Source organism: Microcoleus sp. B5-D4 (genome assembly GCF_036705145.1).
Classification (GTDB): Bacteria; Cyanobacteriota; Cyanobacteriia; order Cyanobacteriales; family Microcoleaceae; genus Microcoleus.
This window is the reverse complement of sequence record NZ_JAUBTV010000052.1, coordinates 1-52,978: the sequence shown is the minus strand read 5'-3', so window position 1 is coordinate 52,978 and position 52,978 is coordinate 1. Positions and strand designations below refer to the sequence as shown.

General features: G+C 45.3%; 47 protein-coding genes. 17 read left to right on the top strand and 30 right to left on the bottom strand.

What is annotated here, in order from left to right; all coding sequences use genetic code 11:
• Window positions 1–109 precede the first annotated feature (109 nt).
• The 4 genes from QUB10_RS22040 to QUB10_RS22025 form a co-directional block, all read right to left on the bottom strand.
• Window positions 110–709, bottom strand: coding sequence for an IS607 family transposase (locus QUB10_RS22040; protein WP_333205420.1), 600 nt, complete (start codon window positions 707–709; stop codon window positions 110–112).
• A 51-nt stretch (window positions 710–760) separates the two neighbouring features.
• On the bottom strand, window positions 761–1,384 hold the full coding sequence (locus tag QUB10_RS22035; RefSeq protein WP_333205419.1) for an SDR family oxidoreductase: 624 nt from the start codon (window positions 1,382–1,384) through the stop codon (window positions 761–763).
• A gap of 59 nt (window positions 1,385–1,443) precedes the next feature.
• Complete coding sequence (locus QUB10_RS22030) at window positions 1,444–2,622, bottom strand: NADH:flavin oxidoreductase/NADH oxidase (RefSeq protein ID WP_333205418.1); 1,179 nt, start codon at window positions 2,620–2,622, stop codon at window positions 1,444–1,446.
• Window positions 2,623–2,913: 291 nt separating this feature from the next.
• A complete protein-coding gene (locus QUB10_RS22025) occupies window positions 2,914–4,008 on the bottom strand; it encodes an acyltransferase (RefSeq protein WP_333205417.1) in 1,095 nt (364 codons plus the stop codon).
• Between the two features lie 118 nt (window positions 4,009–4,126).
• Here QUB10_RS22025 and QUB10_RS22020 point away from each other — a divergent pair, with 118 nt between their 5' ends.
• Complete coding sequence (locus QUB10_RS22020) at window positions 4,127–6,442, top strand: cation:proton antiporter (RefSeq protein ID WP_333205416.1); 2,316 nt, start codon at window positions 4,127–4,129, stop codon at window positions 6,440–6,442.
• 155 nt (window positions 6,443–6,597) lie between these two features.
• Here the strand turns inward: QUB10_RS22020 and QUB10_RS22015 are convergent, their stop codons facing one another.
• The gene (locus QUB10_RS22015; RefSeq protein ID WP_333205415.1) at window positions 6,598–6,810 is read right to left on the bottom strand and encodes an Hfq-related RNA-binding protein; all 213 of its coding nucleotides are present in this window, start codon (window positions 6,808–6,810) and stop codon (window positions 6,598–6,600) included.
• Between the two features lie 321 nt (window positions 6,811–7,131).
• On the opposite strand from QUB10_RS22015, the gene dapF reads away from it, so the two are divergent.
• Both dapF and QUB10_RS22005 read left to right on the top strand, forming a co-directional pair.
• Window positions 7,132–8,016, top strand: a complete 885-nt coding sequence (gene dapF / locus QUB10_RS22010) for a diaminopimelate epimerase (RefSeq protein ID WP_333205414.1) — start codon at window positions 7,132–7,134, stop codon at window positions 8,014–8,016.
• Window positions 8,017–8,273: 257 nt separating this feature from the next.
• The gene (locus QUB10_RS22005; protein WP_333205413.1) at window positions 8,274–9,416 is read left to right on the top strand and encodes a hypothetical protein; all 1,143 of its coding nucleotides are present in this window, start codon (window positions 8,274–8,276) and stop codon (window positions 9,414–9,416) included.
• Window positions 9,417–9,576: 160 nt separating this feature from the next.
• Here QUB10_RS22005 and QUB10_RS22000 read toward each other — a convergent pair whose 3' ends face one another.
• The 3 genes from QUB10_RS22000 to QUB10_RS21990 all read right to left on the bottom strand — a co-directional run bounded on the left by QUB10_RS22000 (window position 9,577) and on the right by QUB10_RS21990 (window position 12,445).
• The gene (locus tag QUB10_RS22000; protein WP_333205412.1) at window positions 9,577–10,761 is read right to left on the bottom strand and encodes an aspartate aminotransferase; all 1,185 of its coding nucleotides are present in this window, start codon (window positions 10,759–10,761) and stop codon (window positions 9,577–9,579) included.
• 99 nt (window positions 10,762–10,860) lie between these two features.
• Window positions 10,861–12,006, bottom strand: coding sequence for an iron-containing alcohol dehydrogenase family protein (locus tag QUB10_RS21995; protein WP_333205411.1), 1,146 nt, complete (start codon window positions 12,004–12,006; stop codon window positions 10,861–10,863).
• 274 nt (window positions 12,007–12,280) lie between these two features.
• The gene (locus QUB10_RS21990; RefSeq protein ID WP_333205421.1) at window positions 12,281–12,445 is read right to left on the bottom strand and encodes an element excision factor XisI family protein; all 165 of its coding nucleotides are present in this window, start codon (window positions 12,443–12,445) and stop codon (window positions 12,281–12,283) included.
• A gap of 271 nt (window positions 12,446–12,716) precedes the next feature.
• Between QUB10_RS21990 and QUB10_RS21985 the strand changes: the two genes are divergently transcribed.
• Window positions 12,717–13,493: a GIY-YIG nuclease family protein gene (locus tag QUB10_RS21985; RefSeq protein WP_333205410.1), complete on the top strand. Its 777-nt coding sequence runs from the start codon at window positions 12,717–12,719 to the stop codon at window positions 13,491–13,493.
• Window positions 13,494–13,529: 36 nt separating this feature from the next.
• Here QUB10_RS21985 and QUB10_RS21980 read toward each other — a convergent pair whose 3' ends face one another.
• Complete coding sequence (locus tag QUB10_RS21980; protein WP_333205409.1) at window positions 13,530–13,670, bottom strand: hypothetical protein; 141 nt, start codon at window positions 13,668–13,670, stop codon at window positions 13,530–13,532.
• Between the two features lie 38 nt (window positions 13,671–13,708).
• Between QUB10_RS21980 and QUB10_RS21975 the strand changes: the two genes are divergently transcribed.
• The 3 genes from QUB10_RS21975 to QUB10_RS21965 all read left to right on the top strand — a co-directional run bounded on the left by QUB10_RS21975 (window position 13,709) and on the right by QUB10_RS21965 (window position 15,176).
• Window positions 13,709–14,128 carry a GIY-YIG nuclease family protein gene (locus QUB10_RS21975; RefSeq protein WP_333104206.1) on the top strand — a complete coding sequence of 140 codons (420 nt, stop codon included), beginning with the start codon at window positions 13,709–13,711 and terminating at the stop codon, window positions 14,126–14,128.
• 5 nt (window positions 14,129–14,133) lie between these two features.
• A complete protein-coding gene (locus tag QUB10_RS21970; protein WP_006631417.1) occupies window positions 14,134–14,340 on the top strand; it encodes a hypothetical protein in 207 nt (68 codons plus the stop codon).
• Between the two features lie 191 nt (window positions 14,341–14,531).
• Window positions 14,532–15,176, top strand: coding sequence for a peptidase M15 (locus tag QUB10_RS21965; RefSeq protein ID WP_333205408.1), 645 nt, complete (start codon window positions 14,532–14,534; stop codon window positions 15,174–15,176).
• On the opposite strand, the gene QUB10_RS21960 is transcribed toward QUB10_RS21965, so the two are convergent.
• Both QUB10_RS21960 and QUB10_RS21955 read right to left on the bottom strand, forming a co-directional pair.
• Complete coding sequence (locus QUB10_RS21960; protein WP_333205407.1) at window positions 15,177–16,862, bottom strand: DNA repair helicase XPB; 1,686 nt, start codon at window positions 16,860–16,862, stop codon at window positions 15,177–15,179.
• 428 nt (window positions 16,863–17,290) lie between these two features.
• The gene (locus QUB10_RS21955; RefSeq protein ID WP_333205406.1) at window positions 17,291–19,156 is read right to left on the bottom strand and encodes a hypothetical protein; all 1,866 of its coding nucleotides are present in this window, start codon (window positions 19,154–19,156) and stop codon (window positions 17,291–17,293) included.
• 375 nt (window positions 19,157–19,531) lie between these two features.
• Between QUB10_RS21955 and QUB10_RS21950 the strand changes: the two genes are divergently transcribed.
• The 4 genes from QUB10_RS21950 to QUB10_RS21935 all read left to right on the top strand — a co-directional run bounded on the left by QUB10_RS21950 (window position 19,532) and on the right by QUB10_RS21935 (window position 24,111).
• Window positions 19,532–20,956 (top strand): aspartate ammonia-lyase, encoded by a 1,425-nt coding sequence (locus QUB10_RS21950; protein ID WP_333205405.1) that lies wholly within the window; start codon window positions 19,532–19,534, stop codon window positions 20,954–20,956.
• Between the two features lie 173 nt (window positions 20,957–21,129).
• On the top strand, window positions 21,130–21,456 hold the full coding sequence (locus QUB10_RS21945; RefSeq protein ID WP_333205404.1) for a hypothetical protein: 327 nt from the start codon (window positions 21,130–21,132) through the stop codon (window positions 21,454–21,456).
• Between the two features lie 125 nt (window positions 21,457–21,581).
• A complete protein-coding gene (locus tag QUB10_RS21940; protein ID WP_333144478.1) occupies window positions 21,582–22,541 on the top strand; it encodes a DUF362 domain-containing protein in 960 nt (319 codons plus the stop codon).
• A 631-nt stretch (window positions 22,542–23,172) separates the two neighbouring features.
• On the top strand, window positions 23,173–24,111 hold the full coding sequence (locus QUB10_RS21935; protein ID WP_333205403.1) for a class I SAM-dependent methyltransferase: 939 nt from the start codon (window positions 23,173–23,175) through the stop codon (window positions 24,109–24,111).
• Window positions 24,112–24,596: 485 nt separating this feature from the next.
• On the opposite strand, the gene QUB10_RS21930 is transcribed toward QUB10_RS21935, so the two are convergent.
• The 9 genes from QUB10_RS21930 to QUB10_RS21890 all read right to left on the bottom strand — a co-directional run bounded on the left by QUB10_RS21930 (window position 24,597) and on the right by QUB10_RS21890 (window position 33,110).
• The gene (locus QUB10_RS21930; protein WP_333205402.1) at window positions 24,597–25,403 is read right to left on the bottom strand and encodes a WecB/TagA/CpsF family glycosyltransferase; all 807 of its coding nucleotides are present in this window, start codon (window positions 25,401–25,403) and stop codon (window positions 24,597–24,599) included.
• Between the two features lie 117 nt (window positions 25,404–25,520).
• Window positions 25,521–26,603, bottom strand: a complete 1,083-nt coding sequence (locus QUB10_RS21925; protein ID WP_333205401.1) for an NAD-dependent epimerase/dehydratase family protein — start codon at window positions 26,601–26,603, stop codon at window positions 25,521–25,523.
• A gap of 59 nt (window positions 26,604–26,662) precedes the next feature.
• Window positions 26,663–27,892, bottom strand: coding sequence for a glycosyltransferase (locus QUB10_RS21920; protein WP_333205400.1), 1,230 nt, complete (start codon window positions 27,890–27,892; stop codon window positions 26,663–26,665).
• Window positions 27,893–27,992: 100 nt separating this feature from the next.
• Window positions 27,993–29,144 carry a glycosyltransferase family 4 protein gene (locus QUB10_RS21915; protein ID WP_333205399.1) on the bottom strand — a complete coding sequence of 384 codons (1,152 nt, stop codon included), beginning with the start codon at window positions 29,142–29,144 and terminating at the stop codon, window positions 27,993–27,995.
• Window positions 29,145–29,168: 24 nt separating this feature from the next.
• A complete protein-coding gene (locus tag QUB10_RS21910) occupies window positions 29,169–29,954 on the bottom strand; it encodes an FkbM family methyltransferase (RefSeq protein WP_333205398.1) in 786 nt (261 codons plus the stop codon).
• A gap of 141 nt (window positions 29,955–30,095) precedes the next feature.
• Window positions 30,096–30,983, bottom strand: a complete 888-nt coding sequence (locus QUB10_RS21905; RefSeq protein ID WP_333205397.1) for a glycosyltransferase family 2 protein — start codon at window positions 30,981–30,983, stop codon at window positions 30,096–30,098.
• 335 nt (window positions 30,984–31,318) lie between these two features.
• A complete protein-coding gene (locus QUB10_RS21900; RefSeq protein ID WP_333205396.1) occupies window positions 31,319–31,777 on the bottom strand; it encodes a glycosyltransferase in 459 nt (152 codons plus the stop codon).
• A complete protein-coding gene (locus tag QUB10_RS21895; RefSeq protein WP_333205395.1) occupies window positions 31,666–32,619 on the bottom strand; it encodes a glycosyltransferase in 954 nt (317 codons plus the stop codon). The genes QUB10_RS21900 and QUB10_RS21895 overlap by 112 nt, the downstream gene beginning before the upstream one ends.
• A gap of 74 nt (window positions 32,620–32,693) precedes the next feature.
• Window positions 32,694–33,110 (bottom strand): glycosyltransferase, encoded by a 417-nt coding sequence (locus tag QUB10_RS21890; RefSeq protein WP_333205394.1) that lies wholly within the window; start codon window positions 33,108–33,110, stop codon window positions 32,694–32,696.
• 390 nt (window positions 33,111–33,500) lie between these two features.
• On the opposite strand from QUB10_RS21890, the gene QUB10_RS21885 reads away from it, so the two are divergent.
• Window positions 33,501–34,445: a glycosyltransferase family 2 protein gene (locus QUB10_RS21885; RefSeq protein ID WP_333205393.1), complete on the top strand. Its 945-nt coding sequence runs from the start codon at window positions 33,501–33,503 to the stop codon at window positions 34,443–34,445.
• A gap of 13 nt (window positions 34,446–34,458) precedes the next feature.
• Entirely contained in the window at window positions 34,459–35,160 is a 702-nt protein-coding gene (locus tag QUB10_RS21880; RefSeq protein ID WP_333205392.1) for a CatB-related O-acetyltransferase, read from the top strand.
• Between the two features lie 39 nt (window positions 35,161–35,199).
• On the opposite strand, the gene QUB10_RS21875 is transcribed toward QUB10_RS21880, so the two are convergent.
• The 3 genes from QUB10_RS21875 to QUB10_RS21865 form a co-directional block, all read right to left on the bottom strand.
• On the bottom strand, window positions 35,200–36,396 hold the full coding sequence (locus QUB10_RS21875) for a hypothetical protein (protein ID WP_333205391.1): 1,197 nt from the start codon (window positions 36,394–36,396) through the stop codon (window positions 35,200–35,202).
• Complete coding sequence (locus QUB10_RS21870) at window positions 36,393–37,730, bottom strand: flippase (protein ID WP_333205390.1); 1,338 nt, start codon at window positions 37,728–37,730, stop codon at window positions 36,393–36,395. Before QUB10_RS21870 ends, QUB10_RS21875 begins: the two co-directional genes overlap by 4 nt.
• A gap of 130 nt (window positions 37,731–37,860) precedes the next feature.
• The gene (locus QUB10_RS21865; RefSeq protein WP_333205389.1) at window positions 37,861–39,282 is read right to left on the bottom strand and encodes an O-antigen ligase family protein; all 1,422 of its coding nucleotides are present in this window, start codon (window positions 39,280–39,282) and stop codon (window positions 37,861–37,863) included.
• A gap of 205 nt (window positions 39,283–39,487) precedes the next feature.
• Here QUB10_RS21865 and QUB10_RS21860 point away from each other — a divergent pair, with 205 nt between their 5' ends.
• The 3 genes from QUB10_RS21860 (at window position 39,488) to QUB10_RS21850 (ending at window position 44,120) form a co-directional block, all read left to right on the top strand.
• Window positions 39,488–40,960 (top strand): polysaccharide biosynthesis/export family protein, encoded by a 1,473-nt coding sequence (locus tag QUB10_RS21860; RefSeq protein ID WP_333205388.1) that lies wholly within the window; start codon window positions 39,488–39,490, stop codon window positions 40,958–40,960.
• Between the two features lie 135 nt (window positions 40,961–41,095).
• Complete coding sequence (locus tag QUB10_RS21855; RefSeq protein WP_333205387.1) at window positions 41,096–43,432, top strand: polysaccharide biosynthesis tyrosine autokinase; 2,337 nt, start codon at window positions 41,096–41,098, stop codon at window positions 43,430–43,432.
• A gap of 322 nt (window positions 43,433–43,754) precedes the next feature.
• Window positions 43,755–44,120: a response regulator transcription factor gene (locus tag QUB10_RS21850; RefSeq protein ID WP_039886668.1), complete on the top strand. Its 366-nt coding sequence runs from the start codon at window positions 43,755–43,757 to the stop codon at window positions 44,118–44,120.
• 66 nt (window positions 44,121–44,186) lie between these two features.
• Here QUB10_RS21850 and QUB10_RS21845 read toward each other — a convergent pair whose 3' ends face one another.
• The 7 genes from QUB10_RS21845 to QUB10_RS21815 all read right to left on the bottom strand — a co-directional run bounded on the left by QUB10_RS21845 (window position 44,187) and on the right by QUB10_RS21815 (window position 51,803).
• Window positions 44,187–44,684 (bottom strand): hypothetical protein, encoded by a 498-nt coding sequence (locus QUB10_RS21845; protein WP_333205386.1) that lies wholly within the window; start codon window positions 44,682–44,684, stop codon window positions 44,187–44,189.
• 345 nt (window positions 44,685–45,029) lie between these two features.
• The gene (locus tag QUB10_RS21840) at window positions 45,030–47,948 is read right to left on the bottom strand and encodes a response regulator (RefSeq protein WP_333205385.1); all 2,919 of its coding nucleotides are present in this window, start codon (window positions 47,946–47,948) and stop codon (window positions 45,030–45,032) included.
• A gap of 423 nt (window positions 47,949–48,371) precedes the next feature.
• Entirely contained in the window at window positions 48,372–48,674 is a 303-nt protein-coding gene (locus QUB10_RS21835; protein WP_333205384.1) for an ATP-binding protein, read from the bottom strand.
• A gap of 108 nt (window positions 48,675–48,782) precedes the next feature.
• Entirely contained in the window at window positions 48,783–48,941 is a 159-nt protein-coding gene (locus tag QUB10_RS21830) for a hypothetical protein (protein ID WP_333205383.1), read from the bottom strand.
• Between the two features lie 3 nt (window positions 48,942–48,944).
• Window positions 48,945–49,172, bottom strand: a complete 228-nt coding sequence (locus tag QUB10_RS21825; protein ID WP_333205382.1) for a response regulator — start codon at window positions 49,170–49,172, stop codon at window positions 48,945–48,947.
• Between the two features lie 248 nt (window positions 49,173–49,420).
• Window positions 49,421–49,882, bottom strand: coding sequence for a response regulator (locus QUB10_RS21820; RefSeq protein ID WP_333205381.1), 462 nt, complete (start codon window positions 49,880–49,882; stop codon window positions 49,421–49,423).
• Window positions 49,845–51,803, bottom strand: coding sequence for a CHASE3 domain-containing protein (locus QUB10_RS21815; RefSeq protein ID WP_333205380.1), 1,959 nt, complete (start codon window positions 51,801–51,803; stop codon window positions 49,845–49,847). The genes QUB10_RS21820 and QUB10_RS21815 overlap by 38 nt, the downstream gene beginning before the upstream one ends.
• A gap of 711 nt (window positions 51,804–52,514) precedes the next feature.
• Between QUB10_RS21815 and QUB10_RS21810 the strand changes: the two genes are divergently transcribed.
• Window positions 52,515–52,880: a helix-turn-helix domain-containing protein gene (locus QUB10_RS21810; RefSeq protein WP_333205379.1), complete on the top strand. Its 366-nt coding sequence runs from the start codon at window positions 52,515–52,517 to the stop codon at window positions 52,878–52,880.
• Window positions 52,881–52,978 lie beyond the last annotated feature (98 nt).

The window sequence follows — 52,978 nt, the reverse complement described above, 5'->3', positions numbered from 1 at the left end:
AGTCCGAGAGTTCAGCCTTGTGGCTGGAGACGCTATGTACGGACTTTCACCGTGATTTGCGTTTCAACGAATCGCACTCGACCTCTCAATGCGGTTGTATCTTAGTAGATTAATCGCTTTGCAGAGATTTTGCAAGTTTTTCGATAAGTTTTTTATTTTGGCTCGACCTAGAGCCGTACAGTCGAGCAGAAAATACGGTAATAATTTCTAAAACGTCGCTGGCAAGGTCTTCTTCAAAGGTTGTGTCTTCTTTTTTGTTCAAAATTACCACTTCTACTTCGTGATATTCGCAGAGTGAAAAAATAAGTTCAGATCCAAACCTTAGTAGCCTATCTTTGTGGGTAATTACAAGTCGAACCACTTCGCCGTCTAAGATGGTAGAGATTAGCTTTGTTAGTCCTTTTTTGCGGTAATTCATTCCACTACCTAAATCTCTAATGACTTCATATTCCCAGCCAAAAGACTGACAGTAGCCAGACAAGACAGCATCCTGTCTGTCAAGATCGGCTTTTTGATCGTGACTGGAGACTCTGGCATAAGCAAGTGTCTTTCCTGTTTTTTGTTCAACAAAGTCGGAAAGACGATATCGCCTGTGTCCGCCATCTGTCCGCACGGACTCTAGTTTTCCCTCTTTTTCCCAGCGTCGTATTGTGTCAACGCTGACCGCCTTGAGTTCTGCCAATTCACCAATGCTAATCAGTCTGTTCATTAATTTACCGAGAATCTGGTTCCTAAATCCTAGGTAAATCTAGGTAAATTGTCAACTGCCGTTAACCCCTGATGCCGTATCACCATGAGAGATGGTACTGGTTAACTCAGTCGCAACCGCACCGGGGGAAATGTTGGTAGAACGAATTTCACCGTTTGACTCCAGCCGCAGCCCTTCGGAAATCGCTCGCACCGCATACTTGGTAGCACAGTAAACTGCCCCCGCCGGAAATACTTTATGTCCTGCAACAGACGACAAGTTGATTACGTGCCCGGACTTCTGTTGGCGCATAGTCGGGAGCACCGCAGCGATGCCGTAAAGCACGCCTTTAATGTTGACATCAATCATTTGATCCCACTCATCGACCTTAATCTGGTCAAGGGGAGACAGTGGCATTAAACCCGCATTGTTGACCAGCACATCAATGCGTCCATAGGTTTCCAGCGTTGCGTCTGCCAATGCTTGCATCTGGGCGCGATCGGCCACATCGGTGACTCGATAGGCAACTGTGCCACCTGTTTTTTCGATTGCAGCCACCAAGTCCTTGAGTCTATCTTCGCGGCGCGCAGCAAGCATCAGTTTGGCTCCGCTGGCGGCTAAGCGATGAGCGGTGGCTTCACCTAAACCGCTACTTGCTCCTGTAATGATGACAACCTTGTTTTGAATTTCAGACATATTCACTCCTGTTAATTGATTAAATCGGCTGACCTAAAATCGATCGCAAATTCGCTTAATTACCAAGCGCGATCGTATTGAATTGGAGCAGGAACGGATTGACGTAGTTGCTTGGCAGCCCGCATCGGCCAATAAGGATCGCGCAGCATTTCTCTGGCCAGTAATACCATATCTGCTTGACCTGTACGGATGATGTGGTCAGCCTGCGCGGGTGCAGTAATCATACCAACGGCTCCGGTGGCGATGTTGGCTTCGCGTCGAATGCGATCGGCAAAAATAGTTTGATAACCTGCACCCGTGGGAATCTTTTCACCAGGTACAATTGCGCCTGATGAACAATCGATTAAATCAACGCCCAGTGACTTTAATTTATCGCTGAGTGTAATACTTTGTTCAATATCCCAACCATTTGGAACCCAATCGGTTGCAGAGATGCGAACCCAAAGCGGTGTTCGATCGGGCAAAACATTTCGCACCGCTTGCACGACTTCACATAAAAACCGGATGCGATGCTCAAAAGTGCCACCATAGTCATCTGTCCGTCGATTGCTCAAGGGAGACATAAATTCATGGAGTATATAGCCGTGAGCCGCATGAATCTCGATTACGTCAAATCCGGCTTCGAGGGCGCGTTGGGCTGCCGTGACAAAGGATGCCGTCAACTTTTGAATGTCTTCGATACTCAGAGCCATCGGGGCGGGGCCATCGGGTTCAAATGGAATGGCGCTAGGGGCGATCGAAGTCCATCCTCCCTGAGATTCCGAAAGCACATCGCCGCCATCCCACGGAGGTGCTGTACTGGCTTTTCGACCTGCATGAGCCAGTTGAATTCCAGCAACCGCACCGTTGCGGTGAATTAACTCGACGATTTGCGCCAAATTTTCAATGTGAGCATCGTCCCAGATTCCTAAATCTTGCGGCGTAATTCGTCCTTCAGGCTCGACTGCTGCTGCTTCAGTCATCACCAGCCCTGCCCCTCCTACGGCTCGACTGACGAGATGAACCAGATGCCAATCATTCGCGAACCCATCAACACTGGAATATTGACACATGGGAGAAACTGCAATGCGATTTCGGAAGCTAACGCCACGTTGATCGAATGGCTCAAATAAATGGGACATGGTTGTAAATGCGTGAGTTATAAAATGCACAGATGTCAAGTACAGACTTTCTTCACACTGGGAAGTTGACTCGATCGCCTCTAGCGCAGCCTTTACAGGTGCTACGGCAGGTTTCACCTAATCCTCGTCAGTTTGACTCCCCTGACTGGACACAATCAGAAGTTCAATGGCAATTGACAAAGGTCGCGGGTGCATAGAGATGGCTGTCCACAATGCCAATAATCGGGGGCATCCGAGGGCTTGTCACTATACAGCTCAAATATCTCGACTGAGTGCGTTTTTGAGGAATAAAATCACAGTTTAGGCTTGCGAGTCCGAAAGTAACAATCACCCGTTAGAAGGAGATTAATTTCACAGCCGACTGTATCGGGATTCTTAGCTTCCAACGGCAGCAAACCTTCGGATTTTTTAAAGTCCGCCTTCTGCTTTGGGACGAAACATTTTTTCAACAATATTTTTCCGCAGAAAAACTGTCAATGGTTTTTCTATCAAAGAGTAGAATATGCAACCAAAAACTACGGCGAACACTGCCAGTAGAGCCGGAGCAAAGAAACCGTCGAAATATTTTGCTAAATTCGCCTTTTGCAGAATTTTTGTACTTGCTGAAATCAGCGGCCCGTGGGTCAAAAATATCGAGTATGAGGCATCTCCCAAGAAAATTAAAAGAGCAGGAATTTTCGGGGACTCCTTGAGGTCGATCGAGGTGGCAGCAATGATTAACATAGCTGCTAGGACTGCAAAAGTTGTGACGCGCTCAAACTCTATGTTTCCCCCTGCGACGACCATTCCTAAAATAACATATCCTAAATTTGCTATTCCAAACAATATCCACCTGTACTTACCGATCTTATTGTTATATTTAATCACTATATAGGCAGCCAAGCAGCCCAAAACAAATTCTAGATTCATATTGCCAAATAGTTGATTTAGCAAGAAAAAAGATTTGGGGAAATTTATAAGGTTACAAAAATGTAGAATCGTGATAAATAGCCAAGTCGAAAGTATCGGTACAGAATGTTTTGGTTTGAACCAGATAGCTATACTAAACAGGAAGTAAAAATATAATTCGTAAATTAAAGTCCAACCTACATCGAGAATGGGCTTGTCATTTTGAGGAATCAATAGCAGCGAAACAATTACCTGTCCCAAACCTAAATCTTTATTGTTAGCAAAACCGGGAATTACTAGAAAAACACACAAAACTGTCAGAGTAATTATCCAGTATATCGGATATATTCTCACGGCGCGCTTGACTAAAAACGATTTTAACTGGTCTTTTTTACCTATCGCCGATCGGTGAATATACACCATTATGAAACCGCTCAATACAAAAAAGTAATCAACACCGCTCCACCCAGCCTGAAATAAATTAAAAAAAGTAACTTGATTTAATCTCTCGGCGCTCATATCGGTGAGGTGAAACATTACCACTAATACAGCCGCAATCCCTCGATAAACTTGCAAGAGGTTAAGCTTTTTGTGAGCAGTTGAACTCTGTGCCATGAGAAAATACCTGGGTCAAGGGTGGCCGTTGTGCTTGTTCCTCAACTATAGTCAACGCGCCAAACATAGTCAACACATTAGATACTATAATATAACTTTATACTTTTTTCATAAAGTTGTGCAAGAAGACTTCCGACTGATCGTTGACTTAGTTCTAGTTCTCGCTGCTGCCGCAGCAGGAGGACTCTTTGCATCGCTCTTGCGACAGCCGGTAATTCTCGGCTACCTGCTGGGAGGGATCGTAGTTGGGCCGGCTGGTTTGGGGCTGATTAAAGAATTAATTCAGGTAGACACCCTGGCTGAATTCGGGGTTGCCTTTCTGTTATTTGCCTTGGGAGTGGAATTTTCTTTCGCCGAACTCCAGAAAGTTAAAACCATTAGTTTGGGCGGGGGGGGCTTGCAAATTGTGCTGACGATCGCCATTACTACTGCAATTTCCTTGGCTGTAGGCTGGGTAGAATCGCCTCCTCAAGGCGTGTTTTTAGGAGCGATTCTGTCGCTTTCTTCGACAGCAGTTGTACTCAAGTGCTTGATGGAGCGCAATGAATCCGGTACTTCCCACGGTCAAGTCATGCTGGGAATATTAGTAGTTCAAGATTTGGCTTTGGGGCTAATGCTAGCAGTTTTGCCGGCACTCAATCAGCCAGCAGAAGAGATCGGCATGACGGTAGCGTGGGCCCTGCTGCGGATCGGGTTATTTGCTGTCGGTGCTGTAGTCGCCGGCATTTGGATGGTACCGCAGTTGCTGCGCTATTTGGCGAAAACAGAAAGTCGGGAACTGTTTTTGCTGGGAGTTGTGGTGTTGGCTTTAGGGATTGCGCTGCTGACAGAATATTTGGGTTTTTCGATCGAGATGGGCGCATTTGTGGCGGGTTTAATGATTTCCGAGGTGGAATATGCCGACCAAACTCTAACTTATGTCGAGCCTTTGCGAGATATTTTTGCATCCTTATTTTTTGTCACCATCGGAATGTTAATCGACCCGGTGTTTCTGTGGAACCATCTAGAAGTAATTCTGGGACTGGTATTTATAGTATTTGTCGGCAAATTCTTGATTATAACGCCGATCGTCCGACTATTTGGCTATCCGCTAAAAACAGCATTAATCGCAGGTTTGGGCTTAGCTCAAATAGGAGAATTCTCCTTTGTACTCGCTAGTGCCGGCCAAGCTATGGGGCTGGTTTCGCGGAACGTTTACCTGTTAATTTTAGGAACGACAGCAGTCACCCTCGTGCTAACTCCGTTTGTATTGAGAAGCGTGCCGCAGTTATTGAAATGGGCGGAAAATTTCGGGCCTTTGCAGCGCTATTTTGACGAAACATCTCAACCTGTGGCAATAGCTGAAACTTTGCCGGAACAAAATTATGTTGTGGTTTGCGGCTACGGGCGAGTCGGCAGAATTTTAGTCAAAATGCTGCAAAGCCGCAACTGTTCAGTTGTGGTGATCGATGAGTCAGAAAGTAGAATTCAAGAGTGCAGAATGCAAGGAATTCCTTACATTTACGGGAATGCTGCCAGTTTGCACGTATTGGAAGCGGCGCGGGTGGAACGGGCAAAAGCAATGGCGATCGCCCTTCCCGATCCCATGAGCACTCGCTTGTGTCTGAAGCGGGCTTTAGAATTAGTCCCGGATTTGGATATTGTGGTGTGCGCGAACCAAGATAAAGACATCGAACTGCTTTACCAACTGGGGGCTTGGGAAGTCGTGCAGCCGGAGTTTGAAGCCAGTTTAGAACTGTCTTCCCATTTGCTGGCTGGCATGGGACTCTCGGCAATGGCGATCGGGCGGGATGTGCAGCAAATTCGCAGCAGCCGCTATCTGGAATTGCGGCCACCGCGCGAACCTTTGGCGATTTCGCGGGATTTGAAAGTGGCGGTTCGAGATATGAACAGCGAGTGGTACAGCTTGCCGTCGGGTTCTCCCATCGCCAGCATGACTCTGGAAGAAACTAACCTGCGCCAGTTGACAGGGGTTAGCGTGATGGCGATCGTCCGCGAGAATGGCGAGGAAATTGATTATCCCAACGGGAAGACAGCTTTGCAGTCGGGCGATCGACTTTTTGTAGTCGGAGAACCGGAAGAACTCATCAGTTTTGAGTTGCTGGCGAAGGGGGAAGTTGCAGTGCCGCAGGGCGACAGTTCTTGCCAGTGGTTGAGGCTGCCAGCAAACAGCCCTTGGGCGGGCCAAAAACTGTCAGAGGTAGATGTGCTGACGCAGTACGGGGTGCAGGTGCGGGCGATCCGCCGGGAAGGGAAATTTACTCGCTGGCCCGACGGAACTACGAATTTGCAAGAAGGCGATCGTTTGCTGCTGTGTGGCGGCTTCTACGAGCTCGGCTTGATGCAGCGGACGGCCTCACCGCCTGTGCCGCAACCTGCTTTAAAGCTGCCTTTGGTCAAGGCCCAAGTCATCGAAAAGCTGTTTAGCGATTAGTCAGTTGGCAGTTGGCAGTTGACGGTTGACAGTTCAGAGTTGGCAGTTGACTGTGGTGAGCTTTCCAGCCAACAGTCAACAATGCCCAATGCCCAATGCCCAATGCCCAATGCCCAATGCCCCATGCCCCATGCCCCATGCCCCATGCCCCACTCTCAGCCGTTGGGTTTGAGATAAGCAATTGCTGGTCGCGAGATCAGAATTTGTGTTTCTGAGGGATCGAGGAGGCAAATGCAGCTATTATCCTGCCAAAAAATTCTGCCAGCTACTAAGTCGCCGGTAACGAGTTTGATCTCCACCTGTTTTTTGTCTTTGATGTAGCTTTGTATTAAGCGAACGCTGGGCAATCCGGTTTCAAATTCAGACATAGTTCAGAAAAATATAGTCAAATATTACCTTAAACCATATTCTTCTGTTTATACCGTTTAACCCTTACTGCCGCAGCAATTACAAGTGCCTGTGCCCGATGAGAGAGAAACCCATTGGCGGTTAGTTTTCGATCCATATTCATTGAGCCATTGACATCAGCATTAATTAGATATAGATATCCCTGTGGAGTTATAAAAATTATATTTGTTGATATTTGACGACAAAGGACTATAAATTCCATAAAGTTTTATAATAGTGGGAAATGGGTAATTTGGTCATCAAATTATCTAATGAGTTTTAACCAAAAGAGGTTTGTTTTTATGCCGATCGAGTTTGCGAAGTATCACGGACTGGGAAATGATTTTATTCTGATTGACAACCGCCACTCGTCAGAACCGGTGATCACGCCAGAACAAGCTGTGGATTTGTGCGATCGACATTTCGGGATTGGTGCAGACGGTGTGATATTTGCTCTTCCGGGTCAAAATGACACTGACTATACGATGCGGATTTTTAACTCCGATGGTTCGGAACCGGAAATGTGCGGCAACGGAATTCGCTGTTTGGCTAAGTTTATTGCCGATTTGGAGGGGTCTGGAATTCACCCCCCCCAACCCCCCCTTGCTAAGGGGGGGAGTGAATCTAACACTGAGTACCGGATTCACACCGGTGCGGGCGTTATTATTACCGAATTGCGATCGGACGGTCAGGTGAAGGTGGATATGGGAGTGCCCAGGCTGCTGGCTGCGGAAATTCCGACAACTTTGGCTGCAGCGGATGCCAAAGTTATAGATGTGCCGATCGAAGTTGCTGATAAATCTTGGTCTGTTACCTGCGTCAGTATGGGCAATCCTCACTGCATTACCTTTGTAGAGGATGTTTCGGCGGTTGCTTTAGAAACTGTCGGGCCTCAATTCGAGCACAACAAAGCCTTCCCGCAGCGTACCAATACGGAATTTATTCAAGTGGTACGTTCAGACTATGTAAAAATGCGGGTGTGGGAAAGAGGTGCGGGTGTTACTCTAGCTTGTGGGACTGGTGCTTGTGCTGCTGTGGTAGCTGGGGTGTTGGTAGGGAAGTGCGATCGGGCAACTGCTGTTGAGCTCCCCGGCGGCGTTTTGGAAATCGAATGGGCAGAAGTTTCTGGGCGGATTTACATGACTGGGCCGGCACAGCGAGTATTTACTGGTTGTATTAGTCATTAGTCATTAGTCATTAGTCATTAGTTATTAGTCATTAGTCATTAGTTATTAGTCATCAGTCATTAGTCAGAAGGAATTTTTTGTTTAATTAACAAGCAATAAAAATTATTGAATTCAAAATTTTTATTGCATTCTGACCAATGCCTTCCGCCTTCAGAAGTTATTGGCTGCGGACTGAAGACTGAAGACTAATAACTAAGCCTGAAATCTAAAATCTAAAATCTAAAATCTAAAATCTAAAATTAAGTAGGTGGGCTGGCATGGCTGGAGGTATTTATCTGATTCAGGACGACGACAGGCTGGTAGAAATGATGGAACAGCCCTACGACTCGGAAGACCAGTTACAAGAGTTGCTAGTAACTTATCCTAATTTGATCGCGGGAGACCAAATCGATCGGGCGACGGCGCGGAGGTGGCTGTTAATTTCGCGGGAAGCTGCACCCAGCGATGAGGAAACAGCGGTGCAGTGGTCGCTGGATCATTTGTTTCTCGACCAAAATGCAGTTCCTACTTTGGTGGATGTCAGGCGAACTCCTAATGCCGAACTGCGACAAAAAGTGTTGGGTCAGTCGATCGACTATGCTGCTAATGCGTTGGTTTACTGGCCTGTCGATTCAATTATTGCTCTGTTTGAAGCTAATTGTCGCGATCGGGGTCGCGATCCTGAACAGATTTTTGAAGAGTTTCTCGGTGCGGATGCTAATGAAGACAGATTTTGGCAGAAGGTTAAAACTAATTTGCAAGCGGGTAAAGTTCGCTTAGTGTTTGTAGCTGACGAGATTTCCGCTGAAATGCGCCGAGTTGTGGAATTTCTCAACGAACAAATGGACCCGGTTGAAGTTTTGGCCCTGGAAATTAAGCAGTATGTAAGTGAAGATGGTTTAAAAACGCTGGTTCCCAGAGTCATCGGTCAGACAGCGGAAGCACAGCAGAAAAAATCCAGCGCAACGCGCGAAAGAAGGCGGTGGGATGAATCTTCATTTTTTGCGGAAATCAAAGCTAGACGAGGCGCGGACGAGGCGCAAATGGCAAAAGCAATTTACCTTTGGGCAAAAAGTCAAGAACCCGAAGTTCAAATCCAGTGGGGAACGGGGGACGCCTACGGCGGTTTCGCGGCTCAATTGCCTCAAAAGGGAAGAAAACCCTATCAGTTATTCACTGTAGATATTGCTGGTCGAATGGAAATTTCTGCTGATAATTACGGTTCTCAGCCACCGTTTAATGCGGAACAAAATTGGCTGGAATTGAGAAGTAAGCTGAGTGCGATCGGTCTGTCGCTACCTATAGAACCGGGCGAGAGAAGGTCGCCGAGTCTGGCTTTGTTTACTTTGCAAGACGAATCTGCCCTCAAGCAAGTTATGGAAACTTTTGACTGGGTGATTGAGCAAATTAAAACGTTATAGTCAGTAGTCAGTAGTCATTAGTCATTAGTCCTGGGTAGTTAATAATTGGTTACGATCGCCAACAAATAACAAATAACAAATAACAACTAACAACCCACAAATAACCAATAACAACTAACCACTAACAAGTAACAACTGGCTAATGACTAATGACCAATGACTATTGATAGCGAATGTTTGCTTGTTTCAAACGCCGCAATGCTTCTCCCAGTCGATCGCAATCTGCAATTAAACTAATTCTCACATATCCTTCGCCGCCCGGCCCAAAAGCATTACCAGGAGTCACCACAACACCCGTTTGCTGCAAAACATTCAGGGCAAAATCAGTCGAACTCATGCCGCGAGTGCAGGGAACCCAAAGATACATTGCAGCCAAAGGTTTAGGAATATTCCACCCTAATTCTGCCAATCCTTCCACCATGAAATCCCGGCGAGTCCTGTAACGATTCTGCACTTCGTGCAAGTAACTATCGGGCAATTGCAGTGCTGTTTCTGCTGCTGTTTGCAATGCGGAAAATATACCGTAATCTAGGTTAGTTTTTAATGTCCGCAAACCTTGAATAATTTTGCTATTTCCTACTACAAAACCGACGCGCCAGCCGGCCATATTGTAGGTTTTGGACATGGTGTGAAATTCGACACCGATTTCTTTACCGCCGGGAATTTCTAATAAACTTGTTGGTTGATAGCCGTCAAAGGCTAATTCCGCATAACACAAATCGTGAACTAGCAAAATTTGATGTTTGTGTGCGAAAGCCACAATATCTTTGTAAAATTCGCGGGGTGCAGTTGCTCCAGTCGGATTGCTGGGATAATTGAAATAAAGTATTTTGGCTTGTTCGGCTACGCTGTCGGGAATGTCGGCTAAGTCAATTACCCAGTCATTTTCTGGTTTGAGGATGATGTTGTGAACTTTTGCACCAGCGATGATTGGCCCGCGAAATAATACGGGATAAGCAGGACTCGGTACTAATATTAAGTCCCCTGGATTGATATAGGCGATCGCAAAATGTGCTAAACCTTCTTTAGAACCCAACAGAGGCAATGCTTCGCTTTCTGGATCGAGTTCAACATTGTAGCGACGGCTGTACCATTTAGTAATAGTACGGCGAAAACTGGCAGTTCCTTCAAAGGGTGGATAGCCGTGATTTGCAGAATTTTGGATGGCTGCGACGGCGGCTTCTACTACTGGTTGAGGAGTGGCACCGTCGGGGTTTCCCATTCCTAAGTCTATTAAATCGAGTCCTTGTTCGCGGGCGCGGGCTTTGAGTTCGTCGAGACGGGCAAATACGTAGGGCGGTAGTTTTTGCAACCTGTCAGCAGGGGTAATCCAATCCAAGGTCATTTATTTTTTGTCAGTTGTCAGTTTTCCTGGTTTGTAGTAAGGACTTTCGTCCTTGCTAGCACAGCCTTTTCAGGACTTTAGTCCTTACTACAAACTGTTTTAATTCTTAATCTTTAATTCTCCCACAGGTGCGGTGGTAGAAACCATCGCTGCCATTAATTGTTGGGGAACAACTTTAAAAGGCAGTCGGTGGATGTCGGAATTGGGATTGCAGGCTATGTCGGCGGCGCGCTGTAATTCTGCTATGGTAATGTCTCCGAGTCCGAGGTTGTCTAAAGTTTGGGGTAATCCAATCTCGGCGTAGAATTTTAGCAGTTGCTGTCTGGCGCTAGCGGCGAGTTGATTGTTTTGCAGCATTTCTTCTAGTCGCAGTTGTACTAAAATGCCGTAGGCGACTTTTTCGCCGTGCAATGTGCCGTGACTTGCTAATAGATGAGTTAGGCCGTTGTGGACGGCGTGGGCGGCGACGGTGCGACATTGGGCGCCGCCAATTCCGCCGATTACTCCTGCTAGCAATACGGCTGCATCTGTGACTTCTTGCCAGGTTTCGCTACCGGGTTCTTTGAGGGCGGCGGCTGATTTTTGGAATAAAATATCGCGTAGTATTCTAGCTTGTTGAACGGCGGAAATGATCAGGGTTTGTTCGGAGTGTCCGCTGCTGACTGATGCTTCGTACCATTTGGCGATCGCATCTCCAATTCCTGCTACTAATGTCCGCTGTGGTGCGGTTTGAATTAAGCCGTAGTCGAGTATTAATAAGTCGGGACATCTGGCTAATGTGACATCGTATTGGAATGCACCTTGTTCTGAATAAATGTTAGAAAGGGCTGTCCAAGCGGCACAGGTTGCTGCTGATGTGGGTATTGTGACGATCGGGATTTTGCACTGATGGGCGACGAGTTTGGCTGCGTCTAAGGCTTTGCCGCCGCCGACACCGATGATGAAGTCGGCTTGATGGGTTTGGGCTGCTTCGCGGAGGGATTCGAGGCTGGTTTCGCTGCAATCCTTGCCGTATGCTGTTTCGGCGGATTTTAACTGCTGCTGTTCGAGGATTGGTTGCAGGTACGGTTGGGCGGCGGCGAGGGAGTTGCTGCCGCCGACGATTAGCGGCCGCTTTCCGAAACGGGCGATCGCATCTCCGGCTTGTGCTAAGGCCGATCGACCTCGCAATACACAGGCGGGAGCAATTGTCAAGGAATAAATTGCAGTTGGGGTGGCGGTTTTAGTGCTTTGGGTTTGAGTCATCGAACCACTGGATAAGTGACGAGAAGGTTGACGCTTTGCAGGATTGCTGGATTTTCTAGGATAACTCTAACCTATGTTGGGCGATCGGGTAAGTTTTGTAAAGTTTTTATTAAGTATTGTGCGGGGTTGGGGGATGGGAGGGGGGAGTTGAGGGGCGATCGCGAGTATTCACCCAATTGTAGGCTTCCAATTCGATCGTTTTAATGATTTATGTTGCATAGTGCTGAAAGGACAGATGCTTTGTTTCAGCATAACAATTGTCGATCGAAGGGCTTTACAGTGTTTGATAGGTTCTTTGTTGATCGCTGTTGTCCAGGAAGGAGCTAGTCACGATATGCTCTGCTTTTATACCAGCCTTAATCAATAATTGGCTTAAACCTTTCTCGAAGTTATCCTCTTCAATTATAACTTGATTATCGACTAAACGAGCATGAAACAGAATCTTGTCAATGCTTCATTAAGAAAAGGAGAGTCTGACGGGGAGTAAGAAGGGTTTGACATACATGAGCAACTTGGGGTATTGTGTGGTTATATGATGTATGTATTGTACAATGTCTGCGACACAATTATACGTTCGACTGCAGAGTTACCAGTAGGAAATAGCCGCAAGCTTGTTTATTGGATACCAGTCTCGACAGATTTGTGTTGGGTTAGCTAAAATATGCCAAATTGCAACTTAAAATTTAAGCCAGCAACAAAGGAGTAAGTGATTGAAACCTACTTGCCATGTCTGTAAAAAACGGATTGAGGATAACAAAGGAACTTATTGGATAAAAGGAACAGGTGGTATTTTTGCCAGAGGTGTATATCCTAGTACATTAGTGTGTGCACATTGGGGAAAATGTGCGAAAGCTTTAGGTACATACTTTGACCAATTTCCTCCAGATGAGAAGGGAGAGCGATGGTTTTGGGGCCATTTACCCTTCTTCACTCAATCCGCTGAGAAAGTAACTGATGACGATAAATTTATTTATGTTCTAAAGTCGAACAAATATTACAAAATAGGCATTTCTAAGGAAGTTGCAAAAAGGATGCGGGAACTGCAAACAGGTGATCCAGTTAAACATTTATTTGTTTGCTCTTCTTTTTTTGAAAATGCACCTAAATTTGAAAGTAGTTTACATGAAGCTTTTCACGAGTATCGAGTAGGAGGCGAGTGGTTTGAGTTGCCACCTGAAAAGCTAGAAGAGCTCATTAAAATTTTAGAAAACAAGGATTTTATAATGCAGGTTCCACCACTAGACAATATAGTCTACTATCCTCCCAATACACGTGTTTTATGGCGTAATCAGCCCGGTATTGTACATAGTTTAGTTATTAAATCCTATAAATATGAGGTTGGCTACAATATAGTGCTTGACTCCCAAAGTTGTAGAGATGAGCCAGACGTAACCAATTCAGGCTATGACGAGTTGATTTTAGAAGATGCTCGAATACCAAGTGTAGAAGGTTACGAGGTCGAAACCCTCGATCCAAATTATGTCTGAGGATGACATAACGTCTTTAGTCGCTCAACAGGAACTTTACATTTTTCCCGACAGGTGAAACCCGATCGCCCGCAACTTCCCTCGATCGCTCGCCCGTTTCCAATATCCTAGAAAAACACAGGCACGGCCAAGGCTCAAATCAGCCCGGGCTCGATCGCCTTCTCTCTGTGATCGCACAGGAAACCATCCCTAGTTGATGATGGTTGTAACAGAATTTGTGGGATTATGATTTCTGTGCAATTAGCCTTCTTGCCTTCATGCCAACGAATGATTCTGACCTACAAATCCAAGCACGAAGAATTCTAGACGCGATTGCTTTCATTCCTTTTGAGCAATGTCAACCCTTGACCCGTGGGTTTGAGAGCATTCCTGCGCGTCCTGGCATTTATGCAATTAGGCACAGAACTGATGGATTGCTCTACATCGGTAAAACCAAGAGCTTACGAGGTCGCTTCAGTGGTGGGCACAAAGCTTTTTTGTGGGCATGGCTCGATAAATATAGCGATGAAGACATACGGATTGCAGTACAGACAATTTCTCACTGGCAGAATCCTGCGTTACTATTGGAGCTAGAAGCCATCATTCTAAGAGCTACTGAACCCCCTTACAACGTCCAAATTCCAACTGAGATGTAAATGCCATGCAAGCCAAACTTCAAGAGCAACTTTCCCTCGCTGATGCCGAAGTTATTTTAGGACGTTTTCCTGAACGAATTCGTGCTGCCCTAATTGCTCGTGCTGCTGAAATTGAATATCCAATCGAAGCAGTCATTGAGATGGCAATCGCTAGTTTCCTTGACACGGAGGCATTAGGTTTTGCAGATTGCAAACCAGGACGCGGACAATAACAGCGTCAAATGGCGATCGCCGCGGTCTAACAACCCGGTTGGAGCGGACTACCGAAAGATATTGGTGGTGATGCAAAAGTTATTTCTAGCCACTCAATCGGAACGTTGCTTTTGGCTGAAACAATGCTTCTAAATTATCTGCCCGTATTGTAACATTAAGCTATTCACCTCTAATTGCTGTAGTTCAATCTATGAGAAAACCACAAACTGTTAAAGCTTTGGAAGATCTAGGACGGGTTCAACTCTCTAAGAGTTTTTTCATGCGTGAGTTTCTTTATTCAGAAATCTCTCAAATTGAAGGTATCCCTAACATTCCTAGCCATCCTGACTTGGCGATCGAAGCAGGAAAAAATTTGTGTGAGAGGGTGCTTGAACCAATTCAAGATGCGCTTGGTCGGATTAGTATCCGCTCAGCCTATCGTTCTTGTGCGGTGAACGCCAAAGGAGCAGAGAATAAAAATCAGTACAACTGTGCCAGTAATGAGGCCAACTATGCAGAACATATCTGGGACGTAAAAGATTCAGAGGGGTATATGGGAGCAACAGTATGTATTATTGTTACATCATTCATCCCTTACTATGAACGCACTCAAGATTGGACAGCATTGGCATGGTGGATACATGACCACATTGATGCTTATGCAGAAATGACCTTTTTCCCAAACTATGCAGCGTTCAACATTAGTTGGCGCGAGAATCCTAATGTTTCAAAAGTAATTTATAGCTACGTAGAAAACCCGCACACTGGTAAGAAGAGCGGGTATCTGACAAAGCAGGGGATGGATAATTTCTTAGGTTTGCATGAGCAGTTTTACCAAGAATTTATCGATCGCTGACTAAGCATCGCCTTGAACTTCTATGCGATAGTTGTAGCCCTGTTCGGTGAGGAATAGTTGGCGGTGTCGGGCAAAATCTTCCTCGCAAGTTTGTAGCGATACTAATGTATAAAAGCTGGCATTGTGTCCGTCGGCTTTGGGACGGAGAATTCGTCCGAGGCGCTGCGCTTCTTCTTGGCGAGAACCATACTTTCCCGATACTTGAATCAACACATCGGCATCGGGTAAATCGACGGCAAAATTGCCCACGCGAGAGAGAATTAATCCGGGAATCTCTTTGTGACGGAATGCTTCGTATAACCGATCGCGCTCTGCCTGTTTTGTCTTTCCCGTAATCAGAGGCAATTGGGTAATTTTGGCGATCGCATCCAACTGTTCGAGATACTCACCAATAATTAAAATACGGTGTCCCGCCTCTTTTTGCAATAAACCTTGCACCACATCCAACTTACCCGGATTTTCCGCAGCAATCCGAAACTGGCTGCGGCGGGGCGCTAGGGCATATTCCATTTTTTCCGCCTCATTTTGGGCGACGCGGATTTCCGTACAATTGGCAGTGGCAATAAATCCCTGTCCTTCCAATTCGCGCCAAGGTACGTCATAGCGCTTGGGCCCAATCAACGTGAATACATCGCCTTCTTTCCCGTCTTCGCGAATCAATGTCGCCGTTAAACCTAACCTGCGTCGTGCTTGTAATTCAGCAGTGATCCGAAATATCGGTGCAGGTAATAGATGGACTTCATCATAAATAATCAGTCCCCACGATTCGGCGTTAAACAACTCGAAATGCGGGAATTCATCATCTTTATTCGATCGATAACTTAGCATTTGGTAAGTCGATAGGGTGACAGCAGCCGTCTGTTTGGTGACACTGCTGTACTCAGCGATCGCATCCTCCGTTAAACTCGTTTTGTCTAATATTTCCCTGCGCCACTGGTGCACAGAAGTTAAACTGCTGGTGAGGATGAGTGTCTTTTGCTTTATCAAACTCATCGCTAACATCCCGACTATGGTTTTACCAGCCCCGCACGGTAGGACGATCGTCCCACTTCCACCTTTTACCTCCCCGTCCTGATAGAATGCCTCTGCAGCTTCTTGTTGATAAGTACGCAAGTTAAAGGGCAAATCTGTTAGAGTACGATCGCGCAAAGAAATCCCTAATTCGGCACCCTCCACATATCCAGCCAAATCTTCTGCCGGATAGCCAACCGCTAGTAAAGCTTGCTTGAGTACGCCGCGATTCCCGGCATCGACTTGAAAACAAAGATCCGAGATGCGCTTGCCCAACATTGGTTTGACGCGATCGTCCCGTACCAGCAATTCCGCTAGGGGCAAATCGGCAATTCGCAGTTGTAAATCGGGGCTAGCCGCATCGATTCTTTCAATTACAGTTAATCCATACCGCGCCCCCAACAGTTCAATTTCCTGCGCTACGGACTCAGGAATGGCATACTTGGCATACTTTCGCAAAGCTGCGATCGCGTCTTCAACTGGCATTCCCGCCGCCCGCGCATTCCACACGCTGAGGGGCGTGATGCGATAGGTGTGGATGTGTTCGGGACTTTTGATTAATTCGGCAAAGGGGGCGATCGCTTCTCGCGCCTGTTGTGCTGTGGGGGCGTGAACTTCTAGTAAGATCGATCGATCGCTTTGCACGATCAAAGCATTTTCGGGAACATAATTCATAAGAAGAAGGAAGAGGGAAGAAGGAATGCACTACACGGATTAACACGGATACACGGATTAATTATTAGGCTTGTCTCAAATGCGATCGGGAAGAAGGAAACTATTTTAGATACTTGTAGGGGTGAAGCAGTCGGGCGATTGTCCCTGCAATAAATTTCAGGATTTGTATCGGGCTGCTGCACTCTGGCGCGAGTGCGATCGATACCATCGGACAGGATTTTATACCACTTTTAAACGAAATAACAGTATTCTTGTCCCCCCCGCAATGCAGCGGGGGGGCAAGGGGGGGCTAGGGGGGGTCAAAGAGTGTTGCACGATTTTAGAGAAATGGTATTACTATTTATCCCGCATTCTTGTCCCCCCCGCAATGCAGCGGGGGGGCTAGGGGGGGTCAAAGAGTGTTGCACGATTTTAGAGAAATGGTATTACTATTTATCCCGCTGGGGTAAGACGTAGCCGATCTGCCGCAGGGCGTTGCGAAATTTAGTTTCCTGGGATAATGGAACTGCTAAAGTGCTAGCGCCCGCTAGCTGACAGAATTTTTTGGTACGGGAATCATTGGCAATCAACAATGCTAAATGGGCGTTAGTACATTCGATTAACTTGACAGTTCCTGCATCTTGCAAACTATTCGATCGTTCTGTAATATCCGTCAGAAATTGCTGTACGGTTTCGGGTAGCGGTTCGATACTTCTTGTCTCTAAAACTTCTTTAAATTCTGCTAGCGGGTATCCGGCTTCAATGGCGGTAAATAGCTTTTGTCGATCGAGTTGCCAGACGACATCTGAAACTTTTTTAGCATAGAGATCGAGGACGATCGCATCTGATGTCGCGATGGCTTCTCCTGCTACAACAATATCTAAATTGGGCAGTACGCGGAGTGTTTGACGGAACTCAATTGCTGGCGGGGTGTAATTTTGAGTCAATCCCAAACAGTAAGCCCCCAAAGCTGTCAGGCGAAAAGAGATTAAGCCGTCGTAGCGACTGAGAAATCTCAAATCGTCCGTTCCCCAAAGATCCTCAAAATCGCTGGGTACGAGGGACGGATCGGCATAGGCAACATCAATTATTCCCAGGGTAGCAACATACTCAAACAACAGGCAACGCATATATCTTTCTTGCAGAATATGCCAATCGTGACTGCCCGAATATCCTAAGTTACCATACCCAAATTCAGAAATATACAGATTGTCGGGATCGCGCGTTACTTCAAACCGATTGCCCGTTGCCAACATATACCTGCTAAATTCGCTAAACAGAACCCATTTACCGACGGGACATTCTGCTAGCCTTGAGGCGATCGCCTCTCTCCGCCCCGCCACCGCTGTCATGCCGCGCGCGCCCTTGCCGGTTTGTCCTTTAATCGCATCAATGCGGCGAAATTCATCAAAAGTGTTTGTTTTTAACCAGCGCTTCCATGCTGTCTGTAATCCTTTGCTAGGTGATTCTTGCAAAGCTTTCTGTCCCGCTTTGGTCAAAACTAGCTTTTTGCCCGATAGTTCGGCGAATTTGCTCGCTTGGGCGATCGCGGCCCAAGCAAAGGATTTGATGTTACCAACCTCGTAGAATGTATCGCCCTTTTCCACGGTAGCTTGGCGCTGTTCGTCGTTATAAAAATCACCCCCTTGCAATACGGCGGCGATCGCTTTCTGAGTTGTGGCACCAGGTAATGCGGTTTTCTCACTAACGGCAACTTTGCCCGACTGAATCAGACGCAAAACAGCTTCCAAATCCTTTGGGGCAGCCCGTTCCATTTCAAAAATTGTCAAAGGAAGTTCGTACTCGGATACCTCTTTTTGATATGTACGAAAGTTATGTTTTTCTACACGAACCATAAAATTCTCTGGCAGTACATCGCCAACCAGATTTAAGGAAATTCCTTGAGGTTTTGGCACAAACTTCAGCAATTTTTCTTCCAGATCGTAGGGTATCGCAGTGCCGTAGAAGAACAAGGATAGTAGGGATGGTTCTCGGTTGTATCCATAGCGATCGCTCTTTCCCCAGTCTGGTTGTTGTCCGTATTTCGCCATAAATACATCGGCATCATAGCCACCACTTGACCCATGTATAACTTCCGCTACGGCCGCTTTTTGCAAATCGTCTAATTGCGCCCAAACTTGCTTAAGTTTTTCTCCCTGCATTTGCTGTTTAATCCCAGCAACCAGGTCAGCTTTGCGGGTTAATTTACGATCGCCCGACAACAGTGCATTCAGCTTTTTTAAATCTTCAACAATTATTCCTTCGAGTGCCTCTTGGAGGGTAGGAACATCATCTATGGTTTGGTAACGCGGCATAATTTTTGGCAATTCGCCTGCTGCAAAATTGTTTGTGCTACCAAATATAACAACTTTGCGAAAATTTTAACTTGAATTTTTGTAACAAAAATCCGAAGTAGGGTTTAATATTTATTGTTAAACACGCAAATTTTATCTGATAAAGTACAGAAGTAGGCGACCTGAAAACAACGGAATTACATAACTACTCTTGCACAACTTTAGGGAAGTAATCTTAATTTAAGATTTGAGATTTGAGATTTAACTCGGAGTGTGAGATAATTATTTACAATCGTGATTTGTGTTTTACTGGGCCCGCCAGCGCGGTAAAACAGCAGTATCAGTCAGCATTGTTAAAAAAAAATCTCAATTCCCAATCATCACAAACAAAGCGATATGAGCGAACACCCAACCATCAGCTACCGCACCGAAAGCGACTCTATGGGAGACAAACAAATCCCATCTAATGTCTATTATGGCATCCAAACTCTAAGGGCTATTGAAAATTTCCCGATTAGCGGCATTAAGCCTTTATCAACATACGTTGATGCTTGTGTTTTAATTAAAAAAGCAACGGCGATCGCCAATGGCGAACTCGGCTGCATTCCCCAAGACATCAGTCAAGCAATTGTCCAAGCAGCAGATGAAATCCTAGCTGGCAAATTGCGCGATCAATTTGTAGTTGATGTCTACCAAGCCGGCGCCGGAACTTCTCACCACATGAATGTTAATGAAGTTCTTTCAAATCGCGCTTTGGAAATTATGGGCGATGAAAAAGGCAACTACAAGCGCGTCAGTCCTAACGATCATGTAAACTACGGTCAATCGACAAATGATGTGATTCCGACGGCGATTCGGATCGGCGGATTGTTGGCGTTAGAAAAAACTCTGTTTCCGGCTTTGTCGGAGGCCGTAGTTGCCCTTGAAAACAAAGCAGAAGAATTCAAAAATATTGTTAAATCCGGCCGCACTCACCTACAAGATGCTGTGCCGGTTCGACTCGGCGATACCTTCGGCGCTTGGGCGCAAATTCTGAAAGAACATACCTTGAGAATTGACAGGGCATCCGATGATTTGACATCTCTGGGATTGGGGGGAAGTGCGGCAGGAACAGGCTTAAATACTCACCCTGAATACTGTCAAAAAGTTGCTGAAATTCTCTCAGAATTAATCGATCACCCCCTGAAACCAGCCAAGCATTTAATGGCTGCTATGCAGAGTATGGCACCGTTTGTAAATGTGTCCGGTGCACTGCGAAATCTCGCTCAGGATTGCGTTAAAATGTCCCACGACTTGCGTTTGATGGACTCCGGGCCGAAAACGGGTTTGAAAGAAATTCAACTGCCTCCTGTGCAACCTGGCTCGTCCATTATGCCGGGAAAATACAATCCTGTGATGGCAGAAATGACATCGATGGTTTGTTTTCAAGTTATGGGTTACGATAGCGCGATCGCCCTGGCAGCCCAAGCGGGACAATTAGAATTGAACGTGATGATGCCCCTCATCGCCTACAATCTCATTCACAGCATCGAAATTTTGGGCAATACCATCAGCGCGTTGACTACACAATGTCTGGCAAAAATTGAAGCTAAGGGCGATCGGTGTCTCGCTTATGCTGAAGGTAGTCTCGCCCTCGTGACCGCCCTCAACACTCACATCGGCTATCTCAACGCCGCCGCTGTCGCCAAAGAATCTCTAGAAACTGGCAAATCTTTGCGGCAAATTGTGCTAGAACGGGGTTTAATGAGTGCAGAAGACTTGGCAAAAGTTCTAGATTTAGAGAAAATGAGTGCGATGCCAACATCTTCTGCTAACGTATAGGCGATCGCAGAAATCAGCTAGAAACTAGAAGGCAGAACTCGATTTAATTCTGCCTTCTGTCTTCTGAGTTCTGCCTAAGCCCGGTCACAGGTTAAAGTTAAACAATTCAGAATTCAAATTTTTGATATTTAATTCTGATTTTTTTTATAGTCTAAAGTTGGGGAGCAAAATTTATGCGCGCAGGTTCTTTTGCCAAATTAACTCAAGATAAAGAGAACACAACTCAAGTGACATTTCATTATGTGGAAGGTCAGGCTGAAACTTTCACTATTCCGATGCCGGCACAAGAATTCCAAGAGGAAGTGCTGCATTTGTTAAATCAACCTTGGTTGACTTTCCATTTAGCCGATCAAACGGTTTTTATCTGCACAGCCAGGGTGGTAAAAGTAGAAGTAAAACCTGCTATACCTGAACTGCAAGGTCAAGGAATATTCTCTAACTCGCTGCGAGTTAGTACGATGCAGCGGGCGGCAGTTGGTAGATTGCCAACGAATAGTTAGGGTTCATTTGTATTGAGATTATTCTTGGTAACGCAGGCGCAGATCACCCTGCTTATGGTTTTATGTGCCTGTGTTACACTGAGATTATTCCCGATCGATAACCAATTACAAATTAATTCATAATTATGTCTGCTGTTAGTTTAATTCAGGCCAATTCCTACGATCGCCAAATCTTGCAAAAATCTTTAGAAAGTTTGCTGGCACCCTTGGGCGGAATCTCGGCTTTTGTCAAATCGGGCGATCGGGTTTTACTCAAACCCAATCTCCTCACCGGTTCTCGCCCTACAAAAGAATGTGTCACCCGCCCAGAATTGGTTTACTGCGTGGCGAAAATGGTCATTGAAGCGGGAGGAAAACCATTTTTAGGTGATAGTCCAGCTTTTGGCAGTGCAATGGGTGTAGCCAAAGCCAACGGTTATTTGCCACTGTTGGAAGAACTGAATTTGCCAGTAGTTGAGTTTCAAGGAAAACGCTACGAAACTGTCAGCGAAGATTTCAATCATCTGCGAATTTGCAAAGAAGCAATGGAAGCGGATGTAGTGATTAATTTGCCCAAACTCAAATCTCACGTTCAATTAACCGTGACAATGGGCGTGAAAAATTTGTTCGGCTGCGTCCCAGGCAAAATGAAGGCTTGGTGGCACATGGAAGCTGGCAAAGATAGCGCCAGATTCGGTGAAATGCTGGTTGAAACGGCCAGGGCAATTAACCCTAATTTGACGATTTTGGATGGCATTATCGGCCACGAAGGTAACGGGCCAAGCGGCGGGGAACCTAAGTTTTTGGGAATTTTGGCTGCCTCTGATGATGTGTTTGCTTTGGACAGAACTTTAGTTGAAATTATTAATGCTGATCCCGCGGCGGTTCCCACTGTAGCTGCGGCGATGAGATTGGGGCTTTGCTCGAATTTGGAGGATCTTGATTTTCCGCTTTTGCAGCCGGAAAATCTCAAGGTTTTGGATTGGAAGTTGCCGGAAAGTATGATGCCAATAGACTTTGGTATGCCGCGGGTGATTAAGTCTACTTTCAGGCATTTTTATATCCGGTTTATCAAAGAACGGATGGGGGCTTACGCCGATCGATAGGAGACCTTGGCGACCTCTACATAAAAATCCCTGCTTGTCAATCAGCTATTGTGATGAAGATTAAAGAAAAGTTTGGCTTCCCAACTCAACTGGGAGCTAAATTTTTATGTCAAGGCACCGTAGCGGGCGCAACATTTGCGTCCACCGATATATGAAATCGCAAATTTTATACTTCGCTTTTGCAATAAAATAAATAATATTACTTAGGTATGAAGGCAATAAAGCTTTTATTGGTCTCGATCGCAGCCGACATCGCTACCCAGTTTTATAACTTAATTTATACTTTAATTATTGCTGAATTCCTAAATATAGGAAAACTTACTCACAGCCCGATCGCGGAATGTGTAGTTTTTTATTACACGTGACAAAACAAGTTAAATGCGTTAGCTTAAAGTTCGATGTAAGCTGAAAACCACGCCGCAGCAATCCTGTTTCTGAAACCTAATAATTTTGGGGCAGTCATCCGCTGTATTTCAGATTCGGCAATTGTCACTGGCACATAATTTATTTCCGGATTTGAAATCCAACATCAGTGGTTATTAGTACATCAAGTACCTAAATAATGAAAACTAAAATGCCAAGTCAAAATTGCTTAAGTCCTACCGTCGTCTGTCCGATATCGGGACAGAGTATGAAACCGTGGCTATTGATACCCGGTGATTGGCGCAGACCTGCAAACAAAGAATCCTTTCAATTGTACTGGTGCGAAAAGTCACAACTTGGATGCATTCATCCTTTACCCGAACTCAACAAAATCGCCAGTTTCTACGAGATTGACGACTACTATACTCATCATATAGACTCTACAGGTTCCGAGTCTTCCTCTTCTATTTCCTTCTGGGATAAATTACGCACGCATCTAGCTTGGCGTTTCGATCGCGGAGTAGATGTCACAAGTCAATGGTGGAAGCAACAGTTCGCGACTGCTTCCTGCTCGATATTAGAAATCGGTTGCGCCAACGGCCAAATGCTGCAAGAACTGCAAGCAGATGGTCACAAAGTCTGGGGCGTAGAACCCGATCGACAAGCTTTGGTTTTGGCCGAGCAGCGAGGTCTTGATGTATTTTATGGTACTGCTGAATCTTTGCCCCCGGAAGTCACGTCTAGACAGTACGACATGATTGTGATGAACCACGTACTCGAACATACCAGAGATCCTTTACTTGCACTCCGCAATGCCATGCAGTTGCTCGTGGATGGCGGCAAATTGGTGATGGAAGTACCAAATAACTCTTGTATTGGGCTGAAGTCATCAGGGATTGCATGGATGCATCTAGATGTACCAAGGCATTTGTATTTCTTCACACCGCAGAGCTTCCGCGCTATCTGTGAAAAAGCGGGATTTGAGATAATTTCTACTGAGTTTAATGGCTACTATCGCCAATTTGCCAACAGTTGGATCGATGATGAAAGAAAAATTTTGAGTGTGTTCGATTCAATGGCATCTCATCAGATAGTAAAGCCCAAAGAAAACAGTAAAGTCCAAGCTTGGAAGCTACTACTGAAAACAATTTTTGCTGCTGATGAAAACAAGTACGATTCGATCCGCATTGTGGCACAAAAGCCATAGCAAGATCGAGGGAAGGGCAATAAACTTTTGGTTTTGTGTCCAGTTTGGTTACACACTCACCATACTTTTGCGATCGCCGCTGTAGTAACTGAGCAGCATCGCCCATGGCAGGATTACAGTCAAACCAAATGCGACTATTGACCCAGCAATCCACCTGACTCGATCGAGACTGACGCACAAACTTTGTATGTAATGTGTGCAGTTTGCTGCTTAACACATAGAGAATGTAAAATTTGTTTTCTGGCGTAAGATCGTTTCCGGTGGCATCAGAATAATATATTTGGATCATGTTAGTGGGAGCTTAAGATATCGCTACCCAAATCGCGCTCTCTTAAGCTCCCACTCTAATTAGGATGCCACCGGATTTGATATAAATTTTATTGAATATGCGATCGCAGTTGCACCTCACAACGATTAGTTACGATGTGTTTGCTTTTTTACTTTTTTCTTCTGATCACCCATAATTCACCAGAAACTTTTAAATTTCAACCATATAATACTTCTTCTACAGGCTGCGTGGCGTCTGTGGGGTCGAACTGTTTGATTTTCAAAGCTTGTAGCAAAAACAACCAGATATAAAGCGGATTCAAAAAAACATACCGCTGCCAAAGGCGCCGAGGTTCCTTCATCATCCGAAACAGCCATTCCAAACCTATTTTAGATAAAAAGTCAGGAGATTTAGCCAAATTACCCGCATGAAAATCGTAAGCAGCACCTACAGCAATCAACGGCATTGATAAGTCGTCCCGGTATTCGTAAGCCCAGACTTCTTGCCGTGGACACCCTAAACCGACAAAAGTAATTGCTGCACCGCTGTTGCGAATTTGCTGTGCAATTTCTTGTTTCTCTTGGGGCGAAACGTGCCTAAATTTAGAAGGCTGAGTTCCCGCAATAATTAACTTGGGAAAACGCTGGCAGAGATTGCGAGATAAAGCTTTCAGTACAGAAGCTTGAGAGCCGTACAAATAGATAGGTAATCCTTCTTCTGCCGCACGTTCGCAGATTTGTAACATCGCATTCGGCCCGCAAACTCGATCGGGCAATTCCGTATGGTAGAGGAAATTTAACGCCCACCTGACCGGCTGTCCGTCTGGCAATACTAAGTCCATGTGATTAATCCGATAACGATGAGTGCTGTCGAGAACCCCAGTCATTACCCCGTGAACCGCGAGAGCTGAAACTGACATTGGTTTTCCGGCGCTGGCTGCCGCAATAATTTTGCTCACAGCCGCTTCATAATTAATGGCATTTACTAATATGCCCAGTACATTCTTTTTCCCTTTATCAATCATGGAGCACCTCTTTAAGTCAACGCTCGCGGTTACACTCATAAATCTCCCCTAAGATTTGTTTAACCTTGTATTCTTCAATCGTTTACCGAAATTCCCAGCACACTCTTTTTGCACCGATCACTCATTGGAATCTTCTTTCAGCCAACGCTCGCGGTTACATTCATAAATCTCCTGTAGGATTTGTTTAACGTTATATTTCATTTTCCAGTTGGGATAGTGACTGGAAAATTTTGAATTGTCGCTAATCCACCAAATGTGATCGCCAATGCGATTCCCTTCAGCATAAGTCCAATTAAACTTGCGTTCCGCAATTGCCTCGCACATCTGGATAGCTTCTAACATCGAGCAATTGCTGTACCTGCCTCCTCCTGTATTATAAACTTGGGCGCTTTTGGGAGCTTTATAAAATTCATAAAATGCCGAAATTAAATCAGCGCTATGAATGTTATCGCGAACTTGCTTGCCTTTGTAGCCAAACACGGTGTAAGGAGTTCCAGTGACAGCACACTTCATCAAGTAGGCGAGGAAGCCGTGCAATTGAGCTCCCGAGTGATTTGGACCCGTCAAACAGCCGCCGCGAAAACAAGCGGTGTTCATATCAAAATATCGACCGTATTCTTGAACTAAAACATCAGCAGCTACCTTAGAAGCACCAAACAAACTGTGCAGGCACTGATCGATTGACATATCTTCCCGAATGCCGGTTTCGTAAGTATGGCCGGGTTCAATTTCCCACCTGTGTTCTAATTCAATTAAAGGCAAACTGTTAGGCGTATCCCCGTATACTTTATTGGTAGAAGTGAAAATGAAAACCGCTTTCGGACAGTACAAGCGAGTTACTTCTAGAAGATTGAGAGTGCCGTTGGCATTGACGGTAAAGTCTATTTTCGGAGCACGGGAAGCCCAATCATGGCTGGGCTGGGCTGCTGTGTGAATTACTAATTCGATCGACTCGCCGTACCGCTGAAAGATATTGGTAATCGCTTCATAGTCGCGAATGTCCACATCTAAGTGATAATACTTGGTACCCAAAGACTTTTCGAGCAGTTGGCGGTTCCAGTTTGTAGAACCATCAGCACCAAAAAAGAACTGGCGCATATTATTGTCGATGCCAACTATATCTAAGCCTTGTTTGGCAAAGAACTGACACGCCTCAGAGCCAATTAAACCCGCCGAGCCAGTAATGATTGCAACGCCCACGTTTCACCGCCTGAAAAAATATAGTTTTTTGTGTTTTGCCCGATCGAACCCATCAGAAGTTATCCTGATTTTCCATCGAATACATCTTCGCACAATTGGGCAAAGAATAGACCCTTAACATCCCAATCATAGATTTCCCTGACGCGCGTTTGACCCGATCGACCCAAGCGCTCTCGCAATTCACGATCTTGCGCTAAACACACTATAGCTTCTGCTAGACCTTGCACAGCGCGATCGGGGTCAGTAGCAGCCACTTTAATCCCCGTTTGAGCCGTCACTTGAGTAGCAGGGCCCCCCAAATCCAAACAAATTGTGGGACGACCAACCCCCATCATTTCCGTGCACACAAAACCACCAGAGTCATGCAAACTCGGATGGAGGAGAACATGAGACTCCCCCATTTTAAAAAGAGTTTCAGTGCGAGATAAAGTTCCCCAAAAAAATACTTTATTTGCCAGTCCCAATTCTCTTGCCAAAGCTTCCAAGCGCTGCCTTTCGGGCCCGTCTCCGACAATCCAGTATTCCGATTGTTCCAGCTTCGCCTCCGCAAATGCACGGAGTCCCAAGTGCACCCCTTTCCAATGTAAGAGACGACCAACACTAATGAATCTAATTGGTTGCTCAGGCGGGGGAGAAAATTTCTCTAGTTCTTGAATTTCCGGCTGCGATAAACCGACTTGCGAGAAAATCTTCACGTTTTTTGCTTTGAGAAATCGCAGTCTGGCTGCGGTTTCTTCCGTAGTTGCCAGCGCCACCGCACTGCGGCGCGCCGTCAGACCCACAAACGGATCGCGTTCTCCTACGCTTTGAGCCAATGCCCGCAGCGTTTCGTAAATTTTGCCCCGGCGACTAAAATCTTGCCAAAAAGGCTTTGGTGCTGCTTCTGCACCCCCCACCGGCCCCCAAATAAAAGGATGTGGCAACAGCGCCAGGAAACTTGGAGACCAATGCTTGACATAAGTTACGTGATGTACTACGTCAAAACCAATTTCGCGATCGAGCTTCCGAGCGATAAAATAAGCCCAGATTTGCCACAGATAGTAGTGAAGTTGCAGCAACCCTTGTTTCCCCTTCCAATCTTCGCTCCACCCAAACGGATCAAAATAAACAAAGTGCAGGTTTTGCACTGGGTTCCGCTCTAGTTCTGCTTCAATGTACGATCGACAAAACGTGCGAGTAAATACCCAACTTTCGTGATGTTTAGCAGATTGGATAACAGTATTCCATCCTACTCCCTCTTCGGAGCCGAGATTCGGTTCGCAAGCAAACGCAGATAATAAAACTTTCATCACTAAGTGGTAATTGCTAATTGGTAATTACTAAATTTTCCCTCTTCCCTCTTCCATCTCTCCGTTAAATCCTTTACACTCATCCGTTGCGTAACTTGGTTTACCTATTCTCCCTCAAAAAAGATGTAACTTCGACGTAAGCTTTAGCTGCTGTTTCTGGCGTTTTTTGAGAAATTATCTGTCGTGAACGCTCTCCCATCGACTCAATCAAATCAGGATTATCTAGAAAAATTTGCATTTGATCCGCTAACTCTTGAGCACTGCTAGGGTCGAAAATATAACCGTTCTCGCCTGACATAATTAACTCACAGGAAGCTGCACCATTTGAACACAATACTGCTTTTCCCAAAACCATCGCTTCGGGTACAACCATACCCCAGACATCCTCAAAAGTAGGAAACACAAAAATATCAGCTTGCTGAAAATAAGCACCTAAATTTCCATATTCTACCCATCCAGCCCACGTTACTTGCTCTTCAAAATCGCAATCTTTAATAAATGCTTCCAGTTCTTCCCGCTGATCTCCCTTGCCAATAATCAACAGCGAATAATCAACATAACCTAGATTTTTAAGAATAGCGCAAGCTTCTAAAAGCGTTTTAATTCCCTTTCTAGCCGTGATGCGCCCTACATACAGAAAAATCGGGCGTTTCAACTGCAATTTTGGAGGCTGAGTTTGATCTAATCGTTTCAGCAAAGCTCCCGCATCAGGTACGAGATAGGTTCTGGTAAAAATTTTATCCTCCGGTACATTTAGAACTTCCATCAGATATTTTTTACCCGCATTGCTATTGGCAACAAAAGCATCGGCAAACCGCACAAGGATGCGGCGCACAAATGTCCGAAAACTGGAATCTCGAAAGTCTGTATTTGGGGAACTACCATCGTAAATAATGGCAATTTTCCACCTCAGTAGCGGTTTTAAAAACGCCACAATTACAGTCCATAAAGAGAAAGCTTGGGGAAACACAACATGAGGTTTAAATTTTAGCAAATAGCCGATAATACTAGGCGATACTACAATGAATCCGCGATCGTATCCTGTTTCTATCTTTTCCGTCTCGACAAATTTAGTCTCCCCTACCAACTGAATTGCCGATGCTCCCGGCAGGGTGGGATCGAACCCCGGCCAAACGCGACCTGTGTAGAAAACAGTATTTTTAAATACTTTTGTAAATTCTCTCAATACTGGCTGCCAATATGCACCCAATTCTACTTCGGGAACCAGCCAAGCGACGCGCAAATCATCCATGTAATGTTTCCCTCGATTTCGTTTTTAAGCTTTAGGAATTGCCAGGATATTCCCTTCCTGCGGAGCGCTTACGCTTTGCAGCTCTCCCGTATCTTTAACAGTAAAAAACTCGTAACCCAAGTTTTTCAGAAAATTCCAGGCTCCGGCATCGGAGAGCTTGAATCTGTCAATTGCTTTTTCGTTAATTTCAAAGAGCACTGTCGGTCGCATTTTGCTAAACAGCGACTTCGCACCCTGCAATACGTATTCTTCTGCACCTTCTACGTCCATTTTGATGAAATCTACCCCTTCAATTCCTTCGCGGTTCAGAACGCTATCTATAGTAGTGGTAGCTACTTCTTCGTAGGTCGTATTTTCGCTGCCATCGCCTCCTAGTGAATAACTGTTGGGAGCGTTGTCAATATGGTAGAATTTCGCTGTTCCTTCTGTATCTGAAAGAGCTGATTTAAAGAGTTTGACTTGAGTCAAATTGTTGAGTTTTACGTTGCGATCGAGATTTTGATAACTCTCTTCTCCCGGCTCGAAGGAAAGAACTTTACCCCCATCTCCTACTAATTTCGCTGCTAAAACCGTATAAATTCCCGTGTTTGCTCCCGCGTCTACAAATACCGAACCAGGAGAGAGTGAGCGCTCTAAATAATACAGTTCCGGCTCGTAATCTTCGCGCAGTACAAAAATGCCTGTCGAGCCGGCTTGTTTGAACTTAGCAGGCAAGAAAAAACGGCACTTCCACTTCGGAATTTCCACAGTCGCCGGAATCCCCAACTGGCAAAGTACGGCCCAATATATCGTGCGAAAAATAGCTGTCAAAGGAGCTTTTTTAAAAGCTCTGTGATTTCTTAGATAGTTCCATTTTGTTGTGAAATAACGAGAATTTGATTGCATCATTGTCAGTTGTTATAGTTGGTTAAATCCGCCCGCCACCCTGTATTCTTCAAGCAAGAAAATCTTTCACGCTCCTTTTAACTTAGCAATGAAAGACATCCAAATCAACCTGCGGTATGGCAACAGCCAATATATCGGCCACAGCCAACCCCCGTACCGCTGACTGTAAACTTTCCATTCTTGTAGAGGTTGAAGCGTTACATCTTGCAGCGCTAAACCTTTGGGTTGGCTAACTTTTTGCAGTTGGTCGCTTAAAGGCTGAGCGGGCGTTTCTGTAGGTTTGGGATTGAGAGCGCAAGTGCCGATATAACCGGGAGCGATCCAAACATTACATCCTTGCTGTTTTGCCCGCCACCCGTAGTCATAGTCGGCTGCGTAGTGAACGAAAGCCGGGTCTAAATTGCCGACGGCTCGAACTACTTCTTTAGGAATTAAAACAAAATTCCCGTTCATAGTATCACAAGGCTGCGGGCGATCGCTCGGTTCTACCGCTCGCAAATAAATCGGGTGCCACCACCTGCTCTGCACCATTCCTCCGTAAGTGAAAACACCAGTATCCGGATCACAAGTAGAGCCGGCAACGATCGCCTTTTTTTCTCCTTGTTCAAATAACTCGCGACTGGTTGCCAGCAGCGTATTTAAAGCCTCTGGAGCCAGTACCGTATCGTCGTTGAGCCAGAGGTAGTAATCGGGCTCGTCTTTCATGGCTTCGCTGAAAGCTATCCGCATTCCTCCATTCCAAAATAAATTGCCATCTCCCGAAAAAAGCTTGACTTGAGGATATTTTTGCTGTACTCCTTCGGACGTGCCATCAGTGCTGCCATCATCTACCAGATAAACGCTGAGCGCAATTTCACTTGTTAGTGTTTGGTTAAACAGCGACTCTAGAGTGACTAACGTCTTTAACTTGCGGTTGTGACAAGTCATCAGGACTGCTATACTGGTGTACTCCATTTATCTAAAACATTGGGCTGACGAGTAAAAACTTGTCCTCGGACGATCGGCAATACTGATCGAGTTCGAGTCCTCTTCAATTACTAACTTAACTTGACCACACTATCAAGAGATTTAATTATAAATTTATTTATTTTAAAACCCGGCCACCATCAGAAGCGTTACTAACTGTATTCTTCATCACTCAGTGCCCGGCTATTATATTCGCTCATCAACCCAATTTGCTAATTTGTTTTGTGATTTCCCTACTTTGCCCCGAGCATAATTGCGTCTACCTCGTTGTATAAATCAGCACCTCGCTTTTTCAGCAAATATACCACTCATCCTTGCTTTCTTCAATCAACACCATTAGCTGCTTGCAAGATTTCTTCATATAAATTTTTGTACGCGCGAGCTTGGACTTGTAGTGTAAATTTCTCTTCAACTTTGAGGCGAGCGCTGCGACAGAGTTTTTGGTGCCGATCGGGATCTTCTAAAACCCAAGCAATTCCTCGCCCTAAGTCTTCTGTTTCATAAGGTTTAGCTAAATAGCCATTTGAGCAGTGTTCGATCATATCCGGCAGTCCCCCGATATTGAATGCGACGCTGGGGATGCCGCAGGCTCCAGCTTCCATCACCGTGTTTGGCAAATTATCGTAAACAGAAGGGGCGACGAAGACATCTGCTGCTGCATAAACTGTTGCTAGGGAGATATAGCCTTTCGAGCTCTCATATGAGGTACGACTGGCCTCCGTGGCCTCCGTGGCCTCCGTGGCCTCCGTGGCCTCCGTGGCCTCCGTGGCCTCCGTGGGCATACCTCACCACGCTTGAGAACCGCTATATCATCTGCTAGATTACCCAAATAGTGAGCTTTAAAACCGATTTCAACGGCATTTTCCGGTTGAGAAGAACCAAAAACTAGCAGCTCTATCCGATCTTTCCAGCCCGACTTGCTCAGGCTTTGCAAAGCCGATACTAGCAGATTAAACCCTTTCCAGCGGTTGCTAGTTCCACCTGCTATTCCAAAGAGTACAATTTGTTTATCTTTAGGTAAATTCAGGATTTCTCGCGCCCATTGACTATTGATGGGCTTGTACTTTTGAATATCGATGCCGTAAGGAATTACCTCAACTCGATAATCTTTGAACACAGAACTAGAACTAGCGCATTTAGCCAACCAAGCACTAGGGCTAACCAGAGTTAGGTGAATATTTTTCCAAGCTTTAGCTTTCCGCTGCCAGACCCACCGCGACAGATCCGACTCTTTGGTGCTGTGCAGTTGCGGGCAGCTACCGCAAGATTTAGTGTAGCGATCGCACTCTTCGCTGTAGTGGCATCCACCTGTAAAAGGCCACATATCGTGGAGCGTCCATACTAGGGGTTTATTAAACTTCGGAACACTTTCTACTTGCATATAACCCCCACAAACCCAGTGCAGGTTAATAATATCTGGTTGCATTTTTGCCACTTTAGCAGCCAGGGAGTCCGGCAGCCATTCCGGAGAAAATATACCGCGATTTCTCTCAGGGTAAAGTCGCAATGGCGAGTTTGATATAGTTGAAATAATCTTATCAAACTTATTCGCAATGCCATTCTGTGACATGATGACATTCGGCTCGCCACTTTTCTTGTTTTTCACCAGCATTTGCGAAGACACGCCAATCCCCTGCAAACCTTGGTGAAGTCTATAAGCGGCGCGGGGTGCAAAGGGTTATTTCGCAGGACACCGCCTTATGTTGTTTGACCTGTTTCGGGGTCGCAGGTAGAACCGCCAACGATTGCTTTTGTTTCTCCTTTTTCTGATAACTTGTGACTGGTGTCTAGCCAGACACTTACTGTTTCTGGATAAATAATAGTATCATCATTTAACCAAAGGTAGTAGTCGGGATCATCTTTCATTGCTTCGCTGAAAGCCCCACGCATTCCCCCGTTCGATAATAGGTTCCCATCGCCGGAAAAAATCTTGACTTGAGGATAGGTTTGACGGACTGCTTCGCTGGTACCGTCGGTACTGGCATCATCGACTATATAGGTGGAAATATCTACATTGGCTGGAAGTGCCTGGTTAAAAAGAGCCTCTAAGCAAGCTAATGTTTTCTGTTTGCGGTTGAAGCAAGTTAAAAGGACGGCGATATTAGTACGGTTCATTCTTCCCTGTATTGCGGTTTTTAACGATAGGTAAGGCTAAAAGTAACAGTGTTTTATTTACCCACTCGCTCGGCGGTTGCAACCGTCGCTACAAAAATGAAATTAGGGCTTACGCAGTCGCTCCCACCCTTGCACAAGGGAGCTTTAAGAGTTCCCCACTTGGGCAACGGGGCGGGGTATCAAGGTTTTAGAGTTTAAGAGCGTCAGTCCTAAAAGTCTGTCTGGGTAAACTATTGCTGTATTATAGTTGACCCGCGAACTTTTTGGTGATAAATTGGAATTTAGAACTTAAGTTAACAAGCGAAGCCTGCAAGCTTCCTAGCACATTCACAATATTGATGAGTTCTACTAAGCAAAAATATTTATACTCGTAGGAGTTGAACAGTTTAAATGCCACATTATCATACAAAAACTCCCATTGTTTTTGTGGTTTTCAATCGAGTGGATACTACTGAAAAAGTCTTCGAGGCGATTCGACAAGTTAAACCCCCTAAGCTGTTAGTAATTGCTGACGGCCCTCGTGCCAACAAACCTGGGGAAGCTGAAAAGTGCGCCGCTGTACGTGCAATTATCGATCGGGTCGATTGGGACTGTGAAGTTATGAAAAATTATTCAGAGATTAATTTTGGTTGCAAGGATCGCATTTCTAGCGGTTTCGACTGGGTATTTAAGACCGTAGAGGAAGCAATTATTCTCGAAGATGACTGTTTGCCACACCCGAACTTCTTCCCTTTTTGTGAGCAGTTATTAGAGCATTATCGAGATGACAAACGGATTATGTCAATCGCTGGTGTAAATTTACAATTGGGGAGAAAAAGAACAGAAGACAGTTACTATTTTTCCCGTTTTAGTAACTGTTGGGGATGGGCGACTTGGCGCAGAGCATGGCAATACTATGATGTTGACATGAAGTTATGGCCTCAACTTCGGGAAGCAGGTTTTCTCGAAAATTTATTAGCTAATCCTCAATCTGTCAAAGTTTGGGATAGTGCTTTTCAGGTTTCCTATGATGGAACTGTCAACAATTGGTTTTTTAGATGGCTTTTTACTTGTTGGGTTCAAAATGGACTTGCTATTATTCCCGAAAACAATTTAATTTCTAATATTGGATTTGGCAGTCAAGCCACCCATACTTCAGGAGAAGATAGTATATACAGTAATATGCCAACGGAAGCAATGACCTTTCCTTTAAGGCATCCCAACCACGCGATCCGAAATTTTGTAGCCGATCAATTCACTCAAGATACATTTTATGATTATCATCCCCCATTAATCAGGCGTATTAAGAAAAAAATAAATAAGTTATGGGGTAACACAATATTTAACCTTCACTAAGTAATTAGTAACCATGTCTAAAATCTCAACATTTCTCAGCTCTATACTCAAAAATCCCATCACTGAATATCTGCGATTTTTAGTCAATTGGTGGAAAAACAAGTTTAAATATAATAATTTTTATCAAGACTATATGGCTTTGGTTACAAATTCCACTATCAGTCACCATGTTAGTGTGTCTAGTCGTGTAGCCATAGAAGGTTCTGTCATTGGTTCTTACACTTATGTGCGCGATAATACGCGAATTTTCAATGGTGTTGTCGGCAATTTTTGTTCGATAGGGCCAAACTGCATCATTCGCTTAGGCTTACATCCTGTGGGAAATTTTGTTTCAAGCCATCCGATATTTTATTCGCCAAAGATGCTAGTAGGGACAACCTTTGTAGACCAAAAATATTTTGAGGAAGAGGAAAAAACAGTCCATATCGGCAATGATGTTTGGATTGGCTCAAATGTTATTGTTGTAGATGGTGTAACTATTGGTGATGGAGCCATTATCGCAGCCGGAGCCGTGGTCACAAAAGATGTGCCACCTTATGCTATATATGGAGGAATTCCGGCAAAACTTATTCGCTATAGGTTTGATGAACAAAAAATTGATTTTCTGCTGAAGTTTAAGTGGTGGGACCAGGAGGAACAATGGTTAAGAAAAAATGTCAAAGACTTTCACAACATTGACAAGTTCATCCATATTTATAACACGGAAAATAGTTGAACGATCGCGGGTTCTGTAGTATGTCTAATTAGCCCGATTTTATATAAGATCAGCAGTCATCTGGGATTTAAACTTAGACCAATTCAGAACCATCACAGCCGCGATGAATGCCAGTGTATCATTGCTAGTCTGATACGGCAAAAATCTATAGCGAAAAGTCGCCATTCTCGGGTCGCTTTCTTGGTATAAAATATCTTGGGCAAAGTTTCGCCACCTTTCATCTATCAAATCAATTGTCATACCAGCATGAGCAGAGGGTAGCAGCATATTAGAGCCGTGAAGACCAATTATTAAGCGGCTCTCTGAATAAAGGTGGCAAATCTCCTTTTCAATTTTTTCATTAAAACTATCCACCCTGTAATCTTCAATCCATTCTGGGAACTTAGTTTTTGTCCCCAGACCAGCCACTGCAAATTTTGCTTCTGGTACTTGCAACCTGATCTTCTCAAATAACTGCTGAATTTTTAAATTTTGCAAGGGCAATGCCCTTTCTCGTTGATTGAGCTTTTTCAGAATTCGGAACAGCCCACTGTTAACTAATAAACGATCTTCCCGCCAAATAAAAGTAATTCTTGTTTCGGGTTCATCAAATTTGTGTTTGGGAACTCTAGTAAAGCGCGTGATGTCAAACTGGCTAGGATGAGAATGGGCTTCGCTGACATAAATTTCATCAAAGCGTTTACTTTCTTCTTCAACAAACTCGGCGAAACTGGGATAGTAATTCTGACCATTTTTTAAAGAAATAGGTACTGCCCAGATTTCTGCAACTTCATCGGGAACCATCCACCTTAAGAACTTAGGAACTATCACAACTAACCCGTAGTCAGAGTTGCATTCTAAGTGCCTTTGTGCATTGAGCAACTTGAGCAGGGAGTGACCATAAAGATGATCTATACAGTTTAAGATAATTACCCGATTGCAGTGTTTAAAAATTTCTTTTACAATCTCAACTTTTTCCGGTTGAGGATTTTGGAGTGAATTAAGTAAGGGTTTGCCTAACCATTCCTTCTTGTAAGCATCGGCTGCAAAAATTTCTCCTTTTATTAAATTAACTTGGATGTAGTTTTTCACTCCATGACCTACTCTCAAATCGTCGATTATCTCGCTGCCGCATCCCTCGCACTTAGAGTCTAGAACAATGTGGATACCCTGCCACAGAACATTTTTTGGATTAAGTTCTGTTCCACAATAGGGGCAATTCGAGCGCTGTTCGATTTTAGGTTTAATTTGAATCATTTTACTAATCCTCTGATTCTACAAGCGGCCTTGTATAAGTTAAGGGATCGCCAGATTAAATTTCCGAATGGGCGCAATTCCTTAATCAAGAAATTGACTAATATAATCACGTAAAAATAAGTTATCAGAGTAGCCACCGTTGCTCCAAAAGCTCCATACTTAGGAATTAGCAAAAAGTTTAACCCTACATTAAAAATAGAGCCGACTACAGTCAAGTAAAGACCGTAGCGCAACTGACCTTCTATGTTCAAATATGTACTCCTTGCTACTCCAAAGTTACTGCCAAATTGCGCCCAAACATAGATTCCAAGCACCGCTGCTGACTGTGCATATTTTTCACCGTAAAGTAGATGCACTATCCAGGGAGAAAGTAATGATATCGGTATGGCAACTCCCAACCATAAAAATATCATAATATCCGAGTAAATTTGAAATTTATTTAGATATTCTTCATAATTTGTCTTTCTCAAATTCGCTAATTTGGGAAAAATAGAGCTGGATATGATCATCGGCAAAAAATCGCAGATTTCCGAAATTTTAACAGCAGCAGCATAATAGCCCAGTTGAGCATTTTGATTCATCGCACCGAGCATTATCTGATCGGTCTTTGAGTACACATAAATTGCCAATCCCGACAAAATTATCGGCCAACTCTCCGATAGCAGTTCCTTACACCGTTTCCAACTAAAATGCCAATCCTTAATTTTATTCCCCGTAAGCTGATAAAAATATACATAAGCCATTCCTACCAATGCCACCTCTGCCAATCGAACCCAGGCGAAGGCAAGCAGGGGGGCTTTAATTGTTACTAACCCAATTCTGACAGCAGCAACTAAAAAACATACTGAATTTTTAGCCAACACTGTATATTTTGACTGGATTTGGGACTGAAACCAAAAATTGATTGCTTCAAAAGCATTAAAGATAGTTCCTGCTGCGATGATACCTACCAGCCACCGAGTCAGAGTGTCGTTGGGCTTGAGTAACGCAATCACGGTGACAGTTAACACCAAAGTGATGCAGCCACCAGTAAATTGCAGTCCGAAGGCAGTTCCCAGGGTCTCATTTTTGCATTCTGGGTCGCGAGCGATATTCCTCACTACCAGAGTACCCAAGCCCATAGTTGCTACCGAACTAAACAGCGACACAAAGGCGAGCGCGTAGTTGAGCAATCCAAATTGTGTCGGACCAAGATAGCGAGCCACCCAAAGGCCTACAAACAGACCTAGACCCATCTGCAAGATTTGGTCAGTGAACAGCCAAGCTATGTTGCTGAGTACCTGGCGCAGATTAGGGCCGAGCTTTTGACTGACCGCAGTTAACTTATCTAGCATCAGAATATTTTAAATCTTTACAAAACACAAACGCGGTTCTAGCAGGGTCGGCAATCTCGCAAAATTAGACTGGTTGATCCTATAACAACATACCACAACTGGCTCCACGCTCCGCCCAATAAAGGTTACTTCAATGGACAGTGCGAGCTAAAGAACGCCTTTGAGCGTTACTGGTGCTACTGTTAGAACTATTGTTAGCATTATCTATCGCAAGTCGAACCGTCAACATTGCGTAACTCAGCCAAGGATTTGCTATCTCTATAATATAACTTTCTGTGATGTTGCTTATAATAATAGAGACTAGAAAACAAATAGGTATTCCCGCTTCTTCCAGAGTGCTACGACTCAAATACCGAACTGCGTAAGCTAAATTGAGCAGCAAGGAAGTCATCATTAAAATTAATCCCGGCCACCCGAAGGCTAACAAGATCCCGATCGCCCCATTGTGAGGATTTTTAGGTTGAAATCCATTAGGAGTATAAATAAAATAAGCAGGAGTAGCGGCGCCTAACTTATCTTGTTGAAAAAATCCATCGTATCCGTAGCCAAACCAGGGGCGCTGATTGACCGCAGCCATTAACTGCGGCCAGAATTCTGTCCGCCCAGTTAGAGTCAAGTCCTTGCCTAACCCACCTACAATAATATCCTCTAGGTTGTCTACTATAAAAACAGTCATAATTATGCTGAGCACCAGGAAACATATAATCGCAGTAAAAGCCCACTGAAAACTTAATTTTTTTAGAAGATTTAGTGAAGACACTGCAATTATTAATATGATAGTAATCACTAGAGCCGCTCCTGATTTATTAGCCCTTACTAGGTAAAATGAAAAGAACATCATTCCCAAAGCAATCCAGCGCTCTTTCTGAGTTTTAGCTCCTTGAGAATAATGCAAATACCAAAATGCCGTACAGAGAGCTAAGACTCCCCCCAAAGAATTTTTTGATTGGGTTAAGCCGACAAACTCGCCTGCTCCAGGGGGTTTCATTACAAAACTTGCCAAACCGATTGCCGTGTATCCCCACCGCCAAAAACGAGATAAATCCTCCCATTTATATTGGGCTGCAATGTAAAACCCGAAAGCAGTAAATCCTGAAAAAGCTAGGGCTGCTCTTAGCGTTTCTTCAGGAACTATAGACCATAAGGTAGACAGTAATGGAAGTAATGTATAAAGTAAAAAGAAAGGATTCATTATCAATATTTTAGCAAAAGTTTCTATAAAATTGCTACTAAAAATTTTAACCCTTGAAGTTAAAATTAATACTACCCAGGGGTAAAAAAAATAAGGTATGAGTTTTAATATGCCACCTTCGGGATCTTTAAGATTCACAAAATGTAAGTAATTAAAAGGAGGCTGTGTCAGGAAGGGAGAAATAAAAATATAAAGACCAGCAAAGCTTTTTTCTAAAGCCAAACCTATTTTTTTATAGCTAGCGAATTGAAATAATAGTAGAGTGGCGATCGCGACTATAGCAAGTAGCATCCATCTCAATGAATAACTACCTAAAATTAGCTCTTTCAGCATATTTGGTAGAGACACTGGTTCAGTCATAATTGCTTTCCTTTATCCGAAATAAGAGCAAATTATCTAGATATAAAATATAGCCGTCAACCCGCAACCACGCTAACACAGAAATTAGGGATAAAGCAAAAATACAGCATCCTTTTTTCGGCGATCGCTTAAAATAATGAGCTTTTTGCCCAGCACTAAAAAGGCTACACTTATATAAATCATAGTCAATAAAATTAGGTGGTGTATGGTTAACACCCATTTTCCAGGACAGATAGCCCGGTCGGTTGTGGGTGTTGTCTTGTTTGCTTCCAGTGTCCTCGCTGACGCCAGAAGCACCCCGGCCCAACTGCCCATCCCGCTAGGCGCAGACCAAGCCCAGAATGTTGCGCCCGTTAGGAGATCGCCGGAAAGCTATAAACTCGGCGGCGGCGATCGCATCCAAGTAGAAATACTCGAAGTACCCGAACTCAGCCGCGGCTACGAAGTTCTTTCCGACGGTTCAGTCAACCTGCCCCAGATCGGCTTGGTCTCCGTCCGTGGCCGCACCTTAGTAGAAGCCACCAACATCATCCGCAACGCCTACCGCCGCGTCCTCAAAGACCCCCTAGTCACAGTCAGCCTCGTCGCCGCCCGCCCCCTCAACGTCGGCGTCATCGGAGAAGTCACCAGGCCCGGAAACTTCACCATTACCCTAACTCCTGGTCCGGGAGCCACGCCGAGTGTCCAGTACCCCACCGTCACCCAAGCGATCAGACTCGCAGAAGGCGTCACGGGTGTCGCCGACATCCGCAACATCCGCGTCCGCCGTCCCCAACGAGACGGCCCCGATCAAGTGCTCAGCGTCAACCTGTGGAAATTCTTGCAAGAAGGAGACATCTCTCAAGACATCATTTTGCAAGACAGAGACACAATCGTGATTCCCACAGTCGCCAACTTCAACCAAGCTGAAGCTCGTCAATTTGCGACGGCCAACTTTTCGCCACCCCCAGAAAAACCTCGATCGATCTCCATCGTTGGTCAAGTCACCCGCCCCGGGGCTTACGTCGTGATCGGCGGCAACACCACAAACGACCTCAGCCGCGAAGGTTTCCCCACCGTCATCCGGGCCATTCAGCTAGCTGGCGGCATCACCTCGGATGCCGACATCCGGCAAATCCAAGTGCGGCGCGTCACCAGAAGAGGCGAACAAATTATCCCAGTCAACCTGTGGCAGTTCCTAGAGTCCGGGGACGGCGCCCAAGATACCATCCTCCAGGAGGGAGACACGATCATCGTGCCCAAAGCTACGATCGTCAACCCTGCAGAAGCTGGCGTACTCGCGAGCACTAACTTTGCCCCTGTCGGCATTAACGTTTTTGTAGTAGGAGAACTCAGAACATCCCTCGATCCCTTGAGGCTCCCAGCTAATGCCACACTGAATCAAGCTTTAATTTCCAGAGGATTTTTTGGCTACGAGAATACCAGAGCTAGAAGAGATAAAGTTGAGCTAGTCCGCCTCAATAACGACGGTACAGCTACTAAACGGACGATCGAAGTCAATTTAACTCAAGGAATTAACGAAGAAACCAATCCTCAACTTCGCAACAACGACATGATTATCGTATCTCGCAGGGGTCTCGTCAATTTTGTCGATCGCATGAACGCTGTCATCGGACCTGTCGGGCCAGCTACGGGAGTGTTAAATTTTATAAACGTTCTCCGATTTTTATTCAGGTAAGAAGGCGGCGGGTGAGGTGGATAATTCCTGGCAAAGGCTAGAATAAACTAAACAATAAGATTACCCAGCCGCGACCAGGCCACTTCAAAAATATCAACCTCAAAAATATCAACCTCAAAAATACCCTGGCTGAATATGGATAGCAGACAAGATTACCAACCCTTCACACCCAAATCGAACGGCAAACTGCCGGAGTTATCTGCTCAGAACTACAGAGATCACTTCGTAGAGGAGAGAGAAGAAGAAAAGCTAGACTTGTCCTGGCTGTTAGGCGTCGTGCGCCGTCGCTTCCTGGTCATGGCAGCAGCCACCATTGCTTTGAGCGCCCTGGCAGGAACAGCGATCGTCCTCACGTCTAAACAGATTACGATCGAGTATGAAGGCTCCTTTTCCTTGTTGGTAGAACCAGCCACGGCTGAAGGTTTGCAATCCAAACAATTAAACAACACCCAAGCTGCCGACTTAGCAAGAATTAATATAGAAGGAATTAGCCTACTAGACTACGAAACCCAAATTAGGATTTTGCGAAGTCCCAAAATGATGCAGCCAATAATTGAGGAATTGCGGGCTTCGTATCCCAAAATGAACTATAGCGAACTGATCTCAAAAATGTCTATCCAGCGAGTCAGCTACACGAAAGATGGCAAACAGCAAGGCACAAAAATTTTACAAGTTCGCTACAAAGATTCAAACAGAAAAAAAATTTACCGCGTATTGGACAAAATTTCTAAAGCTTATCTAGATTACAGCTTGCAGCAACGGCTGATGGGCATTAATCAAGGTATTAAATTTATAGATACGGAGCTGCCAAAGCTCCGAGAAAGAGTGGAAGTTCTGCAACTGCAAGTCCAAAGATTGCGGCAGCAGAGCAACTTGTTTGAACCCCAGATAGAGGGAAAATCTCTGTCTGAACAAGTTCAAAGCCTTCGGGGCAAGCAAGTAGAAATTAGAGTTCAGCTAAAAGGGATGCGAAACCTCTACCAAAGCTATGAAAAACTACTCAACGAAAATAATCCCCAGGGGGTGCTGATGACCCAAGGGCAAGCTTACGGCGGACTATTAGGTCAAATTCAGAGAATAGACTCGGAATTGTCATTAAAATTAGCTCAGTACAGAGAAGACAGTTTGCCAGTTTTAGCGCTGCGAAAAAGTCGGGAAGAACTGATTTTAACTGCCACTAAACAAGCAAGAGAAGTGGTGATGGGAAATTTAGAGAGCCAAATTAAAGAAGTTGAAGCGCGCGATCGCGAAATGACAGCTTTGCAAAATGCTCTCAACCAAAAAATTAGAAACTTTTCTGTCACAACCCGACAATACGACAATTTACAGCGGGAACTGCAAGTAGTTACTAAGAGTTTTTCGGACTTCTTGGCAAAACGAGAAGCCTTGCGGATTGATGCAGCTCAGGAGCAAATCCCCTGGGTGCTGATAAATCCTCCGGAAATTCCGCGAGACAAATTCGGCAACCCTCTAACAGCTACCGTCAAACAAACCAGAAAACAGTTAGCGCTGGCAGTAATTTTAAGCAGTCTGCTGGGCATAGCAGTCGGCTTGCTGGTAGAGGTACTAAATACTGTGTTCCACACTCCTGAATCACTGAGAATGGCCACAAGATTGCCAATACTCGGGGTAATTCCGTTTACCAAAAAAGTCAAGCGCAGACCGCCAGCCAGACAGAGGAAACTAACATCGGCTCGATCGAACTCGAAAGTCGAAGTAGTCGAACCGGGCGAAGCTAGACATACTGGTTCTATGAGCGGGGGCCCAAGTATTTTGAGCGACTTGGACTATCAATTTTTAGAAGCATTTCGATCGCTCTACACGAACATTCACTTACTGAGTGCAGGCACGGCAATTCGATCGCTCTTAGTCGGCTCAGCCGTAGCCGGAGACGGCAAATCTACAGTAGCTTTGTACCTGGCCGCCACAGCAGCAGCAGTCGGACAGCGAGTATTGTTAGTAGATGCAGATTTGCGCTGCCCGCAACTGCACGCTAAGTTAGGACTGCCAAACGTGCGTGGCCTGGGCGATGCCATCTCCACAGATCTCAGCCTCAACGACGCGATTCAACGAGTCCCGAACCAAGAAAATTTGTTCGTACTCACCGCAGGTCAAATTCCCCCCGATCCCATCAAGCTTCTTTCTTCCAAAAAAATGCAGTATCTGATGGAGCAATTTCAAGCATTTTTTGACTTAGTAATTTATGACACCCCGCCATTAGCAGGCTTGGCAGACACCCACTTGATCGCAGCTCGCACAGACGCTACGATTATGGTCGTCCAAATTGGGCAAACAGACCGATCGCAAGTTCGCAAAGTTTTAGAAGAATTAAAAATTTCTGGAGCTTCCGTCTTGGGAATCGTTGCTAATGGCTGCAAAAACACCGGTCACAGCTACCGCCAGCGCCCGGTCGTTTTAGACACGCTCTACGACCAAAAACTATCCGCTTTAGGTACGAAAAATCCTAATTAGAGAAATGTTGATGCAGGTGGCCGAGCGCCGCCGTCCTCAACGGGAAACGCATAACCAAGCTATACCCTGATTTTTTGATAATAGTACCATTTGAGAAAGAAAATGATAGACTAACGGACATAGCCTCGTGTGTCAACCGAGGTTGCGCGGATCTTTAAATTTTGCTGTAATTACTCAGAAAATGATTGAGAAATCAGCAAAAGTGGGTAAACTACATTTAGCAGAGCGCAATCTCAATCAGGAAAAGACACCTTTGAAGGTGAACGTTAGTGTAAACGTTAATGTGAACGTTTCAACCCAGAAACTTGGTAGGGATTATTCTATGAGTACAGTTATGGTTGTTGATGATAGCGTCACTCTGCGGGAGATGATCGCCGACTTGCTCAAAGGTAGAGGACTCAACGTCACGGTAGCGAGTGATGGCGTAGAAGCTCTAGAGCAAATCAAGGCTAACCGCCCAGATTTAGTGGTTCTGGATATCGTGATGCCCCGGATGAACGGCTACGAAGTCTGTCGCAGGCTCAAAAGCGACCCTAAAACCCAAAATTTGCCGGTGGTAATGTGCTCTAGCAAAAGCGAAGAGTTTGATCGCTATTGGGGAATGAAACAAGGAGCCGACGCTTACATCGCCAAGCCATTTCACCCTCAAGAATTGGTCGGCACTATTAAGCAATTGCTGCGAGGTTGAGGTAGAGGAATAGGGACAGGAAAAAAATTGTCTTGAGCGCTGATTATTTCTGCTCCCGCAGCCTCTCTAAACTACTCGATTGACAATAGTCCAAACATCCCCGTCCGATCGCACGTAGGGAACAGAAATACTCTTAAAACCAGTAATAAAAGGCTTGTAATAAACCTGCCAGTAGCTAGGACTAATTTGGTCGGCGATGGCTTTGAGTCCCTTCACTTCCGCCGCCAGCTCCGCCGCCAGTTCATTAATCCGTTCCGCGTGTCCGTGAGCGAGCACTCTTCCTTCTTCAACTTGCTCCTCCATCGGAGTGATTCTTTGCAACTTTACCGACTGCTGCTGTTTCTGACTCAGTTGAGCAGACAGAGCCGCGATCGCATCATCAATCCCCTTGACTTCTGCCGACACTTGTGCTGTTTCCCTCGCGTGACGACGATAAGCATCGGCGATCGCTTGGGGCGAATCACCTGCTGGGACAACATCGGCAATACTAAGCTGCTGGCGTTCCAGGCGCAATTCCTCTATTTGAGAGTAAATTGCCTCTATATCTGTCTGAAGTTTGTCCACCTAATTATTACCGCGTGGTTGTTTAATATTTTAGCATATTAACACAAACCAATCACCTAATCGGCATAGAAATTGCATATTTTAGGCGGGCGAGAAGCAAAGCCCCACAAGCAGAAGTTGAATAGTTTGAAAAATACAAATTTTTATATTTTTCAGTTGAGCGATTTCCGTCGATATCCAGTGGGGTTAATCAGGTCGTGTCGGTAAAATCAGCATTATAGATTGGTAGTGAGGAATGCAAGTACCAGCGAGTTTTACGAGGATTAAAGTCGTCACTACAAGCACAATTCCCAATTCCTATTTACCACTTTTCCCTTACCAATTCCCAATTATTAAGACAAATTTTTAAGTTGTTAGCCCTTGCTGCCTCAACTTGACTATAGTCTCTACCAACACATCGGGTTGCACAGGTTTAGACAGATGCCGATCGAAACCTGCAGCAAAAGCACGATCGCGGTCTTCATCCCTAGCATAAGCCGTCAGAGCGATCGCCCAAAATTTCCCTGTCTGCGTGTTCAAAGAACGCAGCCTTCGTAGCAGCGAATAGCCGTCTTCCTCCGGCATTCCGATATCGCTGACCACAACATCCGGCCCAAACTGCGAAGCCACCTCAAACGCCTCAGCAGCAGACGATGCGGCCCTGACAGCGGCCCCGGAATCTGCCAAGACAAACCTCATAAATTCCCGCGAATCAATCTCGTCATCAACCAGCAAAACCTTAACTCCCAGTAAATTACCAGCGCCAGCCAAAACCTGCGCTTCCTCGCTTGCGAGCGAATTTACCTGCATCGCAGGGAGACGGAAAGTAAAAGTCGATCCCATATCCAGTCCCGGACTGCTCGCCCAAACCGTGCCACCGTGGAGTTCCACCAACTGCCGGACGATCGCCAGACCCAGCCCCAAACCGCTATAATTGCGAGTAATCGTAGCATCCGCTTGGCGGAAAGAGTCAAACACGTAAGGCAAAAAATTCGGAGCAATCCCAATTCCCGTGTCGGTAACAGCCAGCTCAACCTCCGAATCAACTCTCGAAAGTCGGATTTCAACTCGCCCCCCGCGCGGCGTAAACTTAATCGCATTCGTCAGCAAATTCCAAATTACTTGCTGCAAGCGGCCGGGGTCTCCTGATACCCAAAATTTCGGATTTAACTGAGATTCAGGATTGCCAGAAATCTCCCCGGTTTCGGAAAACTCTGCCGTCTCCCAGCCCAAATCTACAATTGCAAACCGTAAATCGATCGACTTAGCATCGGCGGCCAACCGCACCGTATTCACCGCTGCTTCCACCATCGAAATCAAATTTACCGCACAAGGATTCAAAGTCAACTTGCCGCGAATAATTCTCGAAATATCCAGCAAATCATCAATCAATTGAGTTTGCAATTTAGCATTTCGCTCAATAGTGGATAAAGCCCGCCCAGTAGCAGCCGGATTGAAATTGCGTTGCTGCAGCAGTTGCGCCCAGCCCAAAATCGCGTTTAAGGGCGATCGCAACTCATGAGAAAGAGTTGCCAAAAACTCATCTTTCATGCGATTTGCTTGCTGAGATTCCTCGTAAAGTCGGGCATTGTCGATCGCCCCCGACACCGCCTGAGCCAACTGCATTAAAATAGTTTCATCATCTTCGGCAAACTCCCCCTCATACTTGTCCGACAACTGAATCAATCCGAGATTTCTGCCGTCCCTAGCCGTCAGCGGTACAGCCAGCCAGCCCCGCATCGGCGGGTGCTTGCCCGCAGCCTTGCCGAACCCCCGCCAGGCCGGGTGAGCCTCTAACTCGCTTTGAGTCATTCGCATCGCCTGTTGGTGCTGGCAAACTTGTTGGTAAATGCCCGTACCGTCTGGTTGTTCGCAGTAATCTTGCCAGGCGGCGTATTTTTCTGACATGGAAAACTTGCTAATTCCCGCATCCCAGTTTGCCGCCGGGTTGAGGTTCACCGCTACCTGGTGAACTTCCAGAATTTGGCGGGCGCTATCTGCCGCTAACTGAAGTATTTCTGCCACCGACAGGGTGGAGTTGATAGCTACTGACGCGGAGGTTAACTTTTGCAGGCGGTGCAAATACGACCGCTCGCGGGCCAAGGCGCGGGAGCGATCGTATTCTAATTGTTTGCGATCCGTAATGTCGATCGCCACCCCGAACAGCCGAAGGGGTGTGCCGGATGCGTCAAAAACCACCCGCCCTTTGTCGTGAAGCCAAATCACTGAGCCGTCGGGGGTCAGTTGGCGGTATTCCGACTCGTAGACTCCCGTCCCGCTGAGTGCGGCATCCAAATCTGCCAAAAAGCTTTCGCGGTCTTCTGGATGCACCGCATTCTTTTTTTGCTCAAAAGTACCAAAGGTGCTGTCTGGGCCCAAACCCCTCTGTGTTTCGGCATTGGACGAACGGCGGACTTCCCCCGATGCCACATCCCAGCTAAAAGCGATCGTATTAGCTGCTTCTAGGGCAAAGCGCAAGTTTTCCTCGCTTTCTTGCACCCTGGCTTCCGATAATTTACGATCGGTAATATCCCAAACCACCCCGCTCGATCGCACCGATTTACCCGTATCATCATCAAAAAACTTGCCCCTACTCGCGATCCAGTGCAAGCTGCCGTCAGGCCAAATGACTCTAAATTCGTATTGGTATTCTATTTTGTTTTCTAAAGCCAAGGTAACAGCCCGGGCGATCGAGGCCTGGTCATCCGGGTGAATGCAGCTAAAAAACGCTTCGTAAGTTCCCGCAAAACTGCCTTTTTCCAGCCCGAATAACTGTTCGTGTCCCTCCGACCAAACGACCTGGCCATTTAATAAATTCCAATCCCAAGTTCCCATTTTCGAGGCTTCGATCGCCAACCTCAGCCTTTCCTCTGAAATTGCCAACTGCGCCGACGTTTTCGCGTAGTTCTCACGCAACTGCTGATTTTTCAAGCTTTCGGCCACAGCCCCCGCCAGCCGCTTTAAGTGTCGCCCCTTGAAGACGTAATCGCTTAAGCCGGCTTTCATTGCTTCGACTGCCACTTGTTCGCTGCCGCTGTCAGTACACATAATTACCGGACAATTGGGGTAGCGACTGTGAACTTTGTGGAGAATAGTTAATCCGTCGTTCCAGTGAAGTTGGTAGTCTGTAATTACTATATCAAAACCCCCGGCAGTCAGGATTTGTTCGAGACTTTGGATATCAATAACGGACTTAATTTCTAAATCTGGAAAAGTTTTTCTCAGTTCTCGCTCGATCATCAGGCGATCGTTCGGGTTGTCGTCGATTAACAGAATAGACAGCATTGGGCTTTTACTTTTGGTATTGGCGCAAACATTCTTTAATCTAAAAATTTGTTATTAAGCAACCTCGATAATTTGAATATTTACTTGGTGGGTTAATTAGACTTGCCCATAAATTTATTGTATTTGCTTGTATTTTATTATATTTTACAGCTTGTAATATTTTCAACCAGCCGTTTAGGGGCGTGCCCACAAGCAAATTAATTAAGTAAGTTGTTCTAAAACAGAGCAGAAAGCCTGCTCAGGCGGAAACGGTGCAAGAGAGTAGTGAACTATAACTATACTAATTGTTTATTCTGTCTTCGGGGGTGAACAAGCGGGTTGATTGATTCTTTGAGCTACAGCAGAATATTGCTGTTAAAACTTTCTTCCCTAGAACCTCATCTTTTAAATCCCGATTCACTGCGCGTTGCCGAACTTGCTTCCTCAACTCTCGCAATTGCGTAATAATTTTACCCAGAAGCGGGTACCCATTCCCCGAGTCGATTTCAGCCCGATCGCACCCCCCATCCGATCGACTCCTTTGTTCGCTATCGCCAGCGCCATTCCCGTCCCCCGATACACTTCTTGACCGTGCAGGCGATCGAACAACCCAAAAATCCTCTCTTGAAATCTTTGTGCAATACCAATGCCGTTGTCTTCTACCCAAAGATAGATATATTCCTCCTCAGCTTCTGAATAAACTCGCACCTGGGGAGCTATCCCAGGCTGCACGAACTGGTGGAGCATTGGAGAGCAAGTTAACCAAGACTTGCAGCAGCGTAGGAGGATGTGCCAACACCGCAGGTAGCGGTTCGACAACCGTTATCCGAGCTTTTTTTCGGGCAATTTCCGCATCTAGTTGCGCGATCGAGCTACAATTAAATGAAGAGAAACTGCTTTTAGTGCGAAGTTAGCTTTGCTGAGGTGGCTGTACTCTAGCAAGTTTTCGATCAAAGTATTTGTAAACATTACAATCGGGCATTCTGGATAACTGGCTTTAATAGTTTTAAGCACAACTCAACCGTTCGTCCAGCGTAGTTGGTAATCAGTAATTACCAGATGGAATCTGCCTCGATTCCGTGCTTTTCCGAATAATCTATCGTCAAAAATTTCCGTTATTTGCAATTGCGAGAATTGCCGCTCTAATTCGCGTTTGACCAGCAGCCTATCTGTTAGGTTGTCGTCCATTACCAGAATGTGTACCACTGTAACAATTAATAATTTTGCTATTAAGCTGTTGGGCATCTAAATTGTATTTTTTGGGCAGGATCTTAGGCCCAACCCCTACTCCCCACAAGACTTTTCTTAAATTTTACTATACAATTTAAATGCACTTCAGCTTAGCTAGAGTGGCAATCGATCATCATAAAAATGTGGGAAATCGCCCCTTTAAGATGATACAGGACGGGCTTACTCACTAGAAACTTAATTTCCTCGTTACCCGAAAGAGCCTGGTAACGAGGAAACAAGCAATAAAAACCGGGAAACCGCTACTACAAACCCGAAAATTCGCTAGGTTCCGGCAGTTCGCTATAGTTGAGCCAATACTCGCTAAAACTCTGCATCATTTCCAATAAAGAAGCAAACCCGACCGGTTTAACCAAATAAGAATTTACCCCTAAATCGTAAGCGCGCTTGACATCAAGTGTTTGCCTAGAAGAAGTAAGCATAACCACCGGCAAGCGTTTTAGTTCCGGCTGCTGCCTCAGCCAAACCAGAACTTCGTGACCGGATCGTCTGGGCAATTTCAAATCTAGTAAAATTATCGCAGGTAAAGGATAGCGATCGCGATCGCTGTATTCTCCGTCCCCATTTAAATAAAAAACCGCTGCATCTCCATCTCGAACAATTTGCAGCGAAGTATTAGCAAAAGTCTCATGGCGAAATGCCCGCTGCATTAATAGAATATCCACGGGGTTATCTTCCACCAGTAAAATCGTCTGCGTTTGGGTCATGCTTCCTCAGTTGTATCCAAAATCGACTGCCTTGTCCTACTTGAGATTCCACTCCAACTTGACCGCCCATGCGATCGACTCCTTTTTTTACAATAGCTAATCCTATACCAGTTCCCGGGTAAGACTCGATACCGTGCAGCCGTTCAAAGACGCGAAAAATGCGTTTTTGATGTTCTAGAGCAATACCGATGCCGTTGTCTTCTACCCACAGACGGATTATGCGGACTGGCAATAGAGGGCTGGCGATAAGTAACTGGGAATGCTCCCACTGTCCCACTGTCCCCCTTGTCAATTCTCCCACTGTATTGCTCTCTGTCTCTCCCTCTTGAGGCTGCTCAATTTCTTGCGCCCAGATATGCACTTGGGGTGGTGTGCCTTCCACAAATTTTATAGCATTGGTGAGCAGATTGGCGATTACTTGAACTAAAGTAACGCGGTGGGCAATTACCGCAGGCAATGGCGATCGAACACTGATGTGAGCGTGCCTGGATTTAGCGTCACCTTGTACCATAGCAATTGCCTCGGCCACAACTGATTCTAAGTCTAAAACTTGCAGCGATAAATCAGTGCGGCTCAGGCGGCTGTAAGCTAGCAAATCTTGGATTAATTCTTCTAATTGGTGTCCAGAGTTAACAATTTGCTGGGCGTATTCTTGACCAAGTTCGTCGAGGATGTGGTGGTAATCTTCTAATAAAGCTTCAGCTAATCCCTGCATTCCCCGCAGGGGAGCACGCAAATCGTGGGCGACGGTATAGGTGAAAGCTTCTAATTCTTCGTTAGCTGCTTGAAGTTGATTGGTGCGGAGTTCTACTCGCCGTTCTAAGGTAGCGTTGAGCATCCGAATTTCCGCTTCTGCTTGCTTGCGCGCAGTCATGTCAATGGCGGTACTAATTACTAAACTTCGGCCGTCGGAAAGCTGGCCTAAAGGTGCGGAATAAAAGTCCCAAATTCGAGTTTCGCCGCTGGCTGTGGCAATCATATATTCGCCTTCAGCAATGCGCGCGTTTAATTGGTGCAGCCGATCGATATCTGCTTGCACTAGCGATTGGCGACTGTGGTAAGCTTTTTCTGTCCAATCTTCAATTGTGGGAATTTCTGAGTATTCGTAGCCTGATAGTTCTGTCCAAGCGCAGTTAATTTGCAAAACTTCTCCGTTTTCAGCGTGCAGCATAATTGGCAGCGGTGCGTTGAGAATGGCGCGACGGAAACGTTCTTCGCTTAATTGTAGGAAGTGGCGATCGTGTTCTAGCTGTTCTAACAGTTGATTTTGCTTGATTTCGGCCTTGTCGCGCACAGTTCGATCGCGCTTCACCAAATAGTAAACCAATAGCATCAACAGGAAATTTACTAAAGCAGCAACGGTAAAAGTCACGATTGTCAAAGTAGCGCTTTTTTTAGATTCTCGGGCGCGCTGCTGCAATAGCTGAGTTTCTTCGGCAGTCATGGCGGCTATCTGCTGCCGAATGTCGCCCATGATTTGCTTTCCCCTACCGGTTTTTACTTGCCGCACGGCTGCTGCTAAGTTTTGTTTGCGGCGCAGATTGATGGTTCCTTCAAGTTCGGCTAATTTAGAGTCGATCGCAATTTTCAAGTCGCGAATGCGCTGTTGCTGCCGGTTATTGTCGGCGGTTAGCTGCTGCAATCCGACTACTTGTTCGTTGATGCGGTCGATCGCGCTGTGATACGGTTCTAAATAACGTTCTTCTCCCGTCAGCAAATAACCGCGCTGTCCGGTTTCAGCATCTTTTAAGGTAGAAAGCGTGGCTTCGAGTTCGGTTAAAACTTGGTGAGTGTGGCCCACCCAGCGTTCGTTTTGGACTAACTTGAGAGTGTTGCGGTAGGAAGTGGCCACATTCCAAATTAGCAGCGCCACAACCATTCCGATACCTGCGGTGATTTGGGGAGTCAGCGATTGTTTCATGAAATAGTCGGGGTGCGAATCCTGCTTTTTTTTATTTTAGCTGGATACGCACTACTCGAATTTTTGGCGCGGGCCGATACGACCGCCAAAGCCTATAAATTTAAGGATCAAATGTGCGATCGATCTTGTTTCTAGTTTAGCCTCGCTCCTCCTCGCATCCCCCTTAAGTCGGAGATGGCATAAATCGATCTCTTGCCTCTCGTGATTCAGGCAGACACCAGACAATCTAGGATAACCTGCAAAGCTTAATTCGCCTTTTTTTGCATGGATTTTTGTATCGTTCCTGTTCCTTTGGCAGTTTCAAATTGCGGCGTAAAGAAAAGAGTTTTTACCTATTGACTGCTGTTGATTTTTGGGGTATATTTTAGATAATGGGAGTGGTGACATAAATTTTAATTTTGTCACTATTCCCATTATTAAATAATACATTGTCAATCTAGCAAAGTCAAGCTTTTTACCCCAAAAAAAAAGGCGAATTTTTAATATTTTATTTAAAAAATAATCTGTGGGAGGCAGGGAGAAATTTATAGAGGTGATGAAGCGGGTGAAGAATATGAGAAATCAGAAATGCGAGCGATCGGGTAAGCTGTTGTGCATTTAAAACGCATCTTGGTATAATATAACATAATGATATTCAGAAAAAGTAAATGCCTGCTAAAAATTTTCTAAGTTCCGAGACAAAGGAAACTCTTCAACAAGTATTAAAAGAGCATGATCATCCAGACATTCGGCTTCATAGCCTTAATTTTTTTGTTACTAAATAACGGAAATACACAAGCTCAAACTGCTGAACTAATTGGATGTTCTCTCAGAAAAGTAGCTTATTGGAGTATTCATGGTGATCCGGATCGATTAGAGAGTTTTAAAGATGATAGGATGAAGGGTAACTACCGAAAAGCTACAGAAGAATACATTGATTTACTTCTAGAGACAATTGAAGTAGAACCTGAGAAATATGGCTATGAATTCGGGAGATGGACAACAGCTAGACTTGCCATACATTTAAAAGAGAAGACAGGAATTGAGCTGAGTAGTACCCAAGTAAGGAGAATCTTAGTGCGATTCGTTGAAACGTGAATCACGGTAATCAGTCCGTACATAACGTTTCCAGCCACAAGGCTGAACTCTCGGTCTGATAAGGGTGCAAGTCCCTTCTGCCAGACTCAGGCATGACT

What these genes read in the sequence shown, in the direction of transcription:
- QUB10_RS21920 (WP_333205400.1), bottom strand. Translation starts at nt 27,892, where the DNA reads ATGAAAGTTTTATTATCTGCGTTTGCTTGCGAACCGAATCTCGGCTCC.
- dapF (WP_333205414.1), top strand. Translation starts at nt 7,132, where the DNA reads ATGCCGATCGAGTTTGCGAAGTATCACGGACTGGGAAATGATTTTATT.
- QUB10_RS21885 (WP_333205393.1), top strand. Translation starts at nt 33,501, where the DNA reads ATGCCACATTATCATACAAAAACTCCCATTGTTTTTGTGGTTTTCAAT.
- QUB10_RS22035 (WP_333205419.1), bottom strand. Translation starts at nt 1,384, where the DNA reads ATGTCTGAAATTCAAAACAAGGTTGTCATCATTACAGGAGCAAGTAGC.
- QUB10_RS21950 (WP_333205405.1), top strand. Translation starts at nt 19,532, where the DNA reads ATGAGCGAACACCCAACCATCAGCTACCGCACCGAAAGCGACTCTATG.
- QUB10_RS21935 (WP_333205403.1), top strand. Translation starts at nt 23,173, where the DNA reads ATGAAACCGTGGCTATTGATACCCGGTGATTGGCGCAGACCTGCAAAC.
- QUB10_RS21900 (WP_333205396.1), bottom strand. Translation starts at nt 31,777, where the DNA reads ATGCCCACGGAGGCCACGGAGGCCACGGAGGCCACGGAGGCCACGGAG.
- QUB10_RS22025 (WP_333205417.1), bottom strand. Translation starts at nt 4,008, where the DNA reads ATGGCACAGAGTTCAACTGCTCACAAAAAGCTTAACCTCTTGCAAGTT.
- QUB10_RS21890 (WP_333205394.1), bottom strand. Translation starts at nt 33,110, where the DNA reads ATGAACCGTACTAATATCGCCGTCCTTTTAACTTGCTTCAACCGCAAA.
- QUB10_RS21810 (WP_333205379.1), top strand. Translation starts at nt 52,515, where the DNA reads ATGATCATCCAGACATTCGGCTTCATAGCCTTAATTTTTTTGTTACTA.
- QUB10_RS21865 (WP_333205389.1), bottom strand. Translation starts at nt 39,282, where the DNA reads ATGACTGAACCAGTGTCTCTACCAAATATGCTGAAAGAGCTAATTTTA.
- QUB10_RS21870 (WP_333205390.1), bottom strand. Translation starts at nt 37,730, where the DNA reads ATGCTAGATAAGTTAACTGCGGTCAGTCAAAAGCTCGGCCCTAATCTG.
- QUB10_RS22000 (WP_333205412.1), bottom strand. Translation starts at nt 10,761, where the DNA reads ATGACCTTGGATTGGATTACCCCTGCTGACAGGTTGCAAAAACTACCG.
- QUB10_RS21860 (WP_333205388.1), top strand. Translation starts at nt 39,488, where the DNA reads ATGGTTAACACCCATTTTCCAGGACAGATAGCCCGGTCGGTTGTGGGT.
- QUB10_RS21945 (WP_333205404.1), top strand. Translation starts at nt 21,130, where the DNA reads ATGCGCGCAGGTTCTTTTGCCAAATTAACTCAAGATAAAGAGAACACA.
- QUB10_RS21815 (WP_333205380.1), bottom strand. Translation starts at nt 51,803, where the DNA reads ATGAAACAATCGCTGACTCCCCAAATCACCGCAGGTATCGGAATGGTT.
- QUB10_RS21915 (WP_333205399.1), bottom strand. Translation starts at nt 29,144, where the DNA reads ATGGATGATTTGCGCGTCGCTTGGCTGGTTCCCGAAGTAGAATTGGGT.
- QUB10_RS21970 (WP_006631417.1), top strand. Translation starts at nt 14,134, where the DNA reads ATGCAAGCCAAACTTCAAGAGCAACTTTCCCTCGCTGATGCCGAAGTT.
- QUB10_RS22005 (WP_333205413.1), top strand. Translation starts at nt 8,274, where the DNA reads ATGGCTGGAGGTATTTATCTGATTCAGGACGACGACAGGCTGGTAGAA.
- QUB10_RS21835 (WP_333205384.1), bottom strand. Translation starts at nt 48,674, where the DNA reads ATGCTCCACCAGTTCGTGCAGCCTGGGATAGCTCCCCAGGTGCGAGTT.
- QUB10_RS21995 (WP_333205411.1), bottom strand. Translation starts at nt 12,006, where the DNA reads ATGACTCAAACCCAAAGCACTAAAACCGCCACCCCAACTGCAATTTAT.
- QUB10_RS22040 (WP_333205420.1), bottom strand. Translation starts at nt 709, where the DNA reads ATGAACAGACTGATTAGCATTGGTGAATTGGCAGAACTCAAGGCGGTC.
- QUB10_RS22015 (WP_333205415.1), bottom strand. Translation starts at nt 6,810, where the DNA reads ATGTCTGAATTTGAAACCGGATTGCCCAGCGTTCGCTTAATACAAAGC.
- QUB10_RS21905 (WP_333205397.1), bottom strand. Translation starts at nt 30,983, where the DNA reads ATGGAGTACACCAGTATAGCAGTCCTGATGACTTGTCACAACCGCAAG.
- QUB10_RS21825 (WP_333205382.1), bottom strand. Translation starts at nt 49,172, where the DNA reads ATGCCCAACAGCTTAATAGCAAAATTATTAATTGTTACAGTGGTACAC.
- QUB10_RS21965 (WP_333205408.1), top strand. Translation starts at nt 14,532, where the DNA reads ATGAGAAAACCACAAACTGTTAAAGCTTTGGAAGATCTAGGACGGGTT.
- QUB10_RS21850 (WP_039886668.1), top strand. Translation starts at nt 43,755, where the DNA reads ATGAGTACAGTTATGGTTGTTGATGATAGCGTCACTCTGCGGGAGATG.
- QUB10_RS21840 (WP_333205385.1), bottom strand. Translation starts at nt 47,948, where the DNA reads ATGCTGTCTATTCTGTTAATCGACGACAACCCGAACGATCGCCTGATG.
- QUB10_RS21930 (WP_333205402.1), bottom strand. Translation starts at nt 25,403, where the DNA reads ATGATTGATAAAGGGAAAAAGAATGTACTGGGCATATTAGTAAATGCC.
- QUB10_RS21855 (WP_333205387.1), top strand. Translation starts at nt 41,096, where the DNA reads ATGGATAGCAGACAAGATTACCAACCCTTCACACCCAAATCGAACGGC.
- QUB10_RS21960 (WP_333205407.1), bottom strand. Translation starts at nt 16,862, where the DNA reads ATGAATTATGTTCCCGAAAATGCTTTGATCGTGCAAAGCGATCGATCG.
- QUB10_RS21880 (WP_333205392.1), top strand. Translation starts at nt 34,459, where the DNA reads ATGTCTAAAATCTCAACATTTCTCAGCTCTATACTCAAAAATCCCATC.
- QUB10_RS21875 (WP_333205391.1), bottom strand. Translation starts at nt 36,396, where the DNA reads ATGATTCAAATTAAACCTAAAATCGAACAGCGCTCGAATTGCCCCTAT.
- QUB10_RS21940 (WP_333144478.1), top strand. Translation starts at nt 21,582, where the DNA reads ATGTCTGCTGTTAGTTTAATTCAGGCCAATTCCTACGATCGCCAAATC.
- QUB10_RS21820 (WP_333205381.1), bottom strand. Translation starts at nt 49,882, where the DNA reads ATGACCCAAACGCAGACGATTTTACTGGTGGAAGATAACCCCGTGGAT.
- QUB10_RS21955 (WP_333205406.1), bottom strand. Translation starts at nt 19,156, where the DNA reads ATGCCGCGTTACCAAACCATAGATGATGTTCCTACCCTCCAAGAGGCA.